Below are 45,665 nucleotides of genomic sequence, written 5' to 3'. Positions count from 1 at the left end.
GAGAAGATCGAAGCGGCGGCAGACGCAGGCAAGTCGCAGTTCGTGAGCCGCGAAGTGACGAAGCTGGACCGTCCGGAGCTGACGTCGGCGAGCATCATCGTGTCGGGTGGCCGCGGCCTGGGCAGCGGCGAGAACTACACGAAGGTTCTCGAGCCGCTGGCCGACAAGCTGAGCGCCGCGCTCGGCGCATCGCGCGCGGCAGTCGACGCCGGCTACGTGCCGAACGACTACCAGGTCGGCCAGACCGGCAAGATCGTCGCACCGCAGCTGTACATCGCGGTCGGCATCTCGGGTGCGATCCAGCATCTGGCCGGCATGAAGGATTCGAAGGTGATCGTCGCGATCAACAAGGAGCCGGAAGCACCGATCTTCAGCGTGGCCGACTACGGCCTCGTCGGCGATCTGTTCGCGCTCGTGCCGGAGCTCGTCGGCGAACTCGGCAGTAATGCGGCCTGACCCTGTGCATTCCGTGGAGAACCACAATGACTGACCTTTTTGAGAACCCAATGGGACTGATGGGATTCGAGTTTGTCGAATTCGCGTCCCCTCTTCCTGGCACCCTCGAACCCGTTTTCGAGAAACTCGGTTTCACGCTGGTTGCGCACCATCGTTCGAAAGACGTGTTGCTGTACCGACAAGGCGATATCAATTTCATCGTCAACCGGCAGCCACAAAGCCAGGCTGCGTACTTCGCTGCTGAGCACGGTCCGAGCGCCTGCGGGATGGCGTTCCGCGTCCGCGATGCCCACCGTGCCTACGATCGCGCCCTTGCAATGGGCGCCCAGCCCGTCGACATTCCGACTGGGCCGATGGAACTGCGGCTCCCCGCGATTCGCGGCATCGGCGGCGCACCGATCTACCTGATCGACCGGTTCGAAGATGGCCAGTCCATCTACGACATCGACTTTTCGTTCATCGAAGGCGTTGACCGACATCCGGTCGGGCACGGTTTGACGCGCATCGATCATCTGACGCACAACGTCTACCGCGGCCGAATGGCGCACTGGGCCGGATTCTACGAGAAGCTCTTCAACTTCCGCGAGATTCGCTACTTCGATATACAGGGCGAGTACACGGGCCTCGCTTCGCGGGCGATGACAGCGCCTGACGGCAAAATTCGCATCCCGCTCAACGAGGAATCGTCGCGCGGCAGCGGACAGATCGAGGAATTCTTGATGCAGTTCAACGGCGAAGGAATACAGCATATCGCCCTCGCTACGGATAACCTCGTGGACACGATCGACCGGTTGCAGTTCGCCGGTGTGCCGTTGATGACCGCGCCCAACGATTTCTACTACGACGCGCTGGAAGCGCGATTGCCGGGGCATGGCCAGCCGGTCGACCAACTGAAAACGCGCGGCATCCTGCTGGACGGCAGCACGGCAGATGAAAAGCCACGCCTGTTGCTGCAGATCTTCTCTCAAACGCTGCTCGGGCCCGTGTTTTTCGAGTTCATTCAGCGACAAGGCGACGACGGTTTCGGCGAAGGCAACTTCAAGGCTTTGTTCCAGTCACTCGAACGCGATCAAATCGCGCGGGGCACGCTGCAAACCGGACATTGACGACATCGAGCGCGGGCGGCGCCGAGCGTTTGTCTCGGGCTGCCCGGCCGGCGATACGCGACCGCCACGGAGTAATCAAAAGAATCGGGCGCTTGAGGCAGCGCAGCCGTCAGCCCGTCATCCTGGAGACGCATCAATGAAGCTCATCAAAGCGCTGCTCGTCGCCGCGCTATGGATTGCCGCGCAGTGTGCACACGCACGAAGCAGTTCCGACATGGCCGCCCACGTCGAGGTCCACCAGATTTCCTCACTCACCCTCACCGACAGTCAGATGCTGACCGGCAACAAGAATGGAAAGGCCGTGACGGTAGCCGGCATCCTGCGCCTCGCGAAGCACACGGGAAGACAGCCGGTAGTGGTGCTGATTCATGGTTCGAGCGGAATGGGTGCGAACATCGAAATGTGGGAGCGCACGTTCAACGAGAACGGTATCGGGACATTCGCAATCGATGGATTCACCGGCCGCGGGATCAGGTCCACCAGCCAGGATCAGTCGCAGCTTGGTCGGCTGAACCTCGTTCTCGACGCATATCGGGCGCTGGACCTGCTCTCGCACGATTCCCGCGTCGATCCGGACAAGATCATGCTGATGGGCTTTTCGAGAGGTGGACAGGCAACGCTCTACGCCGCCATGACGCGACTCAATCGCCTGTGGAATACGTCTGGTGTTCGCTTTCGTGCCTATATGCCCTTCTATCCCGACTGCATGACCCGTTATCGCGACGACACCGACGTCAACGGGCCAATCCGCGAATTCCATGGGGCAGACGACGATTACGACCCTGCGCCGGCCTGTGCCGCATACTTCGAGCGGCTGCAACAGGCCGGCAAAGACGCCACCATGACGGTTTTTCCGCACGCATCGCATGCGTTCGACATGCCGTACGCGATGCCCACTGTCGTCGTAAAGGGCGCGCAAACGGTACGGGCGTGCCGTATCGTCGAAAACGAAAGCGGCGAACTGATGAACGAGGCCACCGGTTCACCCTTTTCCTTTCACGACGATTGCGTTCAGACCGACCCCCACGTTGGAGGCAATGCGCAGGCGCGCGACGCGGCAATCGTCGACGTGATGGCGTATCTCAAGACAGTGCTGGGTAGCGGCGGCGACGCGCCGGGCAACTAGCCCGTCGTCGCGGCAATCAGGCTCGCCGCGGCGTCAATGGCGGCCACCTCGCATGCTTTGGGGGCGTCAGGCTTCTTACGTTCCGCCAGTTTGACAACTGGTCTGTCGGGCAAACGAATTTGTCATTCTGGCAAGCACGGAATTCACAACGCGCGGAAGACTGCCGGCCACTGAAGAATGTCAGTGCTGAGTGCGCAGTCGGTCAACCAGCAAGCGGAACGCTGCAGAATTGTTCTTTCTGGTTGGGTAATAGAGATGGTAGCCGGAAAAGGGTGAACACCAATCCTCGAGAAGACGGACGAGACGACCATCGCGAATCATCGGGGCAGCATGGTCTTCGACGAGGCAGGCAACACCCTGCCCGTCCACCGCAGCCGCCAGGATCATGTCCGGGTCATCGAAAGTCAAAGGTCCTTCAACGCGCACTTTCATTTCCTGTCGGCCTTTTTTGAATTGCCAGGCATAAAGCGCCCCTGAGCCGGGCAGGCGAAAATTGATGCAGGCGTGCTGGGCCAACTGATGGGGATGGGTAGGTATGCCGCGTTGGGCAACGTAGCCGGGCGTGGCCACGATCGCCAGGCGGAGGTCAGGTCCGATTTTTACCGCAACCATGTTTGGCGCCACCAGTTCCCCAAGCCTGATACCGGCATCGAATCGATCGTCCGCGAGGTCTCGGAAAGCCGCGTCAATGTTCACCTCGACTTGTATGTCCGGGTAGTCTCTGACGAATTTCTGCAGCACAGGCCATAACACGCTAACCGCGGCATGCCGCGGAGTAGTGATGCGGAGAGTGCCCCGGGGGCTTTCCCGTAGAGAGCCGACAGTACCAAGTGTCAGGTCAATGGCTTCGAAAGCCGGCTTCAGTCCCTGCAAGAAGGTTTCGCCTGCCGGAGTCAACGCGACGCTCCGTGTCGTGCGCGTCAGAAGACGAACACCGAGCCGCGTTTCAAGCCGCCGCAAAGTGTGGCTTAGAGCGGACTGCGACGTCAGCAGGCGCGCTGCGGCGCGCGTGAAACTCCTTTCCTCTGCAACAGCGACGAAGGCATTCAGGTCGATTAGGTCATCTCGGTTCATGTGTTTCCCGCCCCGGTTTCATGATTTGCCAATATAACTGTTTTACTTATTTATATCTGCAATTCAATGGTGTAAACCCGCAAAATGAGGGTGTTCAAGACATAACAGATGACGAGCGATATTCCCCGCACATCGTCTGGTCTCCAAACCACCACGGACGTAACAGCCATGACAAATCATTCGCGTCGAACTTTCCTCGCAGGAACCGCAGCAGCCGCAGTCGCGACGCTGGCGCCGGGGAAATACGCAACGGCTCGCGAGGCTTCATCGCCGGCCATGACCGCACCCATACCCGGAGTATTCCAGCGGACTGTCGGGAAGATCGAGATGCTCTCCGTCTCCGATGGCGCCAACAGCTTTCCGCGTCGAGAAAACTTCGTCTCGAATGTTCCGCCAGCGGACGTCGTCCGCGCACTGCAGGCGGCTCGTTTGCCGACAGACACCATTACGCTAACGTTCACCCCCGTCGTCCTCAAGACTAATGGGCGCGTGATCGTAATTGATACCGGGCTCGGGGAAGCGGCCTTCAGACAGAGCAACGGCGTCGGCGGACAGTTCCATACCAACCTTGAAGCGGCCGGCTACGATGCGGCCGCAGTCGACAGGGTATTGATCTCGCATTTCCATGCCGATCACATTGGTGGACTGGTGACAGCAGATGGCCGCGCGGCATTTCCGAATTCCGAAATCTGGGTACCTGCTGCCGAATACGCGTTTTGGCTGAACGACGCAAACATGGCTCGAGCGGAATCGGAAGCCACAATGGCGAATTTCCAGCGTGCACGCCGCATATTCGGAATTCTCGGCGACTCAGTCAGAACATTCGAGCCGGACACAGAGGTTGCACCGGGCGTCACGTCCATGGCCACACACGGTCACACGCCGGGACATACGTCCTTCGTCGTCGAATCTGGCGCCGATAAGGTGGTCATTCAAGGCGACGTGACCACACATCCAGCGCTATTCATCCGCCATCCGCACTGGCACGGAGCCACGGACATGGATCCTGAGATGGCACAGCAAGCACGAATCAAACTGTATGACCGGGCCGTAGCGGAAGGGATGCTCATTCAAGGATTCCACTTTCCATTTCCGGCTTTGGGCCACTTGGCGCGAGAACAGGACGGCTATCGATTGATTCCTATTGGCTAAGGTGCGCGCACGCGCGCGACGCAGCGGTCGCCGACGTAATGGCTTACTTGAGGACAGGGATGCGCAACGTCAGCGAGGTTCCAGTCGAATAGCGCCGCCATCGTTGCAGACACGACAGCCACGGCGTCAATCGCCGCTGGCCTCGAGTGCGTGGGGACTGGGTAGACGCCTGACGTTCCGCCCATCTGACCAGCGCCTGTAGTCGGCTGGCGTCATGCCGGTGAGTTGGCTGAAGGCACGCCGAAACGACGTTTCCTCACTGTAGCCGCATTGCAGTGCTACCTGCTTAATGCTTGCTCCAGGCCGCTCGAGCAACACGCAAGCCATTTCGATCCGCACGCGGGTAATGAACCCTTTGGGTGACTCGTCGGTCAAGCGCTTCAGCCGCCGGTGCAGTGTCCGTTCACTGAGACTCAGCGCGCTCGCCAGCGCTTCAGCGGTCAATCCAGGGCTGGCATGGCGAACGATCTGCTCTGCTTGCAGAAGCAGCGGGTCGGTGGCGTTGACGAACCCACGTGGCGCATAAACCAGTTGCGGCAGCGGCAAGCTGTCGGCCACGGAGATATCTGCGGCGAGACGGGCCACATCGGGCCCTGCCTCGCGCCTGATCACGTGCAAGGCCAGATCCACCCAGGACAGCGGACCGCCTGTCGTCACGATCCGATCCTGCTCTTCCACTGCCGTGCCCCACACCGCGCGTGCCTTGGGAAACCGCTGCCTGAACGCATGGTGGAGCCACCACGTGGTCGTACAGCGCCTGCCGTTCAGCAAGCCGGCCTCTCCGAGCACGAAGGTACCTGCACACGCAGCGCCCACCAGCGCACCGGCCTGATGACGCTCTTGCAGCCACGTTGCCGCGTGGCCGATCGATGCGGATACAGGGGGTAGCCGGTCCGGCCCCAGTGCCATACCGGTGACAAGCGCCACGTCGCATTGCGTTAATTCCCGAAACGAGGCATCGATCGGAATCAGCCGGCCCTGCGGATCGCGCAGGCCCTTCCCATCCGCGCTTGCGATGACGGTCTCGAAGGTTGGGAGGGCTCGGCCGGGCAGGTCATATGACGCTTCGGCAGGCGGTGCGCGTAACGCCTGCTCCGTCATCCAGAACAGATCGGCAAGGCCGCTAATGGCGGAGAGCAGGCTGCCTTCGACTGCAACGATTCCTATGCGCACGGCGCGCTCCGTGTCTCAGGGGGGTGGCGAATTTTGCATGAATGTTGGCGAGTTTGCCACCTGCAACGGTTCACTGAAGCCGGATAAATTTGGCACGTCCCCTCAACGATTCGCTTTCACATGAAATTCCCATTCCTTCACGACTGTCCGGTCTCGCTCTTTCAGAGACGCGCGCGCCGTCGGTCCGCATGGTTCAGCCGACTGGTTGCTGCCGTAGCCTTCACGGCGACGCTGACGACGGCTCATGCGGCAGCGACTGCGGCGCCGGCTGTGCGCAACATTGTCCTCGTGCATGGCGCCTTTGCGGACGGATCAAGTTGGAGCCACGTGATCGTCAGGCTACAGCGCATGGGTTACCGCGTCACTGCTGTGCAAAACCCTCTCACTTCGCTCGCAGACGACGTTGCCGCCACCGAAAGCGTCCTGCATCGGCAAACCGGCGACGTACTGCTGGTGGGCCACTCCTGGGCCGGCGCGGTCGTCACGCAGGCCGGCAACGCTGCCAATGTGAAAGGCCTGGTCTATCTGTCCGCGCTGGTACCGGACGACGGCGAGTCCGTCGCCGACCTTCTGCAACGCCTCCACGCGCCGATGACCGGCCTCGCACCGGACGCCCACGGGCTGATCTGGCTCGACGATGCGCGAGCGTTTCAGCACGTCATGGCGGCGGACATTCCGCTCGAACAGGCTCGCGTCCTGGCATCGGTTCAACAGCCTGTCGCGGCGGCCTGCTTCACCGGGAAGATCCAGCACGCGGCCTGGCACGACAAGCCTGTCTGGTATCTGCGAACCACCAACGACAATGCGCTGAAGCCCGCCGTGCAGCAAGCCATTGCGCAGCACATCGGGGCAACGGTCAGGTCGATTCGCTCCAGCCACATGTCGATGCTATCTCACCCGGACGAGGTCGCGAGGCTGATCGATCTGGCCGCCCGGAAGGCATCGCAATGAATTCCAGCGCGTTTCGACGCGCTTCACTCCTCCCCTGACAGGCAGGCTTCAATGAATATCCTTCATCTCGATTCGAGCATGCTCGGCAACAGTTCCATCACGCGAGAGCTGTCCGCGGCCGTGGCAGCTGTTCTCCGGGCGCAGCATCCATCGGCGCATGTGACGTATCGTGATCTCGTCCGTGACGAAATCCGGCATCTCAGCGGCCCAATCGCAGCAGGATTTCGCCAGATCGACGTCGGTGCTCTCGACGACGCCACCGCGCACGAACATGAGCTGTCCGAAGCACTCGTCAAGGAGTTTCTAGCGAGCGACGTCATTGTCGTCGGTGCGCCGATGTACAACTTTTCGGTACCGAGTCAGTTGAAAGCATGGCTTGATCGTGTGGCCCAGGCCGGGCGCACGTTCCGGTATACCGAAAACGGCCCGGTCGGCCTGGCGGGCGGCAAGCAGGTGATCGTAGCCTCGGCGCGCGGTGGGTTTTACGTGGAAGCGCCGCTCGCACACATGGATTTCCAGGAAAGCTACCTGCAGGCGTTCTTCGGTTTCCTGGGCATCACCGACGTCCGGTTCGTACGAGCAGAGGGGGCGTCGAAAGGTCAAGCTGCCCGGGACGAGGGCATCGCACTCGCCATGGCGTCCCTGACCGAGGTACTCGTCAACGTGCGCACGTCCGGTGAGCAAACCATCCAGTAACAGGGGTCGCTTATGCTGTTCGCCATCAAGCTCGGCTACGTCCGTCCCATCGAAGAAATCCAGGCGCATCTCGATGCTCACAAGGCATGGCTCGTCAGATACGCACAGGCGGGAAATATCCTTGCCGCGGGCCCGCTGCATGAAGAAAACGGCGGATTCGTGCTCGCGTATGCGGGCCAACCACGGGATATCGAGAAAATGATTGCCGAAGACCCATTCCATATTCACGGGCTGGCCACGTTCGATGCTCACTGCTGCGAACCTGCCATATGTGCGGCGGGTTTTCCTGCAAACTGGGCAGCAGGCGCCTGGTCGATATGATTGGCTCCGTTTTCGGCGCGTGTTCGCGCAGGCATCCAGATCAGCGCCGTAGGATCATATCCTGACGCTGACCAACGCATCGCCACAGCGCCATCTGCCAGATCATGCGCACGAGCCATGCCGACCTCGCCGCATCTAGGCTGTCAGGGCATCTCGATCCACCTAAGCGCTGATCAAACTAACCAGTCTGTGGAGCCTGCCAGGACCAAAACAGTATCGATGACTCAGATTCATGAACCGGCGTACCCGAGACTCCCTGACGGGCTGGAAGGGGCAGAACTGGAACAGTCTACACGCCCAGCGCGGCAGAGATTCGGCTCGTCTTCAGCTAGCGCGCCCGGGCCGCACCCGGCGGCGGCCGGCCATCGCCTGCTATAATTTCCGGCTACGTTTACCTTCCTGCGGCGCGCTCGATGCAGCGCGCCCCGCCCTGACCCATGCTCGTTCTCGGCATCGAAAGCTCCTGCGACGAAACCGGCCTCGCGCTCTACGACACGCAGCGCGGCCTGCTCGCGCACGCGCTCCATTCGCAGATCGCGATGCACCGCGAATACGGCGGCGTCGTGCCCGAGCTCGCGTCGCGCGACCACATCCGCCGCGCGCTGCCGCTACTCGAGGAAGTCATGGCGCAAAGCGGCACGCGCCGCGACGACATCGACGCGATCGCATTCACGCAAGGCCCCGGCCTCGCCGGCGCGCTGCTGGTCGGCGCGAGCATCGCGAACGCGCTCGCGCTCGCATGGAACAAGCCGACCGTCGGCATCCATCACCTCGAAGGCCACCTGCTGTCGCCGCTGCTCGTCGACGAACCGCCGCCGTTCCCGTTCATTGCGCTGCTGGTGTCGGGCGGCCACACGCAACTGATGCGCGTGACCGACGTCGGCGTGTACGAGACGCTCGGCGAGACGCTCGACGACGCGGCCGGCGAAGCGTTCGACAAGACGGCGAAGCTGATCGGCCTCGGCTATCCGGGCGGCCCGGAAGTGTCGAAGCTCGCGGAAACGGGTACGCCGGGCGCGGTCGTGCTGCCGCGCCCGATGCTGCATTCGGGCGATCTCGACTTCAGCTTCAGCGGCCTGAAGACGGCCGTGCTCACGCAGATGAAGAAGTTCGAAGCGGCGAAGCTGGAGGGCGTTGCGCTCGAGCGCGCGAAGGCCGATCTCGCGCGCGGCTTCGTCGACGCAGCCGTCGACGTGCTCGTCGCGAAATCGCTCGCCGCGCTCAAGAAGACGAAGCTCAAGCGCCTCGTGGTCGCGGGCGGCGTCGGTGCGAACCGCCAGTTGCGCGCGGCGCTGTCGGCCGCCGCGGCCAAGCGCGGCTTCGACGTGCACTACCCCGATCTCGCGCTCTGCACCGACAACGGCGCAATGATCGCGCTCGCCGGCGCACTGCGGCTCGGCCGCTGGCCCGAGCAGGCGAATGCGGACTACGCGTTCACGGTGAAGCCACGCTGGGATCTCGCGTCGCTCGCACGCTGAGTCGCGCGGCGCTGCGCAACGTCGCTCGCACACCCGCACGCGCCGGACGGAAAACGAGAAGGCCGCTCGATTCGAGCGGCCTTCTTCATTGCAGCGGCAAGTCGACGCAGCGCCGCAGCGCCCCGACGTTACGCAGCGTGTCGCTTGTCGCGCTCGATCAGCGCATACGCGCTGTGATTGTGGATCGATTCGAAGTTCTCGGCTTCGAGCACGTAGGCGATCACGCGCTCGTCCGCGTCGAGACGCTGCGCGACGTCGCGCACCAGATCCTCGACGAACTTCGGGTTTTCGTATGCGCGCTCCGTCACGAACTTCTCGTCCGGACGCTTCAGCAAGCCCCACAGCTCGCACGACGCCTCTTCTTCCGCGATGCGGATCAGCGCCTCGACCGGCAGGTCGGCTGCGAGTTCGGCATCGATCGTCACGTGCGAGCGCTGGTTGTGCGCGCCGTACTGCGAAATCTTCTTCGAACACGGGCACAGGCTCGTCACCGGCACGAGCACCTTCAGGAACAGGCGCGTTTCGCCGTTGCGGCATTCGCCCGCGAGCGTCACTTCGTAGTCGAGCAGGCTCTGCACGCCCGACACCGGCGCCGTCTTGTTCACGAAGTACGGGAACGTGACCTCGATGCGGCCGGCCTCGGCTTCCAGCTTCTCGAGCATCGACGCGAGCATCGCGCGGAAGCGCTCGACCGTCAGCGGCGCACGGTTCTCTTCGAGCAGCGCGACGAAGCGCGACATGTGCGTGCCCTTCTGATCGGCAGGCAGGCGCACGTCGAGATTCCAGACGCCGACGCTCGGCTGCACGTCGCCGCTCTCGGTGCACACCGTCAACGGATGCCGGACCGCCTTCACGCCCACGCGCTGAATCGGAATCTGGCGGGTATCCACCGTGCTCTGCACGTCGGGCATCACGAAGGCGGGATTCATCTGGTTCATCTTGTTCAATCCTTGTAAGCCGCGCGTTCGACGACGCGCACGCCGCGTCACGCGGCAGCCGGAAAAGCAACATGGGCCCGCAGGCCCATGTTTTCCGCATCAATGTAGACCGGTTGCGCCAGTCGCACCGACGCCGCCCGCAGGCGGCGCCAGCTTATGCGACGCGCTTCGCCTGATCGGCGACATTGGCCGCCGGGCTCAGGAAGCGTTCGCGAATCGATTTCGCGATGCCCGCGCCGTCGAGGCCGCATTGCGACAGCAGCTTCGCGGGATCACCGTGATCGATGAACTGGTCAGGGAGGCCCAATTGTATTACGGGTCGGATAACCCCACTCTCCATCAGGGCTTCGACGCAGGCCGAGCCCGCACCGCCCATCACGCAGCCTTCCTCGACCGTGACGAGGTAGTCGTGCGTCTCGGCGAGTTCACGCACGAGCGCCGCATCGACCGGCTTCACGAAACGCATGTTCGCGACCGTGGCGTCGAGCTCCTCGCCCGCCGCGAGCGACGGCGCGACCATCGTGCCGAACGCGAGGATCGCGACGCGCTTGCCTTCCGGCTGCGACGTACGGCGACGCACTTCACCCTTGCCGAGCGGGATCTCGGTGAATTCCTTGACCGTCGGCACGCCGGTGCCCGCGCCGCGCGGATAGCGCACCGCGGTCGGGTTCGGCTGCTGCAGCGCCGTGTGCAGCATCTGGCGACACTCGTCCTCGTCGGACGCGGCCATGATCGTCATGTTCGGGATGCAGCGCATGAACGCGAGATCGTATGCGCCCGCGTGCGTCGCGCCGTCGGCGCCGACGAGGCCCGCGCGGTCGATCGCGAACACGACCGGCAGGTTCTGCAGCGCGACGTCGTGGATCAGCTGGTCGTACGCACGTTGCAGGAACGTCGAGTAGATCGCGACGACGGGCTTCAGCCCTTCGGTCGCGAGACCGCCCGCGAACGTCACCGCGTGCTGCTCGGCGATGCCGACGTCGTAGTAGCGATCCTTGAAACGCTTCTCGAACTCGACCATGCCCGAGCCTTCGCGCATCGCGGGCGTGATGCCGACGACGCGCGTATCGCGCTCGGCTTCATCGCACAGCCATTCGCCGAATACTTGCGTATAAGTCTTTTTCGCGGGCGTGGCCGACGGCTTGATGCCTTCCGCCGGGTTGAACTTGCCGGGGCCGTGATAGAGCACGGGATCCGCTTCGGCGAGCTTGTAGCCCTGGCCTTTCTTCGTCACCACGTGCAGGAATTGCGGGCCGCGCAGTTCGCGGATGTTCTGCAGCGTCGGGATCAGCGAATCGAGATCGTGACCGTCGATCGGGCCGATGTAGTTGAAGCCGAACTCCTCGAACAGCGTGGCCGGCACGACCATGCCCTTCGCGTGCTCCTCGAGCTTGCGCGCGAGTTCGAGCACCGGCGGCGCCACGCTCAGCACGCGCTCGACGCCCGCACGCGCGGCCGCGTAGAAGCGGCCCGACATCAGGCGCGCGAGATGGCGGTTCAGCGCGCCGACCGGCGGCGAAATCGACATGTCGTTGTCGTTGAGGATCACGAGCAGCTTCGCATCCTCCGACACGCCCGCGTTGTTCATCGCCTCGAACGCCATGCCGGCCGTCATTGCGCCGTCGCCGATCACCGCGATCGAGAAGCGGTCGTCGCCGTTCAGCTGGCTGCCGATCGCCATCCCGAGCGCCGCCGAGATCGACGTGCTCGAGTGCGCGGTGCCGAACGTGTCGTATTCGGATTCGCTGCGACGCGGGAAGCCCGAGATGCCGTCGTACTGGCGCAGCGAATGCATCTGGTCGCGGCGGCCCGTCAGGATCTTGTGCGGGTAGGTCTGGTGACCCACGTCCCAGACGATCCGGTCGTTCGGCGTGTTGAACACGTAGTGCAACGCGATCGTCAGCTCGACCGTCCCGAGGTTGGACGACAGATGGCCGCCCGTCTTCGACACGCTGTCGAGCACGAACGCGCGCAGTTCATCCGCGAGCGGTTGGAGTTGGCGACGATCGAGGCGGCGCAGATCCGCCGGGTCGTCGATGGTTTTCAGCAAGTCGTACATCGTCGTTCCATTGTAGGAAATCAAACGCGCCCGCATTCTATTGCACGCACCGTAGCGTGTGCGCAGCGGCGGGCTTCGCGTCAGCTGACCCGGTTCACCACCAGGTCGGCAAGTTCGGCGAGACGCTGTGCGCGTGCGCCGAACGGTTTCAGCGCATCATGCGCTTCGGCGCGCAGCTGGGTTGCGAGCTCACGCGACGCGTCGAGGCCGAGGATCGATACGTAGGTCGGCTTGTCGTTCGCCGCATCCTTGCCGGCCGTCTTGCCGAGCGTCGCCGAATCGGTCGTGACGTCGAGAATGTCGTCGACGACCTGGAAGGCCAGACCCACGGCCCCCGCGTAGACGTCGAGCGCGGCCATCGCCTCCGCCGACGGCGTGTCGCCCGCCAGCGCGCCCATCCGCACGGCCGCGCGCAACAGCGCGCCCGTCTTCATCCGGTGCATCGTCTCGAGCTGCTCGCGCGTCAGCTTGAGGCCGACGCTCGCCAGGTCGATCGCCTGCCCGCCGGCCATGCCGATCGAGCCGCTCGCCAGCGCCAGCTCGCGCACGAGCGCGGCCTGCTGCACCGGCGACAGCGCGGCGGCGTCGGTCAGCGCGACGAAAGCCTGCGACTGCAGCGCATCGCCGACCAGCAGCGCCGTCGGCTCGTCGTACTGCACGTGCACGGTCGGCTTGCCGCGTCGCAGCGCGTCGTCGTCCATGCACGGCATGTCGTCGTGCACGAGCGAGTAAACGTGGATCATCTCCAGCGCCGCCGCTGCCGCGTTGCGCGCCGCTTCGGTCGCGCCGGTCAGTTCGCCTGCTGCATGGCACAGCAGCGGGCGAACGCGTTTGCCGCCGCCGAGGACCGCGTAGCGCATCGCTTCGTGGAGTTGCGTGGGCACCACGTTGTCAGCCGGCAAATAGTGGCCGAGTGCGTCCTCGACACGGTCGAGCACGGACCGCATCCATTGTTCGAATGTCATAGATCGTCGTCTTCGCCGTCCGTGGCGGCCGTTCCGGACGAAAGCGGCTTCAGCGTCGCGCCGTCGAGCACGCGAACCTGCTGTTCCACTTTCTCGAGCTGCTGTTGGCAAAACGCAACGAGAGTCGCACCGCGGCGATACGCAGCGAGCGAATCCTCGAGGCTCAACGTGCCGCCTTCCATCCGGGCAACCAGCGTCTCGAGTTCCGCGAGCGCCGTTTCATAGTTGTCCGGCAACGGTTCGGTGCCATTGCCGGGCGGGGTGGCGCCTTGGGATGCGGTTTTCGCCATGGACGAGGGTGTCAAATTTCAAAACAAGTCGGACATTCTACGGCAAAAGAGAATTTTCCGACCTGCCGACTTGGCACCCTGGCACGCATTCGGGCCCCTTCTTCGACACACATTGTGCGCCACCCGATCGCCGCCGGACAAAAAATTGACACAAATCAGGCACTTAATCCTAGCCTTGCGAGGCGAACCGGGTATAATTCCGCGTTTCCCTAAATCGATTTTTCGATGGTTGGGTTGTTCACTGCTTTCACGCTAACACCGGGAGTGGGAATGTCCAATCTGAGCGATGCGCTTCAGTTGAAGTCGGCTCACAGCCAGCTTCCAGTCACTGCATACTTCGATGAGGCGCTGCTCGAGCGCGAGATCGAAACCCTCTTCAAGAAAGGACCTCGTTACGTCGGGCACGAGTTGATGGTGCCCGAGGCGGGGGATTATTTTGCGCTGCCGTCCGAGAAGGAAGGCCGCGTGCTGGTCCGCAACCCGGCGAACCAGATCGAACTGCTGTCGAACGTGTGCCGCCACCGGCAGGCGATCATGCTGAACGGGCGCGGCCACACGCAGAACATCGTGTGTCCGCTGCACCGCTGGACGTACGATCTGGAAGGCCAGTTGCTCGGCGCGCCGCACTTCCCCGACAAGCCGTGCCTGAACCTCGGCAAGAGCCCGCTGCAGAACTGGCAGGGGCTGCTGTTCGAGGCCGAAGGCCGCAACGTCGCGCGCGATCTCGCGAACCTCGGCACGAAGCATCACTTCGACTTCTCCGAGTATCACTTCGATCACGTCGAAGTGCACGAGTGCGATTACAACTGGAAGACGTTCATCGAGGTCTACCTCGAGGATTACCACGTCGTCCCGTTCCACCCGGGCCTCGGCAGCTTCGTGTCGTGCGACGATCTCAAATGGGAGTTCGGCGACTGGTACAGCGTGCAGACGGTCGGCGTGCACAACGCGCTCGCGAAACCGGGCAGCGCGACCTACAAGACTTGGCACGAGCAGGTGCTCAAGTTCCGCAACGGCGTGCCGCCGGAGTTCGGCGCGATCTGGATGGTCTACTACCCGGGCCTGATGATCGAGTGGTATCCGCACGTGCTCGTCGTGTCGTGGCTGATTCCGCGCGGCCCGCAGAAGACGACCAACATCGTCGAGTTCTACTACCCCGAGGAAATCGCGCTGTTCGAGCGCGAGTTCGTCGAGGCCGAGCGCGCCGCCTATATGGAAACGGCCATCGAGGACGACGAAATCGCGATGCGGATGGACGCAGGCCGCCGTGCACTGATGGCGCGCGGCGAATCGCAGGTCGGCCCGTACCAGAGCCCGATGGAAGACGGCATGCAGCACTTCCACGAGTTCCTGCGCCGCCATCTCGGCGATCTCTGACCTGCGCGCGGTGCTTGCGCGCCGCACGGCATTCGGCATATGAAAAGACGGGTTCCGGCCCGTCTTTTTTTGTTTAGACTTGGAGTATCAGGCCGTTTGCACTCCAGGGAGCCGTCATGCCACATACCCACTACACCACGCTCATCTCAGCAACCAATCTCGCCGAGCGCCTGGCCGCGGCGCCGGGCAGCGTTGCCGTGTTCGACTGCCGCTTCGATCTCGCCGATCCGGGCGCAGGCGAAGCCGCCTACGCTGCCGGCCATATCGCGGGCGCACAGTATCTCCATCTCGACCGCGACCTGTCCGGCCGCAAGACCGGCACCAACGGCCGCCATCCGCTGCCGACCCGCGACGCGCTCGCCACGCTGCTCGCCAGCCGCGGCGTCAAGCAGGGCCAGCAGGTCGTCGCCTATGACGCACACGGCGGCGCCTATGCGGCGCGCCTGTGGTGGCTGCTGCGCTGGCTCGGGCACGATTCCGTCGCGGTGCTCGACGGCGGCCTGCAGGCATGGGAAGCAGCCGGCCAGCCGCTGACCGCCGACGTGCCGCACCCGGCCGCCGGCGACTTCCGCGCGGCAGCCCCGCTCGAATCGACGGTCGACGCGGCGGCCGTGCTCGCGAACGTGACGTCGGCCCAGCGCGTCGTGATCGATGCGCGCGCGCCGGATCGCTATCGCGGCGAAAACGAAACGATCGATCGTGTCGGCGGCCATATTCCCGGCGCACGCAACCGGTTCTTCAAGGACAATCTGGCTGCCGACGGCCGCTTCAAGACCGGCCACGAACTGCGCGAGACGTTCACCGCGCTGCTGGCCGGCACCGAACCGAACAACGCGATCCTGCAATGCGGATCCGGCGTGACCGCGTGCCACAACGCACTCGCGCTCGAGATCGCCGGGCTTCACGGTGCGTCGCTGTATCCGGGCTCGTGGAGCGAATGGAGCGCCGATCCGTCGCGGCCGATCGCGACCGGCCCGAACCCGTAAGCACCGGCGCGACACGTCGACGAGGCGACGGCATCTGCCGCCTCGTCGCTTACATCACGCCGTACTTGTGGAACCACTCGATCGCGCGCTTCCAGCCGTCCTCGGCATCGCCCTTCACGTAACTCGGCCGGTAATCGGCGAAGAACGCATGACCGGCATCCGGATAGACGACGATCTCCGATTGGCGCGCGAGCTTCGAATCGCTCGCCTGGATCGCCTTGCGCATGTTCGCGAGCGCCGCCTGCGTGATGTTCGTATCCTTCTCGCCGTACAGCCCGAGCACCGGCACCTTCAGCAACGACGCATGGTCGACCGGATTGAACGGTGTCATCTCGTCGGTCTTGCCTTCGACGAACCCGTACCACGCGACGGCCGCCAGCACGTGCGGATTGTGCTCCGCATACAGCCACGCCTGGCGGCCGCCCCAGCAGAATCCCGTCACGCCGAGACGCGACAGGTCGCCGCCGTTCTTGCCGGCCCACGCGACGGTCGCATCGAGATCCTCGGTGACCTGACGGTCCGGCACCTTGTTGACGATGTTGTCGACGAGCGCCTGGATGGTCGGATACTTCGACGCGTCGCCCTGGCGCGCGAACAGGTCGGGCGCGATCGCGAGATAGCCGAGCTTCGCGAAGCGACGGCAGACGTCGGCGATATGCGCATGCACGCCGAAGACCTCGTGGATCACGATGACGACCGGCAGGTTCGTCTTGCCGACCGGCTGCGCGCGATACGCGGGGATGCTCGCGTCGCCCGAGCGGATCTCGATGGTGTCGACGTCCAGCCCGGCGCTGTCGGTCGTGATCGTCTGCGCCGACACGGGCAGCACGGCCGCCGCGAAGGTGCCGCCCAGCGCGGCCTGCATGAACTTGCGGCGCGAGAACGGAACACGGGGAACCAGGCTGTCGACTTCGGGTTTCAACATGAATGCACTCCTCGATTGGGCGCCGCCGTCACGGTCATGGCTTGGACCTGACGGGGCATCGCGCCGGCGGACGGCGCGGATGTCGCGGCGGTTGACACTCCGCCGCAAGCGGAAACCCGCACAAGATGCCCAATAATCCGTTGTCACGTCAACTGTCAGATGTGTAAGACTCGATTACGAAGGCGTAATCCGGCGGCGTCCGTAACGGTATCGACAACCGCGATCCGGCCCGGCAAGTTCATCCGCGGCGCACATGCGGCAAGCGCCTTCACGCGCTCGAATGCTTGCGGGTCGGCACGAAACGACGCGCAATAGAGATGCGCAATAAACAGGCCCGGCACGCGAACGCACGACCACCCTGCACTTGAAACGACAACGGGCAGGAAATGCGCGCGATGCGCATTTCCTGCCCGCCCGGCGCACGAACGTGCGGCCGCGTCAGTGCAGCTTGACGCGCGGCAGCGTCGTGCGGCGCAGCCAATGCGCGACCGTATCGAGCATCATGCGCGGATAGCCGTGCAGCGCCGCGATGTGCAGCCGGTACAGCGACATGTACATGAAGCGCGCGAACAGCCCTTCGATCAGCATGTTGCCGCCGATCAGCCCGCCCATCAGGTTGCCGACCGCGCTGAAATGACCGAGCGACACGAGCGATCCGAAATCGCGATACGTGAATTCCGGCAGCGAACGCCCGTCGAGCCGGCAACCGATCGCCTTCAGCAGGAAGCTCGCCTGCTGGTGCGCCGCCTGCGCGCGCGGCGGCACGTTGCGCTCGTTGCCGGGCCATACGCAGGCCGCGCAATCGCCGAGCGCGAATACGTTGTCGTCGGTGAAGGTCTGCAGCGTGCGGCGCACGTCGAGCTGGCCGAGCTTGTTGACCTGCAGGCCGTCGAGATTCGACAGCACGGACGGCGCCTTGATGCCGGCCGCCCAGACCGTGAGATCCGCACGCACCGTCTTGCCGCTCGCGGTGTGCACGAAACCCGGCGCGACTTCGGTCACGCGCTCGGCGAGCATCAAGCGCACGCCGAGCTTTTCGAGCAGCTCGGCCGTTGCCGTCGATACGCGCTCCTGCAGCGCGGGCAGAATCCGCGGCCCCGATTCGATCAGCACGATGCCGACGTCGTGCTGCGGGTCGAGCTTGTGCAGCCCGTAGACGGACAGCACCTGCGCGGTATTGCGCAGCTCGGCGGACAACTCGACGCCCGTCGCGCCGCCACCGACGATCACGACCTGGATGCGCGGTTCGGCCGCCGCCCCGGGCGCGGGCTGCGCCGGCGCCTGATGCTCGGCGCGCATGCACGCGGCGATCAGGCGCTTGCGGAAGCGCTCGGCCTCGCCGACCGTATCGAGCGCGATCGCGTTTTCGGCCGCGCCCTGCACGCCGAAGAAGTGCGTCGTGCTGCCGATCGCGATCACGAGCGTGTCGTATTCCAGGTCGCGCGCCGGCAGCAGCTCCGCGCCGTCGCTGTCGTTGACGGGCGACAGCGTGATGCGCTTCGCCGTGCGGTCGAGCGCGGTCAGTTCGCCCTGCTGAAACTCGAAGCCATGCCAGCGCGCCTGCGCCGCGTATTCGAGCTCCTGCGTGAACGGGTCCATGCTGCCGGCCGCGACCTCGTGCAGCAACGGCTTCCAGATGTGGGTCGGATTGCGGTCGACGAGCGTGACGAGCGCACGTGCGGGACGATTGCCGCGCGCGCCGTAACGGTCGCCGAGCCGCGTCGCCAGTTCCAGGCCGCCTGCGCCGCCGCCTACGATGATGATCCGATGCATCTGATTCCCCCTTTGCGATTCGAAACTGCTGCCGCCGCACGAGGCAGACGCGATGCGTTCGCGCCGCCCGTTGGATTAACCGGTTCGGACATCATCGATGTGCAGTTCGAAACACTTCGATGCGTCCGATGCCGGAACACGGGGCGCGCTGCCCCCGCGACAATGACCTGACTGACTTGCATTGTCCGGGAGCTTGCGCGTTGACCACAAGCAAACCATCTCGATATTCAGCATCCCTGCAACAATATGCCGCGGGAAACGGGAATCGCACGGGGGTGCGTCAGTGTGCCTCTTCCCAGTTCGCGCCGGCGCCCACTTCGGCGACCAGCGGCACCTTCAGCTTCGCCACGCCGCACATCATTTCCGGCAGCTTCTCGCGCACGAGCGACAGTTCTGCGTCGGGCACCTCGAGCACCAGTTCGTCGTGCACCTGCATGATCATCCGTGACGCGAGCCGGTCGCGCGTGAGCCAGTCGTCCACCGCGATCATCGACAGCTTGATCAGGTCGGCCGCCGTGCCCTGCATCGGTGCGTTGATGGCGGCGCGCTCGGCGGCCTGACGGCGCGGGCCGTTGCCGCCGTTGATCTCCGGCAGCCACAGGCGGCGGCCGAAAACGGTTTCGACGTAGCCCTTCTCCTTCGCCACCGCGCGCGTGTTTTCCATGTACTGCGCGACGCCCGGGTAGCGCGCGAAATAGCGGTCGATGTAGAGCTTCGCCGCATCGCGCGTGATGCCGAGGTTCGACGCGAGGCCGAACGCGCTCATCCCGTAGATGAGCCCGAAGTTGATCACCTTCGCGATCCGGCGCTGGTCGGAATTGACCTCCAGCGGCGTCACGCCGAACACTTCGGCGGCGGTTGCGCGGTGGATGTCCTCGCCCTGCGAGAACGCGCGCAGCAGCGACGCGTCGCCGGAAATGTGCGCCATGATCCGCAGCTCGATCTGCGAATAGTCGGCCGACACGATGCGGTGCCCCGGCGATGCGATGAACGCCTCGCGGATCCGCCGGCCTTCGGCCGTGCGCACCGGAATGTTCTGAAGATTGGGATCGTTCGACGCGAGACGGCCCGTGACCGCGACCGCCTGCGCATAGTTCGTGTGCACGCGGCCCGTTGCGGGATTCACCATGCGCGGCAGCTTGTCGGTGTAGGTCGACTTCAGCTTCGACAGCCCGCGATGCTCGAGCAGCAGCTTCGGCAGCGGGTAATCCTCGGCGAGCTTCTGCAGCACTTCCTCGTCGGTCGACGGTGCGCCGCTCGGCGTCTTCTTCACGACCGGCAACTGCAGCTTCTCGAAGAAGATCTGCCCGATCTGCTTCGGCGAGCCGAGATTGAACTCGCCGCCCGCCAGTTCGTACGCCTGGCCCTCGAGCTCGATGAGCCGCGTCGCGATCTCGCTGCTTTGCGCCTGCAGGCGTGCGTCGTCGATCAGCACGCCGGTGCGCTCCATCTTGCGCAGAACGAGCGACACCGGCATCTCGATCTCGCGATACACGCGCTCGAGGCCCGCCTCGCGCGCGACCTGCGGATACAGCGCCTGATGCAGCTGCAGCGTGATGTCCGCATCCTCGGCCGCATACGCCGCGGCCTGCTCGAGCGCCACTTCGTCGAAGCCGATCTGCTTCGCGCCCTTGCCGGCCACGTCTTCATACTTGATCGTCTTGACGCCCAGATGACGCAGCGCGAGGCTGTCCATGTCGTGCGTCCGGTGCGATTCGAGCACGTACGATTCGAGCAGCGTGTCGTGCTCGATGCCGTTCAGCGCGATGTCGTAGTTCGCGAGCACCTGCGCGTCGTACTTCAGATGCTGGCCGACCTTCTTGCGGTCGGCCGATTCGAGCCACGGCTTCAGGCGCGCGAGCACGTCGTCGATCGGCAGCTGCTCGGGCAGGTCGGGACCGCGATGCGCGACCGGAAGATATGCGGCCTTGCCCGGCTCGACCGAGAACGACAGGCCGACGAGCCGCGCGGTCATCGGGTCGAGCGACGTGGTTTCGGTGTCGAACGCGGTCAGCGCGGCCGCGTCGATCTTCGCGAACCATGCGTCGAACTGCTCCCAGGTCTGGATCGTGTCGTACTCGCGGACGATGTCTGCGGCCACCACCGGGGCGGGGTCACCTTCCGGCGCATCGGCGCCGCCGCCTTCGGCGGGCGCGCTGTCGACTTCGCGCAGCCACGTCTTGAAGCCGTAGCGCGCGAAGATGTCGCGCAGCAGGTCGCGTGCTTCGCCGTCGCTCTTCAGCGACGCTTCGATCGATTCGAGATGCGGCGCGAGATCGCAGGCCGTGTCGACGGTCACGAGCTTGCGGCCGAGCGGCAGGAAGTCGAGCGCGCGGCGCAGGTTGTCGCCGACCACCCCCTTGATCTCGCCTGCGTGTTCGATCACGCCGTCGAGGCTGTCGTATTGCGACAGCCACTTCACGGCCGTCTTCGGCCCGCACTTCTCGACGCCGGGCACGTTGTCGACGGTGTCGCCGATCAGCGCGAGGTAGTCGATGATCCGCTCGGGCGGCACGCCGAACTTCGCGACCACGCCGTCGCGATCGAGCGTCTCGTTGGTCATCGTGTTGACGAGCGTGACGTGATCGGTGACGAGTTGCGCGAGGTCCTTGTCGCCGGTCGATACGATCACGTTCATCCCGTGCCGTTCGGCTTCGCGTGCGAGCGTGCCGATCACGTCGTCGGCCTCGACGCCCTCGACCATCAGCAGCGGCCAGCCGAGCGCGCGCACGGCGCCGTGAATCGGTTCGACCTGCAATGCAAGATCGGGCGGCATCGACGGACGGTTTGCCTTATAGTCGGCATAAAGGTCGTCGCGGAACGTCTTGCCCTTTGCATCGAACACGCAAGCGCTATACTCTGCACTGACTTCCTTGCGCATACGACGCAGCATGTTGATGATTCCGTAGAGCGCTCCGGTCGGCTCCCCGCCAGGGCCACGCAAATCAGGCATCGCATGGTAAGCCCGATACAGATAGCTCGAACCGTCAACCAATAGCAGGGTCTTACCTTCCAGATTTCGTTCTTCAGGCATTATGAACAAGAGAAAAGTGATTCCGAGTCTGCGTTCGCTCGCAGATCAAGAACGCGCGACGGCCAAGAAGGCGCGCGCATCGTGGCAGATGTTCACGATTATGGCAGAGTTTATCGAGGCGACCGAGTACCTGTCGGAGATCCGCCCGGCCGTCAGCATCTACGGTTCTGCCCGTCTGAAGCCCGATACGCCGCACTACAAGTTGGCCGTGCAGATCGCGCGCAAGCTGTCCGACGCCGGCTTCGCGGTGATCTCCGGCGGCGGCCCCGGCATCATGGAAGCCGCGAACAAGGGCGCGCACGCCGGCAAGGCGCCGTCGGTCGGCCTGAACATCGAGCTGCCGCACGAACAGGCCGGCAACCACTACCAGGACATCTCGCTGCGCTTCCGCCACTTCTTCACGCGCAAGGTCACGTTCGTGAAGAACTCCGACGCGGTGATCGTGATGCCGGGCGGCTTCGGCACGCTCGACGAACTGTCCGAAGTGCTCACGCTGATCCAGACGAAGAAGTCGCGCCTCGTGCCGATCATTCTCGTCGGCAGCACGTTCTGGCAGGGGCTGCTGCAATGGTTCCGCGACCAGTTGATCCCGAACGGCCTCATCAATCCGGAAGACATGGACCTGATGCAGGTGATCGACGATCCCGACCAGGTGCTCGACGCCGTGCTCGCGTTCTACGAGGACAGCGGCGAGGAAGAAGGCGCGGACGGCGACGATCATCCGCCGCGGCCCGAAGAAGACCGCATGTTCTATCTGTAATTCGATCGGCTCGATGGCCGGCCGTCGCGGCCGGCATCCCGCTTCCCGCGCGGCAGGCATGGCGATTCCGCCACCTGCCGCGCGTCATTTTGTAACGCCGCGTTAATCCCGCAACGCGGCGACGCACCGTCGAATGTCAAATTCGGGCGGCCGGTGCCGCACAACGCCTTCGACGCGTGCCACGCCCGGGACCGACCATTGTCAAATCACGCTGCCGTCCATCGGTCCAGCCGGCCGGCCCGACGTCAATCTGCCGTAACAAATGCCGCTCGCCTTTTCCGTGCGGCGCCCGCACACTGCCTCTTGTCGGCGTGGCGTCCCCCCGGTGGAACGATCCCCCCTCGCGTCCATCGCGTCGCGCCGGCCTTTTGACAACGACATCACGGAAAACAACATGAAACGTTCGCTGATCGCCCTCGCCTTCGCCGGCCTCGGTGTTTCGCTGTCCGGCCTCGCCCACGCCGTCAACGTCGACGTCAACATCGGCACGCCTGCGCCGGTCGTCGTCGCGCCCGCGCCTGTCGTGGTCGCACCGGCTCCCGCGGTCATCGTCGGCTGGCACGGCGATCGTTACTGGGACGGCCGCCGCTACTGGGAACGCCGCGAGTGGGAAGATCACGAGCGCCATCATGGTCACGGCGGCTACCACTGCCCGCCGGGACACGCGAAGAAGGGTGAGTGCTGAGCATCCGAGTGCGGGTTCGATCGGGCTCGCGCACTGCAGGACAAAGAACAAGGCCGCACGTGAACGAAAGTTCGCGTGCGGCCTTTGTCGTTACGCCCGCGGCTTGCGCGGCGTTCACATCACTGGAACGCCACTTCCGCAAAACTCCGCAGCTTGCGGCTATGCAGCTTGTCGAGCCCGTTCGTGCGCAGGATCTCCATCGCCTTCACGCCGATCTGCAGATGCTGGTCGACCTGCCCGCGATAGAACGTGTCGGCCATGCCCGGCAGCTTCAGCTCGCCGTGCAGCGGCTTGTCGGACACGCACAGCAGCGTGCCGTACGGCACGCGGAACCGGAACCCGTTCGCGGCGATCGTCGCGCTTTCCATGTCGAGCGCGATCGCGCGGCTCTGCGACAGCCGCTGCACGGGTTCGCGGTGATCGCGCAGCTCCCAGTTGCGGTTGTCGACGCTCGCGACCGTGCCCGTGCGCATCACGCGCTTCAGTTCGGCGCCTTCGAGACGGGTGACCTCGGCCACGCCGCGCTCGAGCGCGAGCTGCACTTCGGCGAGCGCCGGGATCGGCACCCACAGCGGCAGGTCCGCATCCAGCACGTGATCCTCGCGCACGTAACCGTGCGCGAGCACGTAGTCGCCGAGGCGCTGCGTGTTGCGCAGGCCCGCGCAGTGGCCGAGCATCACCCACGCGTGCGGTCGCAGCACCGCGATGTGATCGGTGATCGTCTTCGCGTTCGACGGGCCGACACCGATGTTGACCATCGTGATCCCGCTGCCGTCCGCGCGCTTCAGGTGATATGCAGGCATCTGCGGCAGCCGCGGCGGCGCGGCGCCCTCGGCCGGCTCGCTGCCGAGGTTCGCGTTGTACGTGATGACGTCGCCCGGCTCGACGAACGCGCTGTACTGGCTGCGGTACGCGCGCACCTCGGGATCGTCGCTCTCCGTCATCATCGTGCGGCCGAGCTTCACGAATTCGTCGATGTAGAACTGGTAGTTCGTGTAGAGCACGTAGTTCTGGAAATGCGTGGGCGACGTCGCCGTGTAGTGACGCAGCCGGTGCAGCGAGAAGTCGACGCGCGCGGCGGTGAACAGCGCGAGCGGATGCGGCTCGCCGGGCGCCGGCTCGAACGTGCCGTTGACGATGCGGTCGTCGAGGTACGACAGGTCGGGCGTGTCGAAGATGTCGCGCATCGCGAGCAGGCGGTCGCGGTCGAGCTCGCCTTCGAGGTGGATGCCTTCGGGAAACGCGAAGTGAACCGGAATCGGCTGCGACGACACGCCGATCTCGATCTTCACATGGTGATTCTTCGACAGCAGGCGCAGTTGCTCGCGATAGTAGTTCGCGAACAGGTCGGGGCGCGTGACGGTCGTCTCGAACACGCCGGGACCCGCGACGAAACCGTACGAACGGCGCGAATCGACGTGCGTGTTGACGTCGGTACGAATCCGCACGAACGGATAGCACGCACGCACGTGCTCGGTGATCGGTTCGTGGCGGCGATAACGCGCGAAGGCATCGCGCAGGAAGCCCGTGTTGGTGTCGTAGATGGCCGACAGCCGCGCGACGGCGGCGACGGAATCGTCGAATGCTTCGACGGGCGGACTCTCGGGCGTCAGCACCCGATGCCGGCGGCTCAAATCGTTCTTCATTTTCATCACCTCGTCTGATCGAACGACATTACCACGGAACCCGGTCATGCTCATGGCCACTCGCTTGCACGCCGCTTGCACGCGAGGGCCGGGCCGCGCGCAGTATTTGCTAAAATCGGAAGGTTCACTGGAGACTCATCATGAAGCCGCTCATTCTCGTCGCCGCTGCCGCCGTGTTCGCGGGCACGTTTGCCGCTGCCGGCGCCGCTTACGCCGCCGGCGGCACGCCCGACGCCGACGCGCAGGCCCGGGCCGAGGCCAACGAGGCCGCCGGCCTGCCCGATCTCCGCAAGATCAACCGGCCGGGCGCCGAAGTCACGTCGAAGGTCGACTTCGCCGACATCCGCCGCACGCCGAGCTTCCACGCAAAGAGCAAGAGCGGCACCGAGGTCACCGAGTATCGCGATCGCGGCAAGCCGGTCGAAATCGACGTGAAGTCGAACTTCGGCACGCGCTACCAGATGAGCTCGACGCTCGACACGTCGCCGAAGCCGCACGACGCGGGCGTCCCGATCACGCGCCTGCCGTCGGTCAACCTGCGCTACTGATTTCCTGCCGCGCCGCGTCGGTCCCGACGCGGCGCGCCGGCATTCCCTTCACCTCCTGTCGCGCCGCACGCCGCGCGCGTGCCGACAACTGACCAGACGCATCTCGCATGGCCGTTTTCACCGCTGTTTCCGACTCCGATCTCGCGCAATGGATGCGCCACTACGAACTGGGCGACGTGCTGGCGTTCCGCGGCATTCCGTCCGGCATCGAAAACAGCAACTTCTTCCTGACGACGACGCGCGGCGAGTACGTCCTGACGATCTTCGAAAAGCTGACGGCGGAACAGCTGCCGTTCTACCTCGACCTGATGCGCCATCTGGCGAGCCACGGCGTGCCGGTGCCGGATCCGGTCCCGCGCGACGACGGCGCACTCTTCGGCGAGCTGCACGGCAAGCCGGCGGCGATCGTCACGAAGCTCGACGGCGCCGCCGAACTCGCGCCGGGGGTCGAACACTGCATCGAGGTCGGGCAGATGCTCGCGCGCCTGCACCTCGCGGGGCGCGACTATGCGCGTCACCAGCCGAACCTGCGCAGCCTGCCGTGGTGGCAGGAGAACGTGCCGGCGATCGTCCCGTTCGTTTCCGACGCGCAGCGCACGCTGCTCGAGGACGAACTCGCGCACCAGGCCGCGTTCTTCGCGTCGGACGACTACGCGGCGCTGCCGGGCGGCCCGTGCCACTGCGACCTGTTCCGCGACAACGTGCTGTTCGCGCACGCGGCGCCCGGCACCGGTCATGACGTACGGCTCGGCGGCTTCTTCGATTTCTATTTCGCGGGCTGCGACAAATGGCTGTTCGACGTCGCGGTCACCGTCAACGACTGGTGCGTCGACCTCGCGACGGGCGTGCTCGACGTCGCGCGCACCGATGCGCTGGTGCGCGCCTACCAGACGGTCCGGCCGTTCACGGCCGAGGAACGCCGCCACTGGAGCGACATGCTGCGCGCGGGCGCGTACCGCTTCTGGGTGTCGCGCCTGTACGACTTCTACCTGCCGCGCGCGGCCGAAATGCTCAAACCGCACGACCCCGGTCATTTCGAACGCATCCTGCGTGAGCGTATCGTCCACACGCCCGCGCTTCCCGAGACCCATACCGCATGCAACTGATCGAAGTGCCCGCGAAAGCGGGCTATGTCTGGTTCCGACAAGGCATCTGGCTGTTCCGCCGGAACCCGCTCGCGTTCATCACGCTGTTTTTCACGTACCTGCTGGCGATCACGCTGGTGTCGATGGTGCCGGTGATCGGCGCGGCGCTGCCGCTGCTGTTCATCCCCGGCATCGCGGTCGGCTTCATGGCGGCATGCCGCGACACGGTGGCTGGCAAGCCAGTGATGCCGACGATCCTCATCGACGGCTTCCGCTCGTACGGCACCGCGACGACGCAGCGGCTGCTCGTGCTCGGCGTGGTCTATGTCGCGCTGATGGTGCTGGTGTTCGCCGCGTCGTCCCTCGTGGACGGCGGCGGGCTGCTCCAGATGATGCTCGGCGCCACGAACGAAGCGAGTCCGACGCCGGAAACGCTCGCCGCGCAAGGCACGCTCGGCGCGCTGCTGCTGGCGACGCTGCTCTACGCGCCGGTCGCGATGCTGTTCTGGTTCGCGCCGGTGCTCACCGCGTGGCACGACATTCCGCCCGCCAAGGCGCTGTTCTTCAGCATCGTCAGCTGCTGGCGCAATCGCGGCGCATTCGTCGTGTACGGGCTGCTGTGGTTCGGCGTCGCGCTCGGCACGTCGTTCGGCCTGTCGCTGCTGCTGCAGGCGCTCGGCGCCGGCGCCTATGTGCTGACGATCATGATGCCGGTGACGATCCTCATCGTCACGATGATGTACTGCTCGTTCTACGCGACCTATCGCGGCTGCTTCGGCGTGCAGGAACCGGGCGCCGCGACGCCCACCACCGGCCGCTGACGCCGTTCGGCCGGCGCCCGCCGCCGGCCGTCCATCCCTCCTCCCGGCCGGCCCGGCGCGGATCCCCGGCGCCACGCCCCACCCCTGTTCAACCGAATCTTTTGCGCGCAAAATAATTTGCGTACAAATCGTTAGCGCGTCCGCCGCGCCGCCCGAATCATGGACCGCCTGCCCCCGCTGCCCCAGACGCTCGACGAGCAACTGTGCTTCGCGCTCTACTCGACATCGCATGCGATGACGAAGGCGTACAAGCCGCTGCTCGACAAGCTGTCGCTGACCTATCCCCAATATCTGGCGATGCTCGTGCTGTGGGAGCGCGACGATATCGCCGTAAAGGACATCGCCGCCCGCCTCGACCTCGATCCGGCCACCGTCACGCCGCTGCTGAAGCGGCTCGAGGCACTCGGCTACGTCGAACGCGTGCGCAGCGTCACCGACGAGCGCATCGTCAACGTGCGCTTGACGACGGTAGGCCGCGCGCTGAAGGACAAGGCGCGCTCGGTGCCCGCCGATCTCTTTTGCGCGATGCAGCAAACGCCCGAGTTCCTGGTCAGGCTGCGCGCGGATCTCCAGCAGTTGCGCCACGCGCTGTCGGCGGCCAACGAAGGCTGACGAACCCGCGGTCGCAAACGGCTCGGCACTGCCGGGCCTTTTCTTCAAAATTTCATTTGCACACAAATCATTTGTGTTCTATATTTTGCTCGTGGCCGGCGACACCCGTCCGACCGGACCGCTTCCTCCCATTCTTCCGACAGGAGCTGCACCATGAACATTCTGTACAAGACCAGCGCCACGAGCACGGGCGGCCGCGACGGCCGCGCGGTATCCGCCGACAACAGGCTGGAAGTGAAGCTGGCCGCGCCGCGCGAACTCGGCGGCACGGGCGCGGAGGGCACGAACCCGGAACAGTTGTTTGCCGCAGGTTACTCGGCCTGTTTCCTCAGCGCGATGAAATTCGTCGCGGGCCAGAACAAGCAGACGCTGCCGGCCGACACGCAAGTGACCGCGGAAGTGGGCATCGGCCCGAACGACGCAGGCGGCTTCGGGCTCGACATCGAACTGCGCGTGTCGCTGCCGGGGCTCGACAAGGCCGATGCGCAGGCGCTGGTCGACAAGGCGCACCACGTGTGCCCGTACTCGAACGCGACCCGCAACAACGTGCCGGTGCGCCTGACGGTCGTCTGACGCGACGCACGACGTTGAATGCAAAAAGGGCGTGTGCGGCTGCTTGCCGCACACGCCCTTTTGCGTGATTCGCCGGACCGGCTGACATGCCGGCCCGCGCTGCGCTGCTTAACGCGAGCCGAACGAGAACGGACGGTTCATCGCCGCTTCGCGATCGATCTTGCGCATGCGGAATTCGAGATCGTAGATGTCGGTTGCTTCGGAAAGGTACGCGTCGGCGCGCTCTTTCGCGGCCTTTTCAGCGTTCTTGGTCAGCATCAGGAAGAGGTGGCTCAGCAGGTACATGGTCGATCTCGCAATCCAAAGGTTCTTTGACTAGGGTTTTCCCGAATTATAGGGAAAACCCTAGCCTTTGGCCAGCGTCGATCGGAAGGTGCGTCGTCAGGTCGCCACAGTGCGGCGATTCTCTTCGAAAAAGGCCCAGATCATTGCGCTCGCATCGGGGCCTACCGCCGCGTGGAACGGCACCGCCTCGTCGCCGCCCGACCATGCATGATCGAGCCCTTTCACGTGACAGAGCCGCACGATCGACTCGCCGTCGCGACGTACGTCGGTGATCTGCGCGCCGGCCTCGCGCGTCTCCACCCGCTCGCCGCCGCGCAGCGCGCCGCGGCTGTCCGCGAGCCCGTTCAGGCGCATGAACTGCACCGTCAGCTGGTCCGCATTCTTCGGTGCGACGACATGGTCGCCGTCGCCCTGCACGATCAGCACCGGCATGCCCGGATAGGCCCCGGTGTCGACCAGCGTGTCGACCACCGCAGCCGGGTTCTGCCGCAGGCCGCGCCGCATCACGTCCATCGCGCTGATCCCGGAATTCGCCTCGCCGAGCGCGGGGCCCGAATGCAGCGCGACCGCCGCGAAGCGGTCCGGGTGATGCAGCGCGAGCAGCGCCGCCAGCCCCGCGCCGGCAGACAGCCCGGCGACGTAGACGCGCGATGCATCGAAGCCGTGCTCGTCGACGAGCGCATCGACGAGCGACGCGACCGCATCCGCCTCGCCGCGGCCCGCGCGGTCGGTGTCTTCATACCAGTGCCAGCAGCCGTGCGCATGCGCACGCAGCGACTGCTCCGGATACAGCACCGCGAAACCGTACTTGTCGGCCAGCAGGTTCATCCGGGTGCCCTGCGCGAACTCGTCGACCGATTGCTGGCAGCCGTGCAGCATCACGACCAGCGGTATCGCGCCGCGCCGGCGGCCAGGCGGGACGTACAGGCCATAGGCGAGCTGCTGGACCAGGCGGCCCAGCGCGGGCGCCATCGGATGCTCGCCGCGCGTCCACTCGCCGGCCGCCCAGGCGGCCGCGCGCGGACGCACGCGCGACTCACGTGGCGGGGACAGATCGGTTGCGGCGGGCGATGCGGCGGCCTCGAGCGTATCGCGCGCGATCCGCTGGGCCTCGCGCGCCGCGCGTTTGGCGGCCGGAGACAGCATTCGTTTCATGCCGCCTAGCCATACCTTCGTCAGACTTTTGGTCATCAATCGGGCTCGCAGTCAGGAAAAACAGGGATACGACACGGGGTGCATCATTCGACTTTGTGCAATGCACCATAACATTGTTTCTGGGATTTTTCCTGCGCGCGGAGAGTTCCCCTCGGCGCAAAAAACGGGCCTCGAACACACGCGGCGCTATACTGGGGTTTGGCCGCTTGTATCCGTTGTAGTCGTTCTTCCCGGCTCGCGCGTTGATTTAAGCATTCGTTCCGCCCCTGCTCGTTCCCCTCCCGATGTTCGACCTGCCCTCTCACCTGTGGATCACGATCACCGCGTTCGGTGGCGCCGGCCTGACCTTGCCGCTCGCGATCACGATCGCCGTATGGCTCGCGCTCGGCTACTCGTGGCAGCGCGCGGCCGCGTGGCTCGGCGTGCTCGCGGCCGCGATCGGGGTCGTCGCGCTCACGAAGATCGCCTTCCTCGGCTGGGGAATCGGCATCCGCGCGTGGGATTTCACGGGATTCAGCGGCCACGCGATGCTGTCGACGTCGGTCTATCCCGTCGCGATCTTCCTCGCGCTGATCCGCACGCGCACGCCGGTGCGGATCGCCGGCATCGCGCTCGGGCTCGCGGCCGGCATCGCGGTCGGCGTGTCGCGCGTCGCGCTCGACGCGCATTCGCCGTCCGAATCGATCACCGGCTGCATCGTCGGCGCGATCGCCGCGCTGGCGTTCATCGCCGGCTCGTGGCACGCGGTACCGCACCGCTGGTCGGTGGCGGCGGTCGTCGCGAGCCTCGCGCTCGTCACCGTCGCGCTGCACGGCATCACGGTGCCGTCGCACCGCTGGGTCACCAAGGTCGCGCTGGAGCTGTCGGGGCACGAGCGGCCGTTCGTCCGCGCCCGCTGGAAAGCGAATCCGAACTACCGGCCGGCATCGCAGCCGTCGTCGCTGCAGCGCACCGATTCGTCGCAGCCGCTGCTGCACGCGTGACGGGCCGCACGCACGTCATCCGGTCACCGTTCAAGTCTGAAGATCCTCATGCGCGCCATCGCATGAACGGTATGTCGAGCGTTATAACCCGCCCTATATTACGATTACGGTTTCCAACCATTCAAACGCCCCGACCATGCGCTCGACCGTTCGCCCGCTTCGCCGCACCCTGCTCCGCCTGCTGCCGCTCGCCGCGCTTGCCGCGGGCATCGCGTTCAGCGCGCCGGCTTGCGCTGCCGACGAACTGGTCGTGTCGGCGGCCGCGAGCCTGACGAACGCGTTCAAGGCCGTCGGCGATGCGTTCCAGAAGCAACATCCGGACACCAAGGTGCTGTTCAACTTCGGCGCGTCGGACGTGTTGATGCAGCAGATCGCCAAGGGTGCACCGGCCGACGTGTTCGCCTCGGCGGACCAGAAGGCGATGGATCGCGCGGTCAGCGAAAAGGTCATCGTGCCGGGCACGCGCCGCGATTTCGCGGCGAACTCGCTCGTGCTGATCGTGCCGGCGGACAGCCGTGCGGCCGCGCCGACGTCGCTGAACGACCTGGCAGCGCCCGGCGTGAAGCGCATCGCGTACGGCGACCCGGCGTCGGTGCCGGTCGGCCGCTACACCGAAGGCGCGCTGCGCGCGGCAGGCGTGTGGGACGCCGTCAGCGCGAAGGGCGTACTGGCCGCCAACGTGCGCCAGAGCCTCGATTACGTCGCGCGCGGCGAAGTCGACGCGGGCTTCGTGTTCGGCACCGACGCGGCGATCATGCCGGGCCGCGTGAAGGTCGCGCTGACCGTGCCGACGCAGACGGCCATCACCTATCCGATCGCGGTGGTCAAGGACAGCCGCCATGCCGCGCAGGCGCAGTCGTTCATCGACTTCGTCGCGTCGCCGCAGGGCCAGGCCGTGCTGGCGACCTTCGGTTTCAAGCCCGCGGGCAAGTGAGCGCAGCATGATGCAGGACGCCTGGGTACCACTGCTGTTGTCGCTGAAGGTCGCCGGCTGGGCGACCGCGCTCGACATCGTGCTCGGCGTCGCCGCCGCCTTCGTGCTCGCGCGCTGGCGCTCGCCGCTGCGCGACGTGGTCGATTCGCTGCTGACGCTGCCGCTCGTGTTGCCGCCGACGGTGCTCGGCTATTACCTGCTCGTGCTGCTCGGCCGGCACGGCGTGTTCGGCGCGTGGCTCGACACGCTCGGCATCGAACTCGTCTTCACGTGGCAGGGCGCGGTCATCGCGTCGATGGTCGTCGCGTTTCCGCTGATCCTGAAATCGGCGCGCACCGCGTTCGAAAGCGTCGATCCGCATCTCGAGCGCGCGGCACGCACGCTCGGGCTCGGCGAAGCCGCGGTGTTCTTCCGCGTGACGCTGCCGCTCGCCACGCGCGGCATCCTGGCCGGCGCGCTGCTTGCCTTCGCGCGCGCGCTCGGCGAATTCGGCGCGACGCTGATGATCGCGGGCAACCTGCCCGGCCGCACGCAGACGCTGTCGGTCGCGATCTATGCGGCGGTGCAGGCCGGCGACGACAGCACGGCCAACTTCCTCGTGCTGGTGACGTCGATCACCTGCGTGCTCGTGCTGCTCGCGACCGGCTGGCTCGTGCCGTCGCGTGCCGGACGGAGCCAGCCGACATGACGCGCCGGCCGCATCCGCACCGCTGCGCGGCACCGGTCGCGGCAACACGCCGTCCCGTCGGGCGGGCGGTTTCGCGCACGCACGGCGCGGCACGACGGAGGCCCGCATGAGCGTCGCCGTCGATATCCGCAAGACCTACGCGAACGCCGAGCGCCGCTTCACGCTCGATGTGTCGTTTACGGCCGGCACGCAGCGCGTCGTGCTGTTCGGGCCGTCCGGCGCCGGCAAGAGCATGACGCTGCAGGCGATCGCCGGCTTGCTGTCACCCGACGAAGGCACGATCACGCTGAACGGCGAAACGCTGTTCGATTCCGCGCGCGGCATCGACGTGCCGACCCGTGCACGCCGCGTCGCGTATCTGTTCCAGGACTATGCGCTGTTTCCGCACCTGAACGTGCGCCAGAACATCGCGTTCGGGCTCACGCCGGGCCTGCGCAACCCGCGTGCGAAGGCGGTGCCGCCCGAAGTCGCGTACTGGCTGCAGGCGTTCGAGCTCGACACGCTCGCCGGGCAATTCCCGTCGCAGTTGTCGGGCGGGCAGAAACAGCGCGTCGCGCTTGCCCGCGCGCTGGTCGCGCAGCCGCACATCCTGCTGCTCGACGAGCCGTTCGCGGCGCTCGACGGCGCGCTGCGCCAGCGCATGCGCCACGAGCTCGCCGAACTGCAGGCGCGGCTCGATATCCCGATGGTGCTCATCTCGCACGATCCCGACGACGTCGCCGCGTTCGGCGACCAGGTCGTGCAATTGAGCGAAGGACGCGTGCAGGCCGCAACGCCGCACGCCGAGTGGCCGACGCGCGTCACGTGATCGCGCGAAGGCGGTGGCCCACGCGGCCACGTTTGAGCCTGAGAGAAGCCGCACGGGCGGCAGAAGCTGGAACGAGCTGAAAACGGGATCGAAGCCGGCGCCTCGTGCATGTCGGGCGGCGCCGGTTTCGCCGCGTCCGCCCACGGTCATCGACAGGGACGGCGCGCGCCGCCGTCGTGCGATCAGCCCGTCACCGCGAGAATCACGCTCGATGCCTTGAACAGCGCGATCGCCCGCCGGCCGGCGTCGAGTTGCAACGCGCCGACACTGTCGTTCGTGACCACGGCCGTGAGCGTCCCGCCACCGTCGAGCGCCAGCGTCACCTCGCTGTTCACCGCGCCCGCCGTGACCGTTTCGACCGTCCCGTGCAACTGGTTGCGTGCGGACACCTTCAAGGTCGCGTCGGCTCCGCCGTCGTCGTCGACCGCCAGCACGACCCACGACGCCTTCACGAGCGCGCACGCATCCGCGCCCGGCTGCAGGCCGAGCGCGTCGGCGCTTTCGTGCGTCAGCACCGCGACGATCGCCTGCCCGCCCGGCAGCACGAGCGTCACCTCGTCGTTCACCGTGCCGCGCACGATCGACTCGACCTTGCCGAACCACTGGTTGCGCGCGCTCGTCTTCATCCCGATCCGGCCGATCAGCGCCCAGTCGACGTCGAAGCCGGACACCGCCGCGCTCGCGGCGTCGATGAAGCGGCGATGCTCGCGCTCGATCGTGCGGAACGCGGCGATCAGCGACGTCGCGCGCGGCGTCAGCGTCGTGCCGCCGCCGCCCTTGCCGCCCGTCGAGCGCGTCACGAGCGGCTCGCCGGCCAGGTTGTTCATCGTATCGATCGCCTCCCACGCGGCCTTGTAGCTGAGCCCGACGGCCTTTGCCGCGCGCGTGATCGACCCGGTGTCGCCGATCGCCGCGAGCAGCGCGATGCGGGTGGCGCCGCCGAGCGTCTGCTCGCCCGCGCGCAGCCACAGTTCGCCGCCCAGTTCGAGCGGCCCGGCGGAAGAGGAAGGAGGCGATGCGTCGCTCATCGGTCTGTCGGAAGAAAACGGGTGGCCATTATAGTGAGCGCGCGCCGCTCAACGCGGCTTGCCGTCGAGCTTCGGCGGGCGCAGGCTCGCGAGCAGCGCCTCGGCGTCGCGCGCGGCGCGTTGCTCGAGCGCCGCACCGTAGCCGCGCACGAAACCGAGCTGGTACGCGGGCGCCGCCAGTTGCTCGAGATGATGCAGCGCGACGATCGTGTCGTTCGCCTCGCCGAGCACGCTCTGCACGCGCGCGAGCGTCTTGACCGTTTCGTTGCGCGTGCGGCGCGAGGCCAGCGACGCGAAGAACTCGAGCGCGTAGCGCAGCCGCTTCGCGTCGATCCGCACCTGGTGCCGCGCGGCCGTGTCGAGCGACGTGAGCGACGGCGATGCATACAGGTGACCGAACAGCCGCCGCACGCGCTTGGTCGCGTGGCGCCGCAGCGACGGCGTGTCGTCGTCGCCGGCGGCCGGCGGCAGCGCGAGCGCGCTCAGCCATTCGAGCCAGCCGAGCGTCAGGCGCGCATAGCGCGCCGAATGCAACGCCTGGCGCAATTCGACGCGCGCCGCCGTCGCCTGGACGCGCGCGGCGTCGAGCGTGCCGTCCCAGTCGGCGCTGCCGCCGTCGGCCGCGATCAGCGCGGGCAGGCTTTCGGTCGAGAACACGTCCCAGTCGCGCACCGTGCCGAGCAGCGACGCGACCCAGCGCAAGTCGGCGCCGAACGTGTTCTTCCATTGCTCGTCCGCGAAGCGTGGAAAGAAGCGCATCAGCGTGCGCAGCCGGCGCAGCGCGACGCGCATCTGGTGCACGAACTCGGGATCGTCGCGATCGAGCACACCGCCCTCGTTGCCGAGCCATTGCGTGGCAATGTCGCCGGACAGCGCGAACAGCGCGGCCCGCTGCGTGCGGATGCCGGTCAGGTCGACGAGTTGCGCCTTGACCGGCCCGGCGACGGCGGGCTCGCCCGCGCACGCGCGATCGATCACGCTGGTGAGCTGCACGAACGCGGGCCATGCGCCGCTGAGCTCGCGCGCGGCGGCGAACAGCGCGCGCAGCGCGGCCGTGCGCGCGGCGACGGTTTCCCAGTCGGGCGCCGCGAGGCGCAGCTCGACATGGCGGCGCGGTGGTTCGGTGCCACGGTGCAGAATGATGTCGTCGAGCGTCATCTCGACCACCACGCCGCTGTCGTCCGCCCAGCGCCCGCGCCGCCGCTCGCTGACGAGCCGCAGCGGCGCCGGCCCGGACGATGCGGCGAGCGCCGCTTCGGCAACGGCGTCGGGCGTCACGCGGTCGCCCTCGCCGGTCGCCTGCGGGGCATCCGCATCCGCATCGGCGATCGGCGCCGATGCGGGCGTGGCCACCGCGATGCCCGCGTGTTCGGCATCGAACAGTTCGCGCTCCACGACGCCGGGCGCGAATGCCTTCGTGCGCGACGCGACGACCCGCCGCCCGTGCGCGTTCGACTCGATCCACGTCCACCAGCACTCGCCGGGGCTCGGCTCGGCTTCCTCGACCTGGCATGGCTCGATCGTCACGCGTTCCTGGCCGCGCCGCATCCGCACCTGCGGACAGATCCGCCACGCACGGACGAGTTCGGCGCCGAAGTCGCGCTGCTCACCACGGGCCCGGCTTCCCGCCCTGACCGGCCAACCTTCCAGCGACAGGCACAACACGATTTCCAGCACACGCGACATGGAGGCTCCTGCACATGAAGAATCGCCGGCACGTCCTCCGTGCCGGCGTCGTCCGTGAAGCAGCTTCCATAGTACACGCGGCCAATATGCGCTGGCGACGATCTGGCCCTGTCGCCCGTGTCACGCATCAAACGACGTATCAGACGGCGTATTGCGCGATGCCGTTGCCGAACGACCAGTCCTCCTTCAGCACTTCGACGAGACTGATGAAGACGTCCTGCGGCCGCACGCCGGGCTGCCGCGCGAGATTCTCGGCGATGGTCCGGTACAGCGCCTGTTTCTGCTCGAGCGTACGCGTGTTGTTCGCCGTGATCTGGACCATCACCAGATCGTCGCTGCGTTCGATGTCGAGGTAGTGGCGGCCGAAGAAGAAGTTCTCGGCCGAATGCTCGGTCACGACCATGAAGATGTCGTCTTCGGGCACGTTGAACGTATGCATCAGCGCGCGGTGCACGCCGTCGACGAGCGCCGCACGGTAGGCGGCCGGTTTGCCTTCGCGCACGGCGATACGGGTGAATGGCATGGTGCTGCTCCTTTCGGTGACGTTGAGAATCGGAAACGCAAGGTCAGGTTAGGCGCGCGGAGCTATAATGAACAGTCATCATCCGATATTTCATTCATTTACATTTGCAATGAAAGTCCTCGACCTCGATGCTGTGCGCGCATTCGTGCTGGTCGCCGATCTCGCGAGTTTCACGCGCGCCGCCGACGCGCTCGGCACCACGCAATCGGCCGTCAGCCTGAAGCTGAAGCGGCTCGAAGCGCACCTCGGCAAGCCGCTGCTCGCACGCACGCCGCGCGTCGTCAAGCTGGCGGCGGACGGCGAGAACTTCCTGCCGGCCGCCCGCGCGCTGCTCGACGCGCACGACCAGGCGCTCGGCGCGATTTCGGCCGGCACGCACCGCCTGTCGCTCGGTGTCAGCGAGCACGTCGCGGTGCCCGACCTGCCGGCCGTACTGACGAGCCTGCACCGGCAGGATCCCGGGCTGTCGCTGGAGATGCACCTGGGCATGTCGGCGAGCCTGCTCGCGCAATACGACGAACGGCGGCTCGACGCGGCGATCGTGCGACACGAACCGGGCGAGGATCCGCCGCGCGACGACGGCACGCTGCTGTTCACCGAACCGCTCGCATGGCTCGCCGCGCCCGACTGGGCGCCGCGCGCGGGCGAGCCGCTGCCGCTCGCGGTGCTGGCCGGGCCGTGCGGCGTGCGGGCCGCCGCGCTGCGTGCGCTCGAGCATGCGGGGCGGCCGTGGCGCGAGCGCTTTACGGGCGGCGGCGTCGCGGCGGTCACGGCCGCCGCCGCGGCCGGGCTCGCGGTCTGCCCGCTGGCCCGGCGGGTCGCGCCGCGCACGCTGGTCGACGTCGGCACGAAATTCGGCCTGCCGCCGCTGCCGCATTCGCAGGTCGTGCTGTATTCACGCGTGCGCGACGCCCGCGCGGCGGCCGCACTTCGCAGGTTTTCCGACAGCCTTGCAATCTCGGCGTAAACTACGCGGTTCCGCTGCCCGCAATCCCCTGACGAATTCCGATGAAACCCGACGCCCGCAAGCACCTCCGTGCCAACCTGCTGATGCTCGCCGCCGCCGCGATCTGGGGCTCGGCGTTCGTCGCGCAACGACTGAGCCTCGACGTGATCGGGCCGTTCCTGTTCACGGGGCTGCGCTTCCTGCTCGGCGCGCTGGTGCTGCTCCCGCTGCTGATGGTCAACGCGGGCTCGCGCGCGCAGTTCGCGGCGATTCGCCGCGAGCCGGCCCTGCTCTCGCCGGGCCTCGCGCTCGGCGTGCTGCTCGCCGTATCGATCTCGCTGCAGCAGGTCGGCCTGCAGTACACGCGGGTCGCGAACGCGGGCTTCATCAGCTCGCTGTACGTCGTGATCGTGCCGCTGATGGGCGTGTTCGTCCGCCACCGGATCGGCGCCGGCACGTGGTTCGGCGCGCTGCTCGCGGCGATCGGCCTGTACTTCCTCAGCATCGACGAGCATTTCTCGGTGCTCTACGGCGACTGGTTCCAGCTCGCGGGCGCCGTGGTCATCGCCGCGCACGTGATGACCGTCGGCCATTTCGCGAAGCGGCACGATCCGCTCGTGCTCGCGTTCCTGCAATTCGTCGCGTGCGGCGTGCTGTGCCTCGCGGCCGGCCTCGCGATCGAACCGGTCAACCTCGCGATGCTGAAGCGCGCGCTGCCGACGCTGCTGTACGGCGGGCTGCTGTCGGTCGGCGTCGGCTATACGCTGCAGGTCGTCGCGCAGCGCGATGCGGCGCCGGCGCACGCGGCCGTGATCTTCAGCATGGAGGGAGTGTTCGCGGCCATCGCCGGCTGGGCCGCGCTCGGCGAGACGCTGACGCTGCGCGCGCTGGTCGGCTGCGCGCTGATGCTCGCCGGCCTGCTCGCCTGCCAGTTGCTGCCGAACGGCGACGCACGGAAAAAGGACGAGGACGCGCTGCCGGCGTGACACGCACGATCCCTATAATGGCGGTTCGCGTGCTTTTCATGCCAACCGCTTCCGACAGGCCAGCCCCGTGACGTCCAATCCCGTCGATCCCGCCGCCGACCTGCTGCGCGAACGCGCAGCGCACTATGCCGCCGAGGCCGCGCTGTTCCAGCGCGACCAGGCGCTGTCCATCGCTTCGCACGACCTGCGCAGCCCGCTGAACGCGATGCACAGCTGGGCGTACGTGCTCGAGCGCCAACTCGCCAGCGCCGACCCGAACCTGCAACGCGCGCTCGCGGGCATCCGCGCGGGGATCGACCAGCAGGTCGCGCTGATCGACGACGTGCTCGACGCACCGCGCGCGGCCACGCGCACCCTGGCGATCGCCGCACAGCCGTTCGCGCTGCGCCCGCTGCTCGACGACACGCTCGCACTGGTGCGCTGCGCACTCGCCGACGCACGACAGGTGAGCGTCGACGCGACGCTGCCCGACGGCGAGCCGTCGCTGACCGCCGACCGCGAGCGCATCGCGCAGGCGCTCTGGACGATGCTGACGACGGCCGTCGAAGCCAGCGCCGCCGGCAGCCGCGTGACGTTCACGTGCGCGCGTGACGGCGCGCAGTACGTCGCGCACGTCGCCTGCGACGTGAACGCCGCCGCCCTCGCCGATCCGGCGCTGCCGCATGCATTCGAACCGTTCGCGCGCCGCGAGATGCTGCACCCGCGCGACGCGAAGCGCGTCGCAGCGGCGCTCGCGCTGTGCCAGCGTGTCGCGCTCGCGCACGGCGGCTCCTTCACCCACGCCCCGTTCGCCGACGGCGCCGCCGTCACCCTGTCGCTCACCGTCCCCTGCGAGGCGCCGGTGTAAGCCATCGGCCGCCCGACACATTACATTTCCCTTTCCGGCCCTATACTGTTGGGCCTGTCATGACTGGAGCGATTCTTTGTTACAGATCTTCGCGCTCATCGGCGCGTTGTTCCTGGTGGCCCTCAACGGGTTTTTCGTCGCAGCCGAATTCGGCCTCGTCAAACTGCGCGCGACGCGCGTCAAGACACTTGCCCGCAAGCACGGCCTGCGCGGGCGCATCCTCGCGATCGTGCACGGCCGGCTCGACGCGTATCTGTCCGCCTGCCAGCTCGGCATCACGCTCGCGTCGCTCGGCCTCGGCTGGGTCGGCGAGCCGGCGTTCGCGGAACTGATCGGGCCGCTGCTCGACCTGATCGGCGTGCAGTCCGAGCGCATCGTGCACCTGATTTCGCTCGTGTTCGCGTTCTCGCTGATCTCGTTCCTGCACATCGTGGTCGGCGAGCTCGCACCGAAATCGATGGCGATCCGCCAGTCGGAGAAGGTCGGCCTGTGGGTCGCGCTGCCGCTCTACGCGTTCTACTGGGCGATGTATCCGGCGATCTGGGTGCTCAACACCAGCGCGAACGCGGTGCTGAAGCTCGCGGGCCTGTCGGCCGACCACGGCGGCGATGCGCACTACTCGACCGACGAGCTGAAGCTGATCCTGCGCAGCCGCCGCAGCGCGGGCAACGCGGCCCAGCCGGCGCGCGGCACGTACACCAACGACGAGTGGAACACGCTCGCGCACTCGCTCGATTTCTCGTCGATGACGGTGTCGGACCTGATGCGGCCGGCGCATGAAATGATCGGCCTGCGCCGCGACCTGCCGCTGCCCGACAACATGGAAATCGTCGCGCGACACCGCTTCAGCCGCTATCCGCTGTTCGAGGATGCGTCGCGCGAGCAGGTGAGCGGGCTGATCCACCTGAAGGACCTGCTGCTCGCGCGTCACGCCGGGGCGGCGCTCGAAGACCTGTCCGACTACGTGCGCCCGGTGCAGTACGTGAAGCCCGACACGCCGGCGCTGGAACTGTTCCGCCGCTTCCGCAAGGGCGCGCCGCACTTCGCGCTGGTCGGCAACAAGGGCGAGAAGCCGATCGGCTTCCTGACGCTCGACAACCTGCTCGGTGCGCTGGTCGGCCAGATCCACGACGAGTTCCGCCAGGGCGACGCGGACTGGAGCCGCCTCGACGACGGCACGCTGATGGGCAAGGGCAGCCTGCCCGTCGTGTCGCTCGAGCAGGCGCTCGGCATCGACATCGACGAAGGGCGTGCGGAATCGGTCGGCGGCCTGGTGATCCAGGCGCTCAGCGATCTGCCGACCGAAGGGCAGCGCGTGTCGTTCGATCGCTTCGACGTCGTCGTGAAGAAGATGAACGGTCCGCGCATCGTGCTGGTGCGCGTCTATCCGAAGATCGCGAAGGAGGCCGACGAATGACGGCCGCCGCGGGCCGCGCGCGATGACGCCGACGCTGCCGCGCTGCTGCGTGATCACGCCGGAGCCGGCGTCCGCGTCGACCGCCGATTGCCACGCATTCCTCGACACGCTGTCGGCCGTGCTCGCGCGCGGCGAGACGCTCGTGCAGCTGCGCGTGAAGTCGTTCGACGCGGCCGCGTTCGCGCGGCTGGCCGCCGATGCGCTCGCGCGCTGCGACGCGGCCGGCGCGCAACTGATGCTCAACGGGCCGATCGACGCGGCCGGCGTGATGCGGCTCGACGGCGCGGGCTGGCATCTCGACGGCGCCGCGCTGCGCGCCGTCGCGCAACGACCGCTGCCGGCCGCTCGCCGCATGTCGGCCGCCTGCCATGCGGCCGACGATCTCGTGCTGGCCGCGCGTGCGGGCGTGGATTTCGTTACGTTGTCGCCCGTGTTGCCGACGCTCAGCCATCCCGGCGCGCCGACGCTCGGCTGGACGCAATTCGCTGCGTTGGCCGCGCAGGCCGCGATGCCGGTCTATGCGCTCGGCGGCATGACGCGCGCGCATCTCGACGACGCGCGCCGCCACGGCGCGTACGGCGTCGCGGGCATTCGCGGTTTCTGGTAAGGGCGGCCGGGCGCGCCAGCGCCCGACCCTCCGGGCATCACGCGTGCGGAACAGGACGCATCGCGCGCCATGCGCGGTCGTCGATCCGACGCACGTCGTGCGTCAGCGCGTACTGGTTGACGTCGCCCGTCAGCCACGCGACGAGCGAATACGGCGGCAACTCCCCTTCGTCGACCCGGTCGCGTGCGCGTGCCGGCGTCTCGAACACGACCTGCCCGCCCGGCGCATCGAAAGGCACCGCGTCGGGCGACAGGTTCAACGCGATGGTCAGCGTCTCGTCGTCGGCGAGCCGCCATGACGCGAGCAGCGCGTCGGCATCGCCGTCACCGCTCGCCTTCAGCGCATGCGCGTCCTGCGGCCGGCAATCGGACAGCCGCGGCGCGATCAGCTTCGCGCGCACCGCGAGCGCCGACTGCACGAAATGCGCACGATCGACATCGCGCGCGGTTTCGTCGAAGATCAGCGGGATCTGCGGCGTGAGCAGCGACAACGCAAGCGCCGCGAGGCCCGCCGCCTGCTCGCTGTCGCGCTGTTCGCTGTCGCGCCACGCGCCGTCGGACAGCACCAGCGACGTGAGCGACAGCCCTTCGGCGCACGGGCCGTCGCCCGCCGTGGCCGGCTGGAACGCCGCGCCTGCCGCGGTCAGCGCGCGCGCGAGCGTGTGGATCGACTGGTGGGGCGAAATCCCTTCGTGCGCCGACGTGTCGCGCCCCGTCAGCCGGTGCAATGCGCGTTCTCCGCAACCGTTCCACTGCGCATCGAAATGCGTATCGGCCAGGTGCACCGGATGACGCTCGCTGCCGAGCACGAGGTGGATCATCCGGTCGGCCGGCACGGCCGCGCGCACGCGGTCGGCGATCTCGCGCAGCCACGACGTGCCGATCCGGTCGGCCTCGCGCAGCCGCAGGCCGTCGCAACGGTATTCGTCGATCCAGTACAGCGCGTTGTCGCAGAAGAAGTCGCAGACTTCCGGATGGTCGAGCGCAAGCGGCGCCGCCTGCAGCGGATCGTCGCGCGTATGGAAGAACGGCACGGCGTAATGGCGCAGCGCGTCGGTGCCGCTGCCGAAGCGCGCGTAATCGAGTTCCAGCAGCACCGCGAGACCGTAGCCGTGCGCGGCGTCGATCAATGCCTTCAGCGCGTCGGGGCCGCCCTCGGACGCGAGCGGCGCGAACGGCAGGCTGTCGTGCGGCGACGCGAGCAACTCCAGCGCGGTCACGCCGAGGCGCGCGAGCTGCGGCAACCGGCGGCGCACGCCGTCGAAGCCGCCCACCGCGTGCGGACGAATCGCGTACAGCGCGATGTCTTCCCACGGGCGGCCGCGCCAGAACGTGTTGCGCCATGTGAACGCGCGCGGATCGACGACCTCGCTCGGGCCGTTGAGCCCGTCAGGTTGCGAACGCGACGCGGGATCGGGAATCGACACGACATCGTCGAGCCGGTAACGGTAACGCGCGCCCGCACCGCATTCGACGAACACTTCGAACCAGTGTGGACCGGCCGCCATCATCGGGACGAGCGTCGGGCCGGAGCCGGTATCGAGTTCGAGCTGAACATGCGTGCTGCCCGGCGCCCACACGCGGAAATGCGTGCGCGGCGACGTGCCGAGCGCACCGCAGGGCTGCGCGCCGGACGGCAGGCAGTGTATGAAGTGCTGCGCATACGGATCGTGCGGACAATCTGACATGATGCGCTCCTCGTGCGTGCCGAGCGGCATGGCCGCGCGATTCGCGCGGCGCATCGGGCCCGGCATGCGACGGCCAGGCAGGGGGGAAGAAAAGTATGCGCCGCTTTCACGATCGCGACGCATCGAATCCTCACATTTTTAAATGCGAATCGACCCCGGCATCGATTGCGTCGCGATGCGCGCAGAATCGGGTAGTTCGCATACCGGAATGGCTGCTCGCCTTGTTGCGCCGCAGCCCCGCGCTTACGCTCGGTGCGATGCGCGTGAGCACCCCGCCCGCGCCCGAATTCGAGGAATCTCCATGTCGCTCCCCGCCAGCGCCGCGAAGTTCGATCCGGCACGCGCGCACGAATACGCCGAACAATCCCGCATCGCGCTCGCCGGCTACGACGCGTGCCACGAACTCGCCGCGTGCATGCTCGCGTCGGCGATCGGTGTACGCGATGCGCGGCTCCTCGTCGTGGGCGCAGGCGGCACGGGGCAGGAAATCTGCGTGCCCGCGGCGCTCGAACCGGGCTGGCAGTTCACGGCCGTCGATCCGTCCGCGCCGATGCTCGCGCTCGCGCGTGCCAACGTCGAAGCGGCGGGGTTCGCCGCCCGCACGCAATTCGTCGAGGCCGGCGTCGACGCACTGCCCGATGCGCCGGCGTTCGACGGCGCGACGCTGATCGGCGTGCTGCATCACGTCCCCGGCGATGCGGCGAAGGCCGCGCTGCTGGATGCGATCGCGCGCCGCCTGAAGCCCGGTGCACCGCTCGTGATCGCGGCCAACTATCGCCGCTATGCGGAGCACCCTCGCCTGCTCGACGCTTGGCAGCAGCGCTGGCGGATGAAGGGCGCGACGCCCGACGCCGTGCGTGCGCAGCTGGCGAAAATCCTGCAGGGCGCCGATCCGCCCGCTGCCGAGGAAACCGTCTTCGCGTTGCTGCACGATGCGGGCTTCGATGCGCCGCTGCGCTTTTTCTCGAGCCTGTTCTGGGGCGCGTGGATCGCGGTGCGGCGCGGCGCGTGACGGCGTAAGTTGGCGCGTGACGACGCGTGACGGCGTAAGTCGGCGTGAGGCGGCGTGAGGCGGCGAGCCGCAGCGTCAGCGCGGCCACCATCCGGACGAGCTTTCCGCTCGAAGCCGCGATGGCGCGTGGCGACGGCGGCACGCATCCGCCGATCGCTCGCTGTCTCGATAGCGAGCCACGCGCGGGCCGCCGACCACCGAGCTCGAGCGCGGCGATCGGTAAGAACGGCTCAAGTCATCCGCGTCAGCTCAGCAACCCTGCCGCGACGTTGATCGACAGCCCGAGCACGGCCATGTTGAAGTAGAACGACAGGATCGACTGCGCGAGCACCGCGCGGCGCGCGGAGCGATTCGCGAGCGACACGTCGGCCGTCTGCGACGCGACCGCGAGCGTAAAGGCGAAATACAGGAAATCCCAGTAGTCGGGCTCGGGGTTGCGGTCGGGAAACCGCAGCGCGCGATCGCTGCTCGGCGAGCCGTAATAGAGCCGCGCATAGTGCAGCGTGAAGATCGTCGGGATCAGGAACCATGCGCCGAACAGCGTCGCGCCCGTGACCGCATAGTGGCCGAGCCCGGCACGAAAGCCGACGTTCTTCGCGGTGGCGAGCTCGATCGCGATCGCGGCGACGCTCGCGACCGTCGCGATGCAGATGACCGTCAGCACGGTCGTCGCGTTCTCGTCCTCGCGGATCGCGATCTCGCGCACCTGGTGGTGATGTGCGGTGACCATGCGCCCCCACATCAGCACGAGATACAGCCAGACCGTGCAATCCCAGCCGATCAGCGCACGCGCGGTCGGTCTCAACTGCAACGGCAGCAGCAACGCGCACAGCACGCCCGCGGCGAAGGCGGCGACCATGCGCGGCCGGTTGCGTAATACCTGCGGATAAAGCGTCATCGTGTGATTCCGAAAGCGGATGGAAAGGGTTCGGCCCGCGTGCGAACGGCCCGCCGGGCAGCGCCGGCGGGTACCGCCCCGATTATCGCCATTCCTGCATGACGTTGCGACTGGCGTGAGCGCCTAAGATATCGGGATGACTCCCGTCCTCTGCCACCATCCCGCGAACGCGGCCGGCCGCGACTTCGTCGTCGGCGATCTGCACGGCTGCGTGGATGTGCTGCGCGCGCTGCTGCACGACATCGGCTTCGATCCGGCTCGCGACCGGCTGTTCTCGGTCGGCGATCTCGTCGACCGCGGCCCCGCGTCCGAAACCGCGCTCGAGCTGCTCGACCGCCCGTGGTGCCACGTGGTGCGCGGCAATCACGAAGAAGTGCTGAGCCTCGTCGCGCGCGGCAAGCTGTCGCACGATGCGTGGCGCGGGATCGGCGGCGACTGGGGCGCCGACCTCCCGCCGGAACGGCTGCACGCGCACGCGGCGCGCGTCGACGCGCTGCCGCTCGTACGCGTGATCGGCGACGGCCCCGCGCGCTTCAACGTGCTGCATGCGGAATTCCTCGGTCCG

Annotated in this window: 45 protein-coding genes (1 of these 45 cut by a window edge); 28 read left to right on the top strand and 17 right to left on the bottom strand. The window is 66.7% G+C overall.

Translation table 11 applies throughout. The annotated features are described in order from the left end of the window. The 3 genes from DIE04_RS25980 to DIE04_RS25970 form a co-directional block, all read left to right on the top strand. Window positions 1-456: electron transfer flavoprotein subunit alpha/FixB family protein (locus tag DIE04_RS25980; protein ID WP_221621960.1), on the top strand; the 456-nt coding region annotated here is incomplete at its 5' end. A 26-nt stretch (window positions 457-482) separates the two neighbouring features. Then, window positions 483-1,562 (top strand): 4-hydroxyphenylpyruvate dioxygenase, encoded by a 1,080-nt coding sequence (gene hppD / locus DIE04_RS25975; protein ID WP_124522676.1) that lies wholly within the window; start codon window positions 483-485, stop codon window positions 1,560-1,562. A gap of 136 nt (window positions 1,563-1,698) precedes the next feature. Next, window positions 1,699-2,688 (top strand): dienelactone hydrolase family protein, encoded by a 990-nt coding sequence (locus DIE04_RS25970; protein WP_124522675.1) that lies wholly within the window; start codon window positions 1,699-1,701, stop codon window positions 2,686-2,688. 180 nt (window positions 2,689-2,868) lie between these two features. Here DIE04_RS25970 and DIE04_RS25965 read toward each other — a convergent pair whose 3' ends face one another. Next, window positions 2,869-3,762: a LysR family transcriptional regulator gene (locus DIE04_RS25965; protein WP_124522674.1), complete on the bottom strand. Its 894-nt coding sequence runs from the start codon at window positions 3,760-3,762 to the stop codon at window positions 2,869-2,871. A 108-nt stretch (window positions 3,763-3,870) separates the two neighbouring features. Here DIE04_RS25965 and DIE04_RS25960 point away from each other — a divergent pair, with 108 nt between their 5' ends. Continuing rightward, window positions 3,871-4,914 carry an MBL fold metallo-hydrolase gene (locus DIE04_RS25960; protein ID WP_260426290.1) on the top strand — a complete coding sequence of 348 codons (1,044 nt, stop codon included), beginning with the start codon at window positions 3,871-3,873 and terminating at the stop codon, window positions 4,912-4,914. 126 nt (window positions 4,915-5,040) lie between these two features. On the opposite strand, the gene DIE04_RS25955 is transcribed toward DIE04_RS25960, so the two are convergent. Next, the gene (locus DIE04_RS25955; protein ID WP_124522673.1) at window positions 5,041-6,087 is read right to left on the bottom strand and encodes a GlxA family transcriptional regulator; all 1,047 of its coding nucleotides are present in this window, start codon (window positions 6,085-6,087) and stop codon (window positions 5,041-5,043) included. 120 nt (window positions 6,088-6,207) lie between these two features. Between DIE04_RS25955 and DIE04_RS25950 the strand changes: the two genes are divergently transcribed. The 4 genes from DIE04_RS25950 to tsaD all read left to right on the top strand — a co-directional run bounded on the left by DIE04_RS25950 (window position 6,208) and on the right by tsaD (window position 9,533). Further along, on the top strand, window positions 6,208-7,038 hold the full coding sequence (locus tag DIE04_RS25950; RefSeq protein ID WP_124522671.1) for an alpha/beta fold hydrolase: 831 nt from the start codon (window positions 6,208-6,210) through the stop codon (window positions 7,036-7,038). Between the two features lie 51 nt (window positions 7,039-7,089). Next, window positions 7,090-7,734, top strand: a complete 645-nt coding sequence (locus DIE04_RS25945) for an FMN-dependent NADH-azoreductase (protein WP_124522669.1) — start codon at window positions 7,090-7,092, stop codon at window positions 7,732-7,734. Between the two features lie 12 nt (window positions 7,735-7,746). Beyond that, the gene (locus tag DIE04_RS25940) at window positions 7,747-8,055 is read left to right on the top strand and encodes a YciI family protein (protein ID WP_124522667.1); all 309 of its coding nucleotides are present in this window, start codon (window positions 7,747-7,749) and stop codon (window positions 8,053-8,055) included. A 437-nt stretch (window positions 8,056-8,492) separates the two neighbouring features. Continuing rightward, a complete protein-coding gene (gene tsaD / locus DIE04_RS25935) occupies window positions 8,493-9,533 on the top strand; it encodes a tRNA (adenosine(37)-N6)-threonylcarbamoyltransferase complex transferase subunit TsaD (RefSeq protein WP_044845274.1) in 1,041 nt (346 codons plus the stop codon). A gap of 128 nt (window positions 9,534-9,661) precedes the next feature. Here tsaD and folE2 read toward each other — a convergent pair whose 3' ends face one another. From folE2 to DIE04_RS25915, 4 genes are all read right to left on the bottom strand, one after another. Then, window positions 9,662-10,471: a GTP cyclohydrolase FolE2 gene (gene folE2, locus DIE04_RS25930; RefSeq protein WP_124486428.1), complete on the bottom strand. Its 810-nt coding sequence runs from the start codon at window positions 10,469-10,471 to the stop codon at window positions 9,662-9,664. Between the two features lie 154 nt (window positions 10,472-10,625). Further along, the gene (dxs, locus tag DIE04_RS25925) at window positions 10,626-12,530 is read right to left on the bottom strand and encodes a 1-deoxy-D-xylulose-5-phosphate synthase (protein WP_124523278.1); all 1,905 of its coding nucleotides are present in this window, start codon (window positions 12,528-12,530) and stop codon (window positions 10,626-10,628) included. A gap of 80 nt (window positions 12,531-12,610) precedes the next feature. Beyond that, the gene (locus DIE04_RS25920; protein WP_124522665.1) at window positions 12,611-13,495 is read right to left on the bottom strand and encodes a polyprenyl synthetase family protein; all 885 of its coding nucleotides are present in this window, start codon (window positions 13,493-13,495) and stop codon (window positions 12,611-12,613) included. Then, window positions 13,492-13,785 (bottom strand): exodeoxyribonuclease VII small subunit, encoded by a 294-nt coding sequence (locus DIE04_RS25915; protein ID WP_044845270.1) that lies wholly within the window; start codon window positions 13,783-13,785, stop codon window positions 13,492-13,494. Before DIE04_RS25915 ends, DIE04_RS25920 begins: the two co-directional genes overlap by 4 nt. Before the next feature lie 270 nt (window positions 13,786-14,055). On the opposite strand from DIE04_RS25915, the gene DIE04_RS25910 reads away from it, so the two are divergent. Next, window positions 14,056-15,162, top strand: a complete 1,107-nt coding sequence (locus tag DIE04_RS25910) for an aromatic ring-hydroxylating dioxygenase subunit alpha (protein WP_044845269.1) — start codon at window positions 14,056-14,058, stop codon at window positions 15,160-15,162. A 116-nt stretch (window positions 15,163-15,278) separates the two neighbouring features. Continuing rightward, window positions 15,279-16,148 (top strand): sulfurtransferase, encoded by an 870-nt coding sequence (locus tag DIE04_RS25905; protein ID WP_124486430.1) that lies wholly within the window; start codon window positions 15,279-15,281, stop codon window positions 16,146-16,148. A 49-nt stretch (window positions 16,149-16,197) separates the two neighbouring features. Here DIE04_RS25905 and DIE04_RS25900 read toward each other — a convergent pair whose 3' ends face one another. The 3 genes from DIE04_RS25900 to polA all read right to left on the bottom strand — a co-directional run bounded on the left by DIE04_RS25900 (window position 16,198) and on the right by polA (window position 21,880). Further along, window positions 16,198-17,073, bottom strand: a complete 876-nt coding sequence (locus DIE04_RS25900) for a dienelactone hydrolase family protein (RefSeq protein ID WP_124486431.1) — start codon at window positions 17,071-17,073, stop codon at window positions 16,198-16,200. Window positions 17,074-17,511: 438 nt separating this feature from the next. Continuing rightward, entirely contained in the window at window positions 17,512-18,846 is a 1,335-nt protein-coding gene (locus DIE04_RS25895) for an NAD(P)/FAD-dependent oxidoreductase (protein WP_044845266.1), read from the bottom strand. Window positions 18,847-19,126: 280 nt separating this feature from the next. Continuing rightward, complete coding sequence (gene polA / locus DIE04_RS25890; RefSeq protein ID WP_124523276.1) at window positions 19,127-21,880, bottom strand: DNA polymerase I; 2,754 nt, start codon at window positions 21,878-21,880, stop codon at window positions 19,127-19,129. Between the two features lies 1 nt (window position 21,881). On the opposite strand from polA, the gene DIE04_RS25885 reads away from it, so the two are divergent. Then, complete coding sequence (locus DIE04_RS25885) at window positions 21,882-22,640, top strand: TIGR00730 family Rossman fold protein (RefSeq protein WP_044845264.1); 759 nt, start codon at window positions 21,882-21,884, stop codon at window positions 22,638-22,640. Window positions 22,641-23,034: 394 nt separating this feature from the next. Beyond that, window positions 23,035-23,325, top strand: a complete 291-nt coding sequence (locus tag DIE04_RS25880; RefSeq protein ID WP_044845263.1) for a hypothetical protein — start codon at window positions 23,035-23,037, stop codon at window positions 23,323-23,325. A 119-nt stretch (window positions 23,326-23,444) separates the two neighbouring features. Here the strand turns inward: DIE04_RS25880 and DIE04_RS25875 are convergent, their stop codons facing one another. Continuing rightward, a complete protein-coding gene (locus DIE04_RS25875; RefSeq protein WP_044845316.1) occupies window positions 23,445-24,971 on the bottom strand; it encodes an AMP nucleosidase in 1,527 nt (508 codons plus the stop codon). 140 nt (window positions 24,972-25,111) lie between these two features. Here DIE04_RS25875 and DIE04_RS25870 point away from each other — a divergent pair, with 140 nt between their 5' ends. From DIE04_RS25870 to DIE04_RS25850, 5 genes are all read left to right on the top strand, one after another. Then, window positions 25,112-25,519, top strand: a complete 408-nt coding sequence (locus tag DIE04_RS25870; protein ID WP_044845262.1) for a hypothetical protein — start codon at window positions 25,112-25,114, stop codon at window positions 25,517-25,519. Between the two features lie 107 nt (window positions 25,520-25,626). Continuing rightward, a complete protein-coding gene (locus tag DIE04_RS25865) occupies window positions 25,627-26,625 on the top strand; it encodes a homoserine kinase (RefSeq protein ID WP_124523274.1) in 999 nt (332 codons plus the stop codon). Then, complete coding sequence (locus tag DIE04_RS25860) at window positions 26,616-27,425, top strand: BPSS1780 family membrane protein (RefSeq protein ID WP_124486434.1); 810 nt, start codon at window positions 26,616-26,618, stop codon at window positions 27,423-27,425. The genes DIE04_RS25865 and DIE04_RS25860 overlap by 10 nt, the downstream gene beginning before the upstream one ends. A gap of 159 nt (window positions 27,426-27,584) precedes the next feature. Beyond that, entirely contained in the window at window positions 27,585-28,037 is a 453-nt protein-coding gene (locus DIE04_RS25855) for a MarR family winged helix-turn-helix transcriptional regulator (protein ID WP_124523272.1), read from the top strand. 153 nt (window positions 28,038-28,190) lie between these two features. Beyond that, window positions 28,191-28,610: an organic hydroperoxide resistance protein gene (locus DIE04_RS25850; protein WP_040139352.1), complete on the top strand. Its 420-nt coding sequence runs from the start codon at window positions 28,191-28,193 to the stop codon at window positions 28,608-28,610. 108 nt (window positions 28,611-28,718) lie between these two features. Here DIE04_RS25850 and DIE04_RS25845 read toward each other — a convergent pair whose 3' ends face one another. Continuing rightward, complete coding sequence (locus DIE04_RS25845; protein ID WP_006753395.1) at window positions 28,719-28,895, bottom strand: DUF3563 family protein; 177 nt, start codon at window positions 28,893-28,895, stop codon at window positions 28,719-28,721. 96 nt (window positions 28,896-28,991) lie between these two features. Next, a complete protein-coding gene (locus DIE04_RS25840; protein WP_124523270.1) occupies window positions 28,992-30,086 on the bottom strand; it encodes a PHB depolymerase family esterase in 1,095 nt (364 codons plus the stop codon). Window positions 30,087-30,334: 248 nt separating this feature from the next. Here DIE04_RS25840 and DIE04_RS25835 point away from each other — a divergent pair, with 248 nt between their 5' ends. From DIE04_RS25835 to DIE04_RS25820, 4 genes are all read left to right on the top strand, one after another. Further along, window positions 30,335-31,033, top strand: a complete 699-nt coding sequence (locus DIE04_RS25835) for a phosphatase PAP2 family protein (protein ID WP_124486436.1) — start codon at window positions 30,335-30,337, stop codon at window positions 31,031-31,033. Between the two features lie 136 nt (window positions 31,034-31,169). Then, window positions 31,170-31,967: a molybdate ABC transporter substrate-binding protein gene (modA, locus tag DIE04_RS25830; protein ID WP_124486437.1), complete on the top strand. Its 798-nt coding sequence runs from the start codon at window positions 31,170-31,172 to the stop codon at window positions 31,965-31,967. Between the two features lie 10 nt (window positions 31,968-31,977). Beyond that, a complete protein-coding gene (modB, locus tag DIE04_RS25825) occupies window positions 31,978-32,655 on the top strand; it encodes a molybdate ABC transporter permease subunit (protein ID WP_124486496.1) in 678 nt (225 codons plus the stop codon). A gap of 106 nt (window positions 32,656-32,761) precedes the next feature. Further along, the gene (locus tag DIE04_RS25820) at window positions 32,762-33,463 is read left to right on the top strand and encodes a sulfate/molybdate ABC transporter ATP-binding protein (protein WP_124486438.1); all 702 of its coding nucleotides are present in this window, start codon (window positions 32,762-32,764) and stop codon (window positions 33,461-33,463) included. A gap of 182 nt (window positions 33,464-33,645) precedes the next feature. Here DIE04_RS25820 and DIE04_RS25815 read toward each other — a convergent pair whose 3' ends face one another. The 3 genes from DIE04_RS25815 to DIE04_RS25805 form a co-directional block, all read right to left on the bottom strand. Beyond that, on the bottom strand, window positions 33,646-34,491 hold the full coding sequence (locus tag DIE04_RS25815; RefSeq protein ID WP_124486439.1) for a TOBE domain-containing protein: 846 nt from the start codon (window positions 34,489-34,491) through the stop codon (window positions 33,646-33,648). 48 nt (window positions 34,492-34,539) lie between these two features. Continuing rightward, the gene (locus DIE04_RS25810; protein WP_124523268.1) at window positions 34,540-36,177 is read right to left on the bottom strand and encodes a CHAD domain-containing protein; all 1,638 of its coding nucleotides are present in this window, start codon (window positions 36,175-36,177) and stop codon (window positions 34,540-34,542) included. 139 nt (window positions 36,178-36,316) lie between these two features. Then, window positions 36,317-36,700 (bottom strand): tautomerase family protein, encoded by a 384-nt coding sequence (locus DIE04_RS25805; RefSeq protein WP_124486441.1) that lies wholly within the window; start codon window positions 36,698-36,700, stop codon window positions 36,317-36,319. A gap of 109 nt (window positions 36,701-36,809) precedes the next feature. Between DIE04_RS25805 and DIE04_RS25800 the strand changes: the two genes are divergently transcribed. From DIE04_RS25800 to DIE04_RS25780, 5 genes are all read left to right on the top strand, one after another. Beyond that, the gene (locus DIE04_RS25800; RefSeq protein WP_124486442.1) at window positions 36,810-37,667 is read left to right on the top strand and encodes a LysR family transcriptional regulator; all 858 of its coding nucleotides are present in this window, start codon (window positions 36,810-36,812) and stop codon (window positions 37,665-37,667) included. A gap of 41 nt (window positions 37,668-37,708) precedes the next feature. Continuing rightward, complete coding sequence (locus tag DIE04_RS25795; RefSeq protein ID WP_124522650.1) at window positions 37,709-38,632, top strand: DMT family transporter; 924 nt, start codon at window positions 37,709-37,711, stop codon at window positions 38,630-38,632. 67 nt (window positions 38,633-38,699) lie between these two features. After that, window positions 38,700-39,479 (top strand): sensor histidine kinase KdpD, encoded by a 780-nt coding sequence (locus DIE04_RS25790; RefSeq protein WP_124522648.1) that lies wholly within the window; start codon window positions 38,700-38,702, stop codon window positions 39,477-39,479. 76 nt (window positions 39,480-39,555) lie between these two features. Next, a complete protein-coding gene (locus DIE04_RS25785) occupies window positions 39,556-40,896 on the top strand; it encodes a hemolysin family protein (RefSeq protein ID WP_124486445.1) in 1,341 nt (446 codons plus the stop codon). Between the two features lie 22 nt (window positions 40,897-40,918). Further along, window positions 40,919-41,503, top strand: coding sequence for a thiamine phosphate synthase (locus DIE04_RS25780; protein WP_124486446.1), 585 nt, complete (start codon window positions 40,919-40,921; stop codon window positions 41,501-41,503). 37 nt (window positions 41,504-41,540) lie between these two features. Here DIE04_RS25780 and DIE04_RS25775 read toward each other — a convergent pair whose 3' ends face one another. Next, window positions 41,541-43,190 carry a DUF3459 domain-containing protein gene (locus DIE04_RS25775; RefSeq protein WP_124486447.1) on the bottom strand — a complete coding sequence of 550 codons (1,650 nt, stop codon included), beginning with the start codon at window positions 43,188-43,190 and terminating at the stop codon, window positions 41,541-41,543. 301 nt (window positions 43,191-43,491) lie between these two features. Between DIE04_RS25775 and DIE04_RS25770 the strand changes: the two genes are divergently transcribed. After that, entirely contained in the window at window positions 43,492-44,202 is a 711-nt protein-coding gene (locus DIE04_RS25770; protein ID WP_124486448.1) for a class I SAM-dependent methyltransferase, read from the top strand. Window positions 44,203-44,446: 244 nt separating this feature from the next. Here the strand turns inward: DIE04_RS25770 and DIE04_RS25760 are convergent, their stop codons facing one another. After that, window positions 44,447-45,100 (bottom strand): DUF1345 domain-containing protein, encoded by a 654-nt coding sequence (locus DIE04_RS25760; RefSeq protein ID WP_124486449.1) that lies wholly within the window; start codon window positions 45,098-45,100, stop codon window positions 44,447-44,449. 136 nt (window positions 45,101-45,236) lie between these two features. Between DIE04_RS25760 and DIE04_RS25755 the strand changes: the two genes are divergently transcribed. Beyond that, on the top strand, window positions 45,237-45,665 hold the 5' portion of the coding sequence (locus tag DIE04_RS25755; RefSeq protein ID WP_044846585.1) for a metallophosphoesterase. 297 nt of this gene lie beyond the right edge of the window; the window shows 429 of its 726 coding nt (coding positions 1-429); the start codon lies at window positions 45,237-45,239; its stop codon lies off the right edge, out of view.

It is taken from the genome of Burkholderia sp. Bp8994 (assembly GCF_003853805.1).
GTDB lineage: Bacteria > Pseudomonadota > Gammaproteobacteria > Burkholderiales > Burkholderiaceae > Burkholderia.
Note: the sequence above shows the minus strand (reverse complement) of the source record. Positions and strands in the feature narration are given on the sequence as shown.

Coding starts and splice junctions, on each gene's coding strand:
- DIE04_RS25970 (WP_124522675.1), top strand. CDS start 1,699: ATGAAGCTCATCAAAGCGCTGCTCGTCGCCGCGCTATGGATTGCCGCG.
- DIE04_RS25810 (WP_124523268.1), bottom strand. CDS start 36,177: ATGTCGCGTGTGCTGGAAATCGTGTTGTGCCTGTCGCTGGAAGGTTGG.
- tsaD (WP_044845274.1), top strand. CDS start 8,493: ATGCTCGTTCTCGGCATCGAAAGCTCCTGCGACGAAACCGGCCTCGCG.
- DIE04_RS25965 (WP_124522674.1), bottom strand. CDS start 3,762: ATGAACCGAGATGACCTAATCGACCTGAATGCCTTCGTCGCTGTTGCA.
- DIE04_RS25805 (WP_124486441.1), bottom strand. CDS start 36,700: ATGCCATTCACCCGTATCGCCGTGCGCGAAGGCAAACCGGCCGCCTAC.
- DIE04_RS25870 (WP_044845262.1), top strand. CDS start 25,112: ATGAAGCCGCTCATTCTCGTCGCCGCTGCCGCCGTGTTCGCGGGCACG.
- DIE04_RS25840 (WP_124523270.1), bottom strand. CDS start 30,086: ATGACCAAAAGTCTGACGAAGGTATGGCTAGGCGGCATGAAACGAATG.
- modB (WP_124486496.1), top strand. CDS start 31,978: ATGCAGGACGCCTGGGTACCACTGCTGTTGTCGCTGAAGGTCGCCGGC.
- DIE04_RS25885 (WP_044845264.1), top strand. CDS start 21,882: ATGAACAAGAGAAAAGTGATTCCGAGTCTGCGTTCGCTCGCAGATCAA.
- dxs (WP_124523278.1), bottom strand. CDS start 12,530: ATGTACGACTTGCTGAAAACCATCGACGACCCGGCGGATCTGCGCCGC.
- DIE04_RS25960 (WP_260426290.1), top strand. CDS start 3,871: ATGACGAGCGATATTCCCCGCACATCGTCTGGTCTCCAAACCACCACG.
- DIE04_RS25860 (WP_124486434.1), top strand. CDS start 26,616: ATGCAACTGATCGAAGTGCCCGCGAAAGCGGGCTATGTCTGGTTCCGA.
- DIE04_RS25775 (WP_124486447.1), bottom strand. CDS start 43,190: ATGTCAGATTGTCCGCACGATCCGTATGCGCAGCACTTCATACACTGC.
- DIE04_RS25835 (WP_124486436.1), top strand. CDS start 30,335: ATGTTCGACCTGCCCTCTCACCTGTGGATCACGATCACCGCGTTCGGT.
- DIE04_RS25910 (WP_044845269.1), top strand. CDS start 14,056: ATGTCCAATCTGAGCGATGCGCTTCAGTTGAAGTCGGCTCACAGCCAG.
- DIE04_RS25900 (WP_124486431.1), bottom strand. CDS start 17,073: ATGTTGAAACCCGAAGTCGACAGCCTGGTTCCCCGTGTTCCGTTCTCG.
- DIE04_RS25950 (WP_124522671.1), top strand. CDS start 6,208: ATGAAATTCCCATTCCTTCACGACTGTCCGGTCTCGCTCTTTCAGAGA.
- folE2 (WP_124486428.1), bottom strand. CDS start 10,471: ATGAACCAGATGAATCCCGCCTTCGTGATGCCCGACGTGCAGAGCACG.
- DIE04_RS25855 (WP_124523272.1), top strand. CDS start 27,585: ATGGACCGCCTGCCCCCGCTGCCCCAGACGCTCGACGAGCAACTGTGC.
- DIE04_RS25845 (WP_006753395.1), bottom strand. CDS start 28,895: ATGTACCTGCTGAGCCACCTCTTCCTGATGCTGACCAAGAACGCTGAA.
- DIE04_RS25760 (WP_124486449.1), bottom strand. CDS start 45,100: ATGACGCTTTATCCGCAGGTATTACGCAACCGGCCGCGCATGGTCGCC.
- hppD (WP_124522676.1), top strand. CDS start 483: ATGACTGACCTTTTTGAGAACCCAATGGGACTGATGGGATTCGAGTTT.
- DIE04_RS25905 (WP_124486430.1), top strand. CDS start 15,279: ATGCCACATACCCACTACACCACGCTCATCTCAGCAACCAATCTCGCC.
- DIE04_RS25770 (WP_124486448.1), top strand. CDS start 43,492: ATGTCGCTCCCCGCCAGCGCCGCGAAGTTCGATCCGGCACGCGCGCAC.
- DIE04_RS25880 (WP_044845263.1), top strand. CDS start 23,035: ATGAAACGTTCGCTGATCGCCCTCGCCTTCGCCGGCCTCGGTGTTTCG.
- DIE04_RS25940 (WP_124522667.1), top strand. CDS start 7,747: ATGCTGTTCGCCATCAAGCTCGGCTACGTCCGTCCCATCGAAGAAATC.
- DIE04_RS25780 (WP_124486446.1), top strand. CDS start 40,919: ATGACGCCGACGCTGCCGCGCTGCTGCGTGATCACGCCGGAGCCGGCG.
- DIE04_RS25820 (WP_124486438.1), top strand. CDS start 32,762: ATGAGCGTCGCCGTCGATATCCGCAAGACCTACGCGAACGCCGAGCGC.
- DIE04_RS25865 (WP_124523274.1), top strand. CDS start 25,627: ATGGCCGTTTTCACCGCTGTTTCCGACTCCGATCTCGCGCAATGGATG.
- DIE04_RS25850 (WP_040139352.1), top strand. CDS start 28,191: ATGAACATTCTGTACAAGACCAGCGCCACGAGCACGGGCGGCCGCGAC.
- DIE04_RS25815 (WP_124486439.1), bottom strand. CDS start 34,491: ATGAGCGACGCATCGCCTCCTTCCTCTTCCGCCGGGCCGCTCGAACTG.
- polA (WP_124523276.1), bottom strand. CDS start 21,880: ATGCCTGAAGAACGAAATCTGGAAGGTAAGACCCTGCTATTGGTTGAC.
- modA (WP_124486437.1), top strand. CDS start 31,170: ATGCGCTCGACCGTTCGCCCGCTTCGCCGCACCCTGCTCCGCCTGCTG.
- DIE04_RS25875 (WP_044845316.1), bottom strand. CDS start 24,971: ATGAAGAACGATTTGAGCCGCCGGCATCGGGTGCTGACGCCCGAGAGT.
- DIE04_RS25945 (WP_124522669.1), top strand. CDS start 7,090: ATGAATATCCTTCATCTCGATTCGAGCATGCTCGGCAACAGTTCCATC.
- DIE04_RS25920 (WP_124522665.1), bottom strand. CDS start 13,495: ATGACATTCGAACAATGGATGCGGTCCGTGCTCGACCGTGTCGAGGAC.
- DIE04_RS25895 (WP_044845266.1), bottom strand. CDS start 18,846: ATGCATCGGATCATCATCGTAGGCGGCGGCGCAGGCGGCCTGGAACTG.
- DIE04_RS25795 (WP_124522650.1), top strand. CDS start 37,709: ATGAAACCCGACGCCCGCAAGCACCTCCGTGCCAACCTGCTGATGCTC.
- DIE04_RS25915 (WP_044845270.1), bottom strand. CDS start 13,785: ATGGCGAAAACCGCATCCCAAGGCGCCACCCCGCCCGGCAATGGCACC.
- DIE04_RS25800 (WP_124486442.1), top strand. CDS start 36,810: ATGAAAGTCCTCGACCTCGATGCTGTGCGCGCATTCGTGCTGGTCGCC.